Annotated in this window: 53 protein-coding genes and 1 pseudogene (2 of these 54 only partly in view); 35 read left to right on the top strand and 19 right to left on the bottom strand. The window is 43.9% G+C overall.

What is annotated here, in order from left to right:
• The 5 genes from SRRS_RS19010 to SRRS_RS18990 all read left to right on the top strand — a co-directional run.
• Nucleotides 1–79, top strand: partial view of a response regulator gene (locus tag SRRS_RS19010; RefSeq protein WP_371362736.1) — the 3' end only. The gene continues 614 nt to the left of window position 1, outside the view; the window shows 79 of its 693 coding nt (coding positions 615–693); its start codon lies beyond the left edge, outside the window; it ends in the stop codon at nucleotides 77–79.
• A 306-nt stretch (nucleotides 80–385) separates the two neighbouring features.
• Entirely contained in the window at nucleotides 386–1,684 is a 1,299-nt protein-coding gene (locus SRRS_RS19005; RefSeq protein ID WP_371362158.1) for an IS30 family transposase, read from the top strand.
• 483 nt (nucleotides 1,685–2,167) lie between these two features.
• Entirely contained in the window at nucleotides 2,168–3,853 is a 1,686-nt protein-coding gene (locus tag SRRS_RS19000; RefSeq protein ID WP_371369880.1) for a methyl-accepting chemotaxis protein, read from the top strand.
• A 372-nt stretch (nucleotides 3,854–4,225) separates the two neighbouring features.
• Entirely contained in the window at nucleotides 4,226–5,974 is a 1,749-nt protein-coding gene (locus SRRS_RS18995; RefSeq protein WP_371362734.1) for a methyl-accepting chemotaxis protein, read from the top strand.
• A 370-nt stretch (nucleotides 5,975–6,344) separates the two neighbouring features.
• Nucleotides 6,345–7,055 carry a hypothetical protein gene (locus SRRS_RS18990; RefSeq protein WP_371362732.1) on the top strand — a complete coding sequence of 237 codons (711 nt, stop codon included), beginning with the start codon at nucleotides 6,345–6,347 and terminating at the stop codon, nucleotides 7,053–7,055.
• Between the two features lie 51 nt (nucleotides 7,056–7,106).
• On the opposite strand, the gene SRRS_RS18985 is transcribed toward SRRS_RS18990, so the two are convergent.
• The 4 genes from SRRS_RS18985 to SRRS_RS18970 form a co-directional block, all read right to left on the bottom strand.
• Nucleotides 7,107–7,862 (bottom strand): MBL fold metallo-hydrolase, encoded by a 756-nt coding sequence (locus SRRS_RS18985; protein ID WP_371362731.1) that lies wholly within the window; start codon nucleotides 7,860–7,862, stop codon nucleotides 7,107–7,109.
• 212 nt (nucleotides 7,863–8,074) lie between these two features.
• Nucleotides 8,075–11,191 (bottom strand): efflux RND transporter permease subunit, encoded by a 3,117-nt coding sequence (locus tag SRRS_RS18980; protein WP_371369878.1) that lies wholly within the window; start codon nucleotides 11,189–11,191, stop codon nucleotides 8,075–8,077.
• A 36-nt stretch (nucleotides 11,192–11,227) separates the two neighbouring features.
• A complete protein-coding gene (locus SRRS_RS18975) occupies nucleotides 11,228–12,478 on the bottom strand; it encodes an efflux RND transporter periplasmic adaptor subunit (protein WP_371362729.1) in 1,251 nt (416 codons plus the stop codon).
• Nucleotides 12,479–12,747: 269 nt separating this feature from the next.
• Nucleotides 12,748–13,038, bottom strand: coding sequence for an LPS biosynthesis protein (locus tag SRRS_RS18970; protein ID WP_371362728.1), 291 nt, complete (start codon nucleotides 13,036–13,038; stop codon nucleotides 12,748–12,750).
• 121 nt (nucleotides 13,039–13,159) lie between these two features.
• Here SRRS_RS18970 and SRRS_RS18965 point away from each other — a divergent pair, with 121 nt between their 5' ends.
• The 4 genes from SRRS_RS18965 (at nucleotide 13,160) to SRRS_RS18950 (ending at nucleotide 17,892) form a co-directional block, all read left to right on the top strand.
• Entirely contained in the window at nucleotides 13,160–14,044 is an 885-nt protein-coding gene (locus SRRS_RS18965; RefSeq protein WP_371362726.1) for a LysR family transcriptional regulator, read from the top strand.
• Nucleotides 14,045–14,152: 108 nt separating this feature from the next.
• On the top strand, nucleotides 14,153–14,821 hold the full coding sequence (locus SRRS_RS18960; protein ID WP_371362725.1) for a nucleotidyltransferase domain-containing protein: 669 nt from the start codon (nucleotides 14,153–14,155) through the stop codon (nucleotides 14,819–14,821).
• 250 nt (nucleotides 14,822–15,071) lie between these two features.
• Entirely contained in the window at nucleotides 15,072–16,475 is a 1,404-nt protein-coding gene (locus SRRS_RS18955) for an FAD-binding oxidoreductase (RefSeq protein WP_371362723.1), read from the top strand.
• A 460-nt stretch (nucleotides 16,476–16,935) separates the two neighbouring features.
• Nucleotides 16,936–17,892: an aminopeptidase gene (locus SRRS_RS18950; protein WP_371362722.1), complete on the top strand. Its 957-nt coding sequence runs from the start codon at nucleotides 16,936–16,938 to the stop codon at nucleotides 17,890–17,892.
• Between the two features lie 262 nt (nucleotides 17,893–18,154).
• Here SRRS_RS18950 and SRRS_RS18945 read toward each other — a convergent pair whose 3' ends face one another.
• A complete protein-coding gene (locus SRRS_RS18945) occupies nucleotides 18,155–18,544 on the bottom strand; it encodes a winged helix-turn-helix transcriptional regulator (RefSeq protein ID WP_371362721.1) in 390 nt (129 codons plus the stop codon).
• A 136-nt stretch (nucleotides 18,545–18,680) separates the two neighbouring features.
• Here SRRS_RS18945 and SRRS_RS18940 point away from each other — a divergent pair, with 136 nt between their 5' ends.
• The 11 genes and pseudogenes from SRRS_RS18940 (at nucleotide 18,681) to SRRS_RS18890 (ending at nucleotide 26,237) form a co-directional block, all read left to right on the top strand.
• On the top strand, nucleotides 18,681–19,076 hold the full coding sequence (locus tag SRRS_RS18940; protein ID WP_371362719.1) for a pyridoxamine 5'-phosphate oxidase family protein: 396 nt from the start codon (nucleotides 18,681–18,683) through the stop codon (nucleotides 19,074–19,076).
• A gap of 218 nt (nucleotides 19,077–19,294) precedes the next feature.
• Nucleotides 19,295–19,525, top strand: a pseudogene (locus SRRS_RS18935) (nitroreductase family protein); the annotation flags it as partial.
• Nucleotides 19,526–19,588: 63 nt separating this feature from the next.
• On the top strand, nucleotides 19,589–19,900 hold the full coding sequence (locus SRRS_RS18930; protein ID WP_371362717.1) for an acyl-CoA dehydrogenase family protein: 312 nt from the start codon (nucleotides 19,589–19,591) through the stop codon (nucleotides 19,898–19,900).
• 193 nt (nucleotides 19,901–20,093) lie between these two features.
• Nucleotides 20,094–20,582 carry a nitroreductase family protein gene (locus SRRS_RS18925; protein ID WP_371362716.1) on the top strand — a complete coding sequence of 163 codons (489 nt, stop codon included), beginning with the start codon at nucleotides 20,094–20,096 and terminating at the stop codon, nucleotides 20,580–20,582.
• Nucleotides 20,583–21,071: 489 nt separating this feature from the next.
• Nucleotides 21,072–21,365, top strand: coding sequence for a DUF2087 domain-containing protein (locus SRRS_RS18920; RefSeq protein ID WP_371362714.1), 294 nt, complete (start codon nucleotides 21,072–21,074; stop codon nucleotides 21,363–21,365).
• Nucleotides 21,366–21,390: 25 nt separating this feature from the next.
• Nucleotides 21,391–22,059: a flavodoxin family protein gene (locus SRRS_RS18915; protein WP_371362712.1), complete on the top strand. Its 669-nt coding sequence runs from the start codon at nucleotides 21,391–21,393 to the stop codon at nucleotides 22,057–22,059.
• A gap of 307 nt (nucleotides 22,060–22,366) precedes the next feature.
• Nucleotides 22,367–23,074 (top strand): ATP-binding protein, encoded by a 708-nt coding sequence (locus SRRS_RS18910; protein WP_371362711.1) that lies wholly within the window; start codon nucleotides 22,367–22,369, stop codon nucleotides 23,072–23,074.
• A gap of 306 nt (nucleotides 23,075–23,380) precedes the next feature.
• Entirely contained in the window at nucleotides 23,381–24,400 is a 1,020-nt protein-coding gene (locus SRRS_RS18905; RefSeq protein WP_371362710.1) for a nitroreductase, read from the top strand.
• 33 nt (nucleotides 24,401–24,433) lie between these two features.
• Entirely contained in the window at nucleotides 24,434–24,874 is a 441-nt protein-coding gene (locus tag SRRS_RS18900; protein ID WP_371362709.1) for a MarR family winged helix-turn-helix transcriptional regulator, read from the top strand.
• A gap of 57 nt (nucleotides 24,875–24,931) precedes the next feature.
• Nucleotides 24,932–25,489: a hypothetical protein gene (locus SRRS_RS18895; RefSeq protein ID WP_371362708.1), complete on the top strand. Its 558-nt coding sequence runs from the start codon at nucleotides 24,932–24,934 to the stop codon at nucleotides 25,487–25,489.
• Nucleotides 25,490–25,577: 88 nt separating this feature from the next.
• The gene (locus SRRS_RS18890; RefSeq protein ID WP_371369876.1) at nucleotides 25,578–26,237 is read left to right on the top strand and encodes an HAD family hydrolase; all 660 of its coding nucleotides are present in this window, start codon (nucleotides 25,578–25,580) and stop codon (nucleotides 26,235–26,237) included.
• 325 nt (nucleotides 26,238–26,562) lie between these two features.
• On the opposite strand, the gene SRRS_RS18885 is transcribed toward SRRS_RS18890, so the two are convergent.
• Nucleotides 26,563–26,760 (bottom strand): hypothetical protein, encoded by a 198-nt coding sequence (locus SRRS_RS18885; RefSeq protein ID WP_371362707.1) that lies wholly within the window; start codon nucleotides 26,758–26,760, stop codon nucleotides 26,563–26,565.
• A 233-nt stretch (nucleotides 26,761–26,993) separates the two neighbouring features.
• On the opposite strand from SRRS_RS18885, the gene SRRS_RS18880 reads away from it, so the two are divergent.
• Nucleotides 26,994–27,905, top strand: coding sequence for a 5'-nucleotidase (locus SRRS_RS18880; RefSeq protein ID WP_371362705.1), 912 nt, complete (start codon nucleotides 26,994–26,996; stop codon nucleotides 27,903–27,905).
• A 104-nt stretch (nucleotides 27,906–28,009) separates the two neighbouring features.
• Nucleotides 28,010–29,446: a M20 family metallopeptidase gene (locus tag SRRS_RS18875; protein WP_371362703.1), complete on the top strand. Its 1,437-nt coding sequence runs from the start codon at nucleotides 28,010–28,012 to the stop codon at nucleotides 29,444–29,446.
• A gap of 321 nt (nucleotides 29,447–29,767) precedes the next feature.
• On the opposite strand, the gene SRRS_RS18870 is transcribed toward SRRS_RS18875, so the two are convergent.
• Entirely contained in the window at nucleotides 29,768–30,523 is a 756-nt protein-coding gene (locus tag SRRS_RS18870) for a TSUP family transporter (protein ID WP_371362701.1), read from the bottom strand.
• Between the two features lie 138 nt (nucleotides 30,524–30,661).
• On the opposite strand from SRRS_RS18870, the gene SRRS_RS18865 reads away from it, so the two are divergent.
• Entirely contained in the window at nucleotides 30,662–31,585 is a 924-nt protein-coding gene (locus SRRS_RS18865) for a LysR family transcriptional regulator (RefSeq protein ID WP_371362699.1), read from the top strand.
• Between the two features lie 224 nt (nucleotides 31,586–31,809).
• On the opposite strand, the gene SRRS_RS18860 is transcribed toward SRRS_RS18865, so the two are convergent.
• Nucleotides 31,810–31,992 (bottom strand): hypothetical protein, encoded by a 183-nt coding sequence (locus SRRS_RS18860; RefSeq protein WP_371362697.1) that lies wholly within the window; start codon nucleotides 31,990–31,992, stop codon nucleotides 31,810–31,812.
• 286 nt (nucleotides 31,993–32,278) lie between these two features.
• On the opposite strand from SRRS_RS18860, the gene SRRS_RS18855 reads away from it, so the two are divergent.
• Entirely contained in the window at nucleotides 32,279–33,352 is a 1,074-nt protein-coding gene (locus SRRS_RS18855; RefSeq protein ID WP_371362695.1) for an aromatic acid exporter family protein, read from the top strand.
• Between the two features lie 127 nt (nucleotides 33,353–33,479).
• Here SRRS_RS18855 and SRRS_RS18850 read toward each other — a convergent pair whose 3' ends face one another.
• The gene (locus SRRS_RS18850; RefSeq protein WP_371362693.1) at nucleotides 33,480–33,629 is read right to left on the bottom strand and encodes a small acid-soluble spore protein P; all 150 of its coding nucleotides are present in this window, start codon (nucleotides 33,627–33,629) and stop codon (nucleotides 33,480–33,482) included.
• Between the two features lie 317 nt (nucleotides 33,630–33,946).
• On the opposite strand from SRRS_RS18850, the gene SRRS_RS18845 reads away from it, so the two are divergent.
• Together SRRS_RS18845 and SRRS_RS18840 are read left to right on the top strand one after the other, a co-directional pair.
• Entirely contained in the window at nucleotides 33,947–34,282 is a 336-nt protein-coding gene (locus tag SRRS_RS18845) for a hypothetical protein (protein WP_371362691.1), read from the top strand.
• Nucleotides 34,283–34,608: 326 nt separating this feature from the next.
• On the top strand, nucleotides 34,609–35,838 hold the full coding sequence (locus tag SRRS_RS18840) for a purple acid phosphatase family protein (protein WP_371362689.1): 1,230 nt from the start codon (nucleotides 34,609–34,611) through the stop codon (nucleotides 35,836–35,838).
• 63 nt (nucleotides 35,839–35,901) lie between these two features.
• On the opposite strand, the gene SRRS_RS18835 is transcribed toward SRRS_RS18840, so the two are convergent.
• Complete coding sequence (locus SRRS_RS18835; RefSeq protein ID WP_371362688.1) at nucleotides 35,902–36,924, bottom strand: hypothetical protein; 1,023 nt, start codon at nucleotides 36,922–36,924, stop codon at nucleotides 35,902–35,904.
• 202 nt (nucleotides 36,925–37,126) lie between these two features.
• The gene (locus tag SRRS_RS18830; RefSeq protein WP_371362686.1) at nucleotides 37,127–38,452 is read right to left on the bottom strand and encodes an acetyl/propionyl/methylcrotonyl-CoA carboxylase subunit alpha; all 1,326 of its coding nucleotides are present in this window, start codon (nucleotides 38,450–38,452) and stop codon (nucleotides 37,127–37,129) included.
• A 252-nt stretch (nucleotides 38,453–38,704) separates the two neighbouring features.
• Here SRRS_RS18830 and SRRS_RS18825 point away from each other — a divergent pair, with 252 nt between their 5' ends.
• Nucleotides 38,705–39,304, top strand: a complete 600-nt coding sequence (locus SRRS_RS18825) for a DUF1836 domain-containing protein (protein WP_371362684.1) — start codon at nucleotides 38,705–38,707, stop codon at nucleotides 39,302–39,304.
• A 404-nt stretch (nucleotides 39,305–39,708) separates the two neighbouring features.
• A complete protein-coding gene (locus SRRS_RS18820) occupies nucleotides 39,709–40,047 on the top strand; it encodes a CGGC domain-containing protein (protein ID WP_371362682.1) in 339 nt (112 codons plus the stop codon).
• A gap of 102 nt (nucleotides 40,048–40,149) precedes the next feature.
• Here SRRS_RS18820 and SRRS_RS18815 read toward each other — a convergent pair whose 3' ends face one another.
• From SRRS_RS18815 to kdpF, 7 genes are all read right to left on the bottom strand, one after another.
• Nucleotides 40,150–40,839: a response regulator gene (locus SRRS_RS18815; protein ID WP_371362680.1), complete on the bottom strand. Its 690-nt coding sequence runs from the start codon at nucleotides 40,837–40,839 to the stop codon at nucleotides 40,150–40,152.
• Complete coding sequence (locus tag SRRS_RS18810; protein ID WP_371362678.1) at nucleotides 40,832–43,564, bottom strand: ATP-binding protein; 2,733 nt, start codon at nucleotides 43,562–43,564, stop codon at nucleotides 40,832–40,834. The genes SRRS_RS18815 and SRRS_RS18810 overlap by 8 nt, the downstream gene beginning before the upstream one ends.
• A 64-nt stretch (nucleotides 43,565–43,628) precedes the next feature.
• Nucleotides 43,629–44,207: a potassium-transporting ATPase subunit KdpC gene (gene kdpC / locus SRRS_RS18805; protein WP_371362676.1), complete on the bottom strand. Its 579-nt coding sequence runs from the start codon at nucleotides 44,205–44,207 to the stop codon at nucleotides 43,629–43,631.
• 27 nt (nucleotides 44,208–44,234) lie between these two features.
• Complete coding sequence (locus SRRS_RS18800; RefSeq protein ID WP_371362674.1) at nucleotides 44,235–44,534, bottom strand: helix-turn-helix domain-containing protein; 300 nt, start codon at nucleotides 44,532–44,534, stop codon at nucleotides 44,235–44,237.
• A 20-nt stretch (nucleotides 44,535–44,554) separates the two neighbouring features.
• Entirely contained in the window at nucleotides 44,555–46,588 is a 2,034-nt protein-coding gene (gene kdpB / locus SRRS_RS18795; protein ID WP_371362672.1) for a potassium-transporting ATPase subunit KdpB, read from the bottom strand.
• Between the two features lie 6 nt (nucleotides 46,589–46,594).
• Nucleotides 46,595–48,301 carry a potassium-transporting ATPase subunit KdpA gene (kdpA, locus tag SRRS_RS18790; RefSeq protein WP_371362670.1) on the bottom strand — a complete coding sequence of 569 codons (1,707 nt, stop codon included), beginning with the start codon at nucleotides 48,299–48,301 and terminating at the stop codon, nucleotides 46,595–46,597.
• 1 nt (nucleotide 48,302) lies between these two features.
• Nucleotides 48,303–48,431, bottom strand: coding sequence for a K(+)-transporting ATPase subunit F (kdpF, locus tag SRRS_RS18785; RefSeq protein ID WP_371362668.1), 129 nt, complete (start codon nucleotides 48,429–48,431; stop codon nucleotides 48,303–48,305).
• A gap of 336 nt (nucleotides 48,432–48,767) precedes the next feature.
• Here kdpF and SRRS_RS18780 point away from each other — a divergent pair, with 336 nt between their 5' ends.
• The 7 genes from SRRS_RS18780 to SRRS_RS18750 all read left to right on the top strand — a co-directional run bounded on the left by SRRS_RS18780 (nucleotide 48,768) and on the right by SRRS_RS18750 (nucleotide 56,360).
• Nucleotides 48,768–50,843, top strand: coding sequence for a sigma 54-interacting transcriptional regulator (locus SRRS_RS18780; protein ID WP_371362666.1), 2,076 nt, complete (start codon nucleotides 48,768–48,770; stop codon nucleotides 50,841–50,843).
• A 214-nt stretch (nucleotides 50,844–51,057) separates the two neighbouring features.
• On the top strand, nucleotides 51,058–52,056 hold the full coding sequence (gene dhaK, locus SRRS_RS18775; RefSeq protein ID WP_371362664.1) for a dihydroxyacetone kinase subunit DhaK: 999 nt from the start codon (nucleotides 51,058–51,060) through the stop codon (nucleotides 52,054–52,056).
• A 17-nt stretch (nucleotides 52,057–52,073) separates the two neighbouring features.
• Nucleotides 52,074–52,712: a dihydroxyacetone kinase subunit DhaL gene (gene dhaL, locus SRRS_RS18770; protein ID WP_371369874.1), complete on the top strand. Its 639-nt coding sequence runs from the start codon at nucleotides 52,074–52,076 to the stop codon at nucleotides 52,710–52,712.
• Nucleotides 52,713–52,714: 2 nt separating this feature from the next.
• Complete coding sequence (gene dhaM / locus SRRS_RS18765; protein ID WP_371362662.1) at nucleotides 52,715–53,107, top strand: dihydroxyacetone kinase phosphoryl donor subunit DhaM; 393 nt, start codon at nucleotides 52,715–52,717, stop codon at nucleotides 53,105–53,107.
• A 45-nt stretch (nucleotides 53,108–53,152) separates the two neighbouring features.
• Entirely contained in the window at nucleotides 53,153–53,419 is a 267-nt protein-coding gene (locus SRRS_RS18760; protein WP_371362660.1) for an HPr family phosphocarrier protein, read from the top strand.
• A 3-nt stretch (nucleotides 53,420–53,422) separates the two neighbouring features.
• Entirely contained in the window at nucleotides 53,423–55,153 is a 1,731-nt protein-coding gene (gene ptsP, locus SRRS_RS18755; RefSeq protein ID WP_371362658.1) for a phosphoenolpyruvate--protein phosphotransferase, read from the top strand.
• A 187-nt stretch (nucleotides 55,154–55,340) separates the two neighbouring features.
• On the top strand, nucleotides 55,341–56,360 hold the full coding sequence (locus SRRS_RS18750; protein WP_371362656.1) for an epoxyqueuosine reductase: 1,020 nt from the start codon (nucleotides 55,341–55,343) through the stop codon (nucleotides 56,358–56,360).
• A gap of 644 nt (nucleotides 56,361–57,004) precedes the next feature.
• Here SRRS_RS18750 and SRRS_RS18745 read toward each other — a convergent pair.
• Nucleotides 57,005–57,671: the final stretch of a sodium:solute symporter family protein gene (locus tag SRRS_RS18745; RefSeq protein ID WP_371362654.1), read on the bottom strand. The gene runs 734 nt beyond the window's last position; 667 of the gene's 1,401 nt are visible here — the last part of the coding sequence; its start codon lies beyond the right edge, outside the window; it ends in the stop codon at nucleotides 57,005–57,007.

The raw sequence follows: 57,671 nt of genomic DNA, 5'->3' as shown, positions 1-57,671 counted from the left end.
TAAAGTAGATAAATCGGTGGAATATGGTAAAGTGGGTAGACCACAATATAAATATCACAAATTCAATAAAATCTTTTGAAGAGCCGTCCCATGGATTCACTTTTCGTTTAGAGAGAGGAACTGCCGACGTGGTGCAGTTATTTTTATAATTTCTGCTTACTGTTGGCTTTCTTCATTAGTAAAGCTGTGAATTATTTAACCTAAATTGAAAATCGAAATGCAACCCTTACGATCTCTAAATAAAGTTCTTTTAACAGTAAAATTCAAAGAAGTAAGACGGTTGCGTCTTGTCTTACAAAAGATTGGCGGAGAGCCAGTCTTTTTGTTTACACGCCATTTCATCGCCATATATCCTGAATAGGTTGGCGGCGGAATGGGAGTAACTATGTCGAAGTTTTTTACATATGAAGAAAGACTAAGTCTTCAAAAATATCTAAAAGAAAGTCGGTCATTTAAAGAAATTGGCCGCAGACTAAAAAAGAACCCAACCACGATTTCTAGAGAGGTGCGAAAGTATCTATCTGAAGTTGCAACAGGTTATCCGGGATATCCTTACAATGCTTGCAAGAGCCGTTTCAACTGTCGGAGAAAAGGGATTTGCGGCAAGGCATGCATGAGACCATCAGCAGCTTATTGCAAGCTCTGTCAGAGATGTAATGACAACTGTCCGGAGTTCATCGAGGAAATCTGCACAGCAAGATGGAGAGTGCCGTATGTGTGCAATGGCTGCGAGCAAATTGAAAAATGCAGTTTGAAGAAAAGCTTCTATGATGCGGAGCATGCCCATGTCAAAGCCCATGAAAAAATATCGGAATCGCGCAGTGGTCTATGTGTCAGCGAAGAAGAAATTGCAAGGCTCAACGTGATCATCAGCCCTTTGGTGCAGCAGGGGCAGTCCATCCATCAGATTTATGTGTCGCATGACGATGAGCTGATGTGCAGCGAAAAGACCATCTACAACTACATTGACGCATGCCTTTTAGATGTACGCAATATTGATTTGCCCAGGAAAGTGAAGTTTCGTGAACGCTATAAAAAACCGGCCTTCAAAGTAGACAAGGGATGCAGAATCGGGAGGAACTATGAAGCGTTTGAGGAGTTCATGAAGAAATATCCAGATACAGCCATTGTTCAAATGGATACAGTCCTAGGTACGCAGGGAGGAAAGTGCTTGTTGACGATCCATTTTGTAGAGACAAGTCTGATGCTTGCATTTTTGAGAGAAGCGAATACATCGCAATCGGTGATTGATGTATACAATGATCTTGACCAAAAACTGGGCCGGGAACCATTTAGAAAGCTGTTCCCAGTCATTCTAACCGACAACGGCAGTGAGTTTTCCAACCCTAAGGCTATCGAATACGGATCCGAAAGTTACAACAAATTCCGCACACGAATTTATTATTGCGATGCCGGATGCCCTTACCAGAAAGGAGCGATAGAGGTCAATCATGGACTGATACGAAGAGTACTTCCCAAAGGGAGCAGCTTCAATCATCTGAAGCAGGAAGAAATCATCCGGATGATGGATCACATCAATTCCTATAAACGGAAAAAGCTGAACGATCGTAGTCCCTACGAAGCGTTCAGCTTTTATCACGGAGAAGAGGTTTTGCAGAAACTTGGATGCTCACCAGTTGCCGCCAAGGACATCTTGCTAAAACCTATCCTTCTCAAGAGATAAGACGATAAAAATGTGCCGCCAGCACCCATGACCATAACTGGAACAGGGGTGGATTCTCCGATTACAAAAAAATCGAGAGGGAATCGACCTCCATTTGGCATGCCCATTTTCACCATGATACTTCAGAAAAACGAAAAAATCAAACTGCATCTTGGTTACAAAAGTGGCTTTTCGTTTTCAAATCCTGCATTTCGGATACAAAAACTGCGTTTCGTTTACAAATATTCAGTTGTCAATTTACAAAATGGCGTCTCGGCTTACAAAGTGGCATCTCACTTTTCAATTAAGCTGTGAATTATTTAACTTGTTAATAAAAATAAAGGATACTGTTAAATGATGGCGAATAATGAAGAAATATGTAAAATTAAGTCGAAATTTATATGATGCGTTTTGCGTAGAGAACTTTAACAATTACCAAGAAAACCATGTAGTTTCTGTATGACTTCTTTCAAAATTGAAAAAGAGGATGGGAAAAAGATGAAAATGAATTTGACAGCGAAAATGGTAGCTTATTTTTTAATGGTCGTACTGGTGACAAGCACCGGATTTGCCTTTACCATTTGGAAAGTGAATGATGCTGTCGACGAAAATGTGCTAGTTAAGGAAAAAATGGTTCCGCTGTTGGTCAAAACGAATGAGATATCCTACAACGCTACGGCGCAGGTGGCATTTCTGCGGGGATGGTTTCTTACTGGTGATCCGCAAATGTTGGCGAATTGGCAAAAAGCGAGTGATAGTTCCACTGCTAATGAGGAAGAGCTAATTAAGATGTCTGTTACTGAAGAAGACCGCAAGTTAACAGCGGCTACAAAAGAGCTTGATGATAGGTATACCGAACTTGCCGTAAAGAGGTTTGTACCGATGGTTCAAGCGGGGCAAAGAGACGAAGCTATCAAACTCATGGTAGGGGAAATGGGGCCGGCGGCCAAGGCACTGGATGCTCAGCTTATGGAGCATTCTAAGTTTCGTGTTGCCCAAATAAATACTGAGATTGACAAATCGGTTGCAAACGCCAAATCAGCAAGGACTGCAGCTGTGGTGGCCTCCGTGTTGGCCGCTGTTTTGGGCATAGCGATTGGATTCTTTGCCGCCCGTAGTATTGCTCGCCCTGTCAACCAGCTGGCAACAGTCGCTCAGAAGGTAGCAGGTGGGAACCTGACAGAACAGGTAACGGTGGATCGTCAGGACGAGATCGGCCAACTGGCGGCAGACTTTAATACAATGATCGGCCAACTTAAAGTTCTAATTAAGCAAATAAGCATCAATGCCGAGCAGGTAGCGGCTTCATCTGAAGAGCTAACCGCCAGTTCGGAGCAATCTGCCCAGGCGGCCAATCAGGTTGCTACCTCGATTATGGGGGTGGCTAATGGAGCCACCGAACAACTCACGGCGGCAGGTGAGGCTTCAGCGGTTGTTGAGCAGATGTCAGCCGGCATCCAGCAGGTAGCCGCCAACACGAATTACGTTGCGGAACAATCAGCCCAGGCCGTCGAAAAGGCCAAAACAGGCGGTAAGGCAGTGGAAGAGGCAGTCAATCAAATGGCTCAAATTGAGGGGACTGTTAATACCTCTGCCAAAGTTGTGACCAAGCTAGGTGAACGCTCCAAGGAAATTGGCCAAATTGTTGACACCATCTCTGGCATTGCCGGTCAGACCAATCTCTTAGCTCTCAACGCGGCTATCGAAGCGGCGCGCGCAGGGGAACAGGGGCGGGGGTTCGCGGTCGTTGCGGAAGAAGTCCGCAAGTTGGCCGAGCAATCCCAGGATGCGGCCAAGAAGATCGCCGAACTGATCGGAGAAATACAGGTAGACACTGACAGGGCTGTGGTGGCAATGAACGACGGTACCCGGGAAGTGAGGACCGGGGCTGAAGTAGTAAACATGGCCGGACTGGCGTTTCGGGAAATCGTGGAACTGATATCTCAGGTATCTGGTCAAGTTGCGGAGATTTCGGCGTCTATCCAGCAAATGGCGAGTGGGAGCCAGCAGATTGTAGGCTCGGTCAAAAAAATCGATGCGCTCAGCAAGACCTCGGCGGGAGAGTCACAGAGTGTTTCGGCAGCCACAGAAGAGCAACTGGCCTCAATGGAAGAAATTGCTTCCTCTAGCCAGGCATTGGCCAACTTGGCTCAGGAACTCCAGTCGGCGGCTGCCAGATTTCGCGTATAAAGGAATGAGTCAGGTGACGGTTATCTGACTCATTGAAACAGTTTGTTTAACGAAAACTTATGACCTAAGAATGACACCAAAGGACGTTCACGTTTGGCACTTAATGCTCCTGAAGTAAAGCGCCAAAAAAGGAACGTCCTTTTTGTCCTTTTGCTGAATTAAAAACATGTTACAGGGTAGCAAGCGGAAACTTGCCGATTTTACATACCTATATTCACTATTTAGATATTCTTGAGTAACAAGTGGAATTTGAAAATGGAAAAATTAGCATGAAAAAATTAGCAAAAACTTTGATAACTTCTTAGTTTTTTGTTGATTATACCGAAATTTATTATATAATATACAATACAAAATAAGTTGGGAGGTTTCTATTTGTTCAAATTACTTCAGAACTTGCGTATGGGAGCAAAAATTGGTTTAGCATTAATTCTTCTGCTAGGATTATTAGGATTGAGTGGGGGAATATCAATATTTTCTTCCTATGCCCTAAAATCAGAAATTCAAGAAATTGCGGCTTCAAACCAACGGGCTATATTGGCAGCCAAGGCGGAAAATGAGTACACGGGTGCTGTTTTAGAAATCCGGCGGTTTATTGCCGATGGTGATGACAAATATAGTAAGAACTTTGAGGAAAAATTAAATAATGTACTGGCGCTAGAGAAACAGCTTCTTGAATTAAGCACCGGCGAACATAAGAAAGAGATTGAAAAGTTAATACAAGATACAACAAATTATAAATCCGGGGTAACCGACCAGTTAATTCCCTTGTTAAGGCTACAGTTCATTGAAAAAAGAGCAGGCAATGTCACCAAGTATGACGAATTGACAGGACAGTCAGCTGCGGTAACCCGTAATTTGACTCCCTTTGCGCAAGCTATTCAAAAGATCTTGCACACTACTATGGAGGATAACTCCAGACTGGCCGCAGATAAAGTAAACCTTGCGCAAAAGCATAATTCTGATATTGTAGTAACCGCTGTTGCCATGGGGGGAATATCATTGCTGGTTGGTGGCGTTCTTAGTGTAATTCTGACTAGAATGGTTACCAGACCCATCCAATCTGTAACAGCACATTTGAATGAGATGTCTGAAGGAAATTATGCTACAGATATCGACCACCAATTATTAGACCGTAAGGATGAGTTTGGTATTGTCGCTCATTCTCTTGCAAACTTACGACAAAATATGCGAGCATTACTTCACCAAGTTCAGCAGGGAGCAGAGCATTTAGCGGCTTCATCCGAAGAACTGACCGCAAGTGCCGAGCAGTCGGCTCAAGCAACGCAGCAAGTCGCTACCACGATTGCCCAGGTAGCTTACGGGGTCGAGCAACAAGTAGAGTCTGCAGATACTGCTGTAGTTGTTATAGAAGAAATGTCGAAAAGCATTCAGCATGTAGCTACTAATGCTAATAGTGTGACTGGCGTTTCAGAGCAGGCGGCGTATGCTGTTCAGACAGGTACGAAATCAATTGATGCAGCGATATCCCAGATGGATAGTATAGAGAAGACAGTTACTAGTTCAGCCAGCGTTGTCACCAAGCTAGGAGAGAGGTCTAACGAAATCGGCCAAATTGTGGATACGATTTCCGGAATTGCCGGACAAACTAACTTACTGGCTCTAAACGCGGCGATTGAAGCTGCCCGGGCCGGCGAACAAGGGCGCGGCTTTGCGGTTGTTGCTGAGGAAGTTCGCAAGTTAGCCGAACAGTCTCAACTTGCGGCAAAACAAATAGCCGATTTGATTAACGAAATTCAAGGCGATACAAAACAAGCCGTTGTGGCAATGAATGCAGGAACCCAAGAGGTTAGGGTAGGAAGTGAAGTTGTTGGTGCGGCAGGTAAGTCCTTCAGCGAGATTGCCGTACTTATAAACCAAGTATCCACTCAAGTCAAGGAGATATCGGCATCCATTCAACAAATGTCGGCAGGCAGCCAGCAAATTGTACATACTGTCCGGACTGTCGATGGTATAAGCAAAGATACTGCAGAGCAGACCCAGACAGTTTCGGCAGCTACAGAAGAACAGGCTGCTTCTATGCAGGAGATCGCGTCTTCCAGCCAGGTTTTGGCAAGAATGGCTGAAGAATTACAACAATCTGTGAGAAAGTTTACAGTATAAACGCTCGAATGAAAGTGAAATACTGTTAAATAACGATTCTTTCAATATAAGTCTGGATGATCTTTTGAGGTCATCCGGATTTTTGTCTTTAAGGGCTTCTATATTCTTTTCCCGGTAGGCGGCAGGCATGCTTTATCTAAAGAGGTTGACTTTAATTTGTTCATCAGTCCCATAGAATTGAATGATATAATCCCGGAAGATTTATGACCAAGTATTGTAGTAAGATGAGTTATGCAAGTACCGGAGGTGAGAAGATGACTCAGTCAAATGAGGAAATACCATGAGCACAGTAGAGCAAGCGGAAGCACCTGATAATCAGTATCTATTGAGCATAAAGAGAGCGGAAACTTAGTAAAGGGGCGCAAATGATATGTCGCAACAATCTCGTATAAAAATAGAAGTAATTTCTGAAGCAAAAAAGCTGGGAGCTGATCTTATTGGAGTTGCTTCCAGTGAAAGATTTAAGATCGCACCTCCCAACCATAAGCCTACTGACATTATGGCCAATGCAAAATCTGTTATAGTCTTGGCACTAAGATGTTTAGACGGCCCAATGAAGAATGATCACTGGACAAGCTATACCGTTGTACACGAAGGCAACGATGTCAGGCTAAACAACATCGCATATTATTTATCTTGTTTTATTGAAGAAAAGTACCACGCAAATGCTATACCAATTCCCGCTAACGCCCCTTACTATCATTGGGATCAAGAAAGCCAATACGGGGCGGGTGACTTATCTCACAAGCATGCGGCAGTTGCTGCAGGATTAGGAGTTATAGGCAAGAACGCATTGCTCATTACCCCGCAATATGGCAATAAAGTTAGCCTTGTATCGATCATTACAGACATTGAAATGGAAGCCGACTCGCTTATTGACAAGGAACTCTGCCCATCAAGCTGCTGTTTGTGTATTACTGCTTGCCCAGAAAAAGCGATTAATGGCGATAATACTATATTGCAAACGAAATGTCGAAATTATTGCTGGACCAAGCTCCCTAAAGGATTTCCCGTGCTTCATTGTTGGTCCTGTCGTGGGGTTTGCCCTGCTAACAAAGTTGCTATTACAACTAATTCATAGTATAGATATTCTTAATAAGAAAGGGGAGAACGGGGGTAATAGTTCGGTATTTTAAGGATAACTGATTTGAATTGGGGTAGAGGCTTTCTTTGTCCAGTCAAGATAATGGTTAATAACTACGCCGGCATGATCTGTTACAACAATTTCACCGTCCCGAATAAGAAACGGAGCATCGTGACCCGGTATGACTACCTTAGCGATTTTCGCTATTTTCTCTAAAGTTGCAACACCACGTTCGTTTGAATCGAAACACATTCCCGGTTCTTTAAAATATAAATCATGCGCATTTTTCAAGGCATCGCCTGTAATAAAAACCTTGTCAGCTTCAAACAGCAAACCGGCTACACCCGGCGTATGTCCGGGCAAATCAAAGATCTTTACGCCTTGTTCCAGGTAGTCGCCTTCCTTAACTAATTGCAGTTTTCTTGTAGCTACATAAGGAATAAGGCTTTTGGGGACAAATGGGTCACTTTTCGATTCGAATAGCCCGCTTCTGGCATAATCCCATTCTTTTGTACTCATAACAACTACCGCGTTAGGAAACAAATCCAAGTTATTGATATGATCGAAATGAAAATGGGTAATAAATACTTTATTAACTTTATTTGCGTCAATATTCAATTTTTTTAAGGCAGCTAGTAACATAGGTCTGTCGCCTGCTTGACCGGTATCTACCACGGTGATGCCTTCCTTACCGTGAAAAGCCATGATATTCGCCCAACCTAAAAATCCCCGTGGAGATCCTCCGGGAAATCCCGGCAACAGGATATCAATATACCGGCCATCTTGTAAAGCTACTTTATGCATTTTCCATTATCTGTCCTCCTTTGGTAATCTTCGGTTAGTCCTCCCCCAGCTTATTAAGTAAAATAATGATACTATCCGGCAACTCGGCAAGATAGAAAATAACGACAAGACGCACAGATTATATGACAAGAAAACAAATATGCCTACCAAAAAAACAAGAAGGAAGTACTGGATGTTTCCAATACTTTCTTCTTGTCTTATGATTCTATAAATTAAAATTTACTTCTAAACCAACCCGTCAGGTTATGAATTTTCTTCCATTTGCCGATAGAGACATTTTGAAAGTACAAGAATACAATTGGAATAATTATGAGAGTGAAGACAGTAGATGACAACAATCCGCCAATCAGAACCCAGGCCATACTTACCCTTGTTTCCGATCCTTCCGTCATGGCAAGAGCAGTAGGCAGCATACCTGTAACCATTGTTATGGTTGTCATCAAAATCGGTTTTATCCTAGTTTTCCCAGCTTCAATCACGGCCTCAAACGCCGGCTTTCCTTGTTCAATCAATGTTAGGGTATAGTCAATGAGCAAGGTACCATTCTTTGCAACCAAGCCATCCATAACCAATAAACCGATAAGCGAGTAAAGATTGATGGTATTGTGTGTAAATGCAAGAAATAGTAATGACCCGATTAACCCTAATGGAAGTGAAAACATACGGATTAACGGAGTGACAAACGATTCATACAGGATGGCAAGCAGCATGTAAACCAATACAAGTGACAGTGCCAATGCCTGGAACATTTCGCTAAAGGTATCGTTCATACTGGTCGCTTGTCCCGTAAAGCTATACGTAATATCTTGTCCCAGCACATCAGGAGTTAGCGTTTGTTTAACATCGTTGATTACTTCTTTTAACGGGCGGTCTGTTACATTTGCCTGGATCGTGATAGAGCGCTGCTTATCGACCCGTAACAGCATAACCGGGCCTGTTCCATCTGTTATTTTTGCTACATCTCCAAGAGTAATTTGATGATCACCCGCCATAATTGGCAGAGACCTTATATCATTTGCGGTAAACCCGTCGCTTCCTTTTAATCGTACCCGAATGTTCGTATCTTGTCCGTCATTAGTCGGATCATTGGCATATACTCCTGCTAATTGACCGGAAATAGCGGTAGAAAAGACATTGGTGACATCCGAAACGGACGTATGGTAAAAGCTAATCCTTTTTCTATCCACAGTCAGTTGCATTTCCGGCATTCCTTCCGTATACGAACTGCGGATATCTTTTAACCCCGGAATCTGAGCTAATGCCGCTTGCACCTCGGAATTTGCTTTTACTAAATGCTCCAAATTGGCTCCCTGTAGCTGGATTTGAACCGGTGCTGACGGGCCGCCGCCGGTATTGGCACCAGATACACCCGCCACAGACGACTGAGTCTCATTGACTCTGACTACAGCATTCGGAATGTTTTGAGCAGCATATGCGCGTACTTGATCGGTAATTTGCCAAACAGTACGTTTACGTGTGCTTCGATCAAGCAGCTGAACGGATAACGAGCCATTATTGCTTGTGGGCGAACCTACACTGGATAAATAGTTTGTTACTTCCGGAATTGTGGACACATATTGTTCCAGATTAGTAATAACCTGATTCGTTTGATCGATGTTTTGTCCGACAGGCAGTTCAACGGAAATTCGGAAACTTCCCTCGTCGGTTCTAGGCATATATTCCGACCCGATAATCCCAAGTGGAATTAAGGAAACAGCAAAAACAAAGAGGACCAATACAAATGATATTACCTTTTTGCTATTGGCTAACGACCAGCGCAAAACGGACTCATATTTTGTTGTCACATTTTGTTCCAGCTTATTCATGAAATCCCATATAGGTCCTTGTGGTTCGCCAAGACCTCTTTTAAACAAACGCGAAGCTAACATCGGTGTAAGCGTAAAGGATACAAACATCGAAAACAAGGTTGCAAAGACGATCGTGAGACCGAACTGGCGGAAAAATTGTCCTGTCATACCGGTCATAAAAGCAATCGGCATAAAGACAACGACGTCGCAAAGCGTGATGGCAATAGCCGCCATACCGATTTCCGTCCGGCCTTCCTCAGCGGCAATCTCTGCTGATTTTCCCATATGCAAATGTCGATGAATATTCTCCAGGACAACGATAGAGTCATCGACCAGAATGCCGATACAGAGCGCCATTCCCATGAGCGACATCATATTAAAGGAAAATCCCGCTATATACATAGCAAAAAAGGTGGAAATAAGCGATGTGGGAATCGCGACAATTACAGCTGCCGTGGAGCGCCAGCCCCGCAAAAAGAGATACAGGATCAATCCGGTAGTACATAATCCTTCAATCAGACTTTCAAACGTATTATGAAGAGAGTTGCTTACATATTGAGAGGTATCGGTAATCACTGTAAACTGATAGTCGGGGTATTGGTCCTTTAGTGTATCCAATTGGCTCGTAACACCCTTAACCGTATTAACAATATTAGCGTCACTGTTCATATAGACGGACAAAGAAACGGCGTCCGAGCCGTTTGTCCGGCTGTAGCGACTTACTCGGGCATCTTTTTCTTGAATGGTTGCGAAATCTTTTACTGGAATGGGTATACCATTGGCGTTCACAACCTGTAGCTGCGCAATTTCGTCAGGAGTTCGATACTGCGCGAGCAAACGAATATCCGCCTGCGATTTTTCATTGTAGACCGTGCCGGACGGTAGCAATTGATTCTCAGATTTTATCTTATTAACGATCTGGTTCAAGGAAAGGTTATAGAAACGCAGTTTGTTTTTATCAACTTCGACGGCTACCTCTTTATCACGTCCGCCATAAAGCTGTACTTCAGAAACTCCATCCGCCCGCTGCAATGCTTCTTTAAAAACATCATTCGCTTTCGTGTATACATCTGATAGCGGTTGGTTGGAGGTTATGGCAATTTCCATAATTGGAGTTGCATTTATATCTCGCTTTACAACTACCGGTTCATTTATCCCTTCCGGCAGCGAACGTCTAACGGCATTCACCTGTTTGGTAGCGTCGATGGATGCGATGTCTGCATTCGCAGTAAAGTCAAATTCTAAAATGATATTCGCATTTTCCGGTCGGGCGATTGCCGTCATGTGCTTCAAATGAGCTACAGACGATAATGAATCTTCCAGGGGTTTAATGACTTGAGTCTCTATTTCCTCAGTCCCAGCACCGGGGTATTTAACCGACACTGTAACATAGGGAGTATTGAGCGCCGGAAGAAGTTCAACGCCAATCCGATGGAAACTATACAAACCTAATACTACGAATAACATAATAATCATCGTGATTCCGACCGGTTTTCGTATCGAAAATCTTGTAATATTAATGGTAGACACCTCCTGCCCATGCACTAGCAGCTTAGATTATTGAGATACGTCATTTGTTTTGACATTCATGCCGGCCTTGATTCGCGAAAGATTGGTTACCGCTACTTTTTCTCCTTCGTTTACACCGCTAAGGATTTCCACGTATTTATCATTACGCAGGCCAAGCTGCACGGTGCGTTCTGAGACTTGATTCCTATCGTCAATCACGAAAACACGATTCGTACCGTTTAAAGATACTACGGCTTCTTTCGGTACAAATAAGGTCTGTTGTCTTAGTACTACGTTGATATCGGTACGAGCAAACATCCCGGTTTTTATACTATCGTCACGGTTATCCAGCGACATACGAACTGTAAAAGTCTGCGTTTTAGGATCCATCGCGGGACTAATGTAAATGACCCTTCCGGTATATGATTTTCCCAGCGATTCAAGTGAAATAGAAACAGATGTCCCCATGGCGATCTGTCCGATATCCTGTTCGGATACCGCACAATCAACATAGATATTGCTGTTATCAACAATGGATAACAGTTCTTGTCCGGGTTGGGCCATCATGCCAACTTCCGCTTGTCTAAATCCAATAACACCCGCTCTGGGAGCCCGCATAATCATATCGTTTTTTTGAATCTGCAAGGAATCAATGACTCCTCGCTCTTTATCACTAGCGGCTTGCTTCGATGCCACCGAGGCGGCACTCCCGCCAACAATCTGTTTGGTGTAACTATCTAAAGTAGACTTTGCTGCCGCCATTTGTTGTTCTTGTTTATCAAGTGCTTCTTTAGAAACTCCGCCTACGCCATAAAGCGTTTTATAGCGCTGATACTCACTCACGCTGAGCTGATAATCAGATTGCGCTTTCTGATAACTAGTATCAAAAGAAACGTCGCTGGCAATCGCGTCGGCAGTTGCCTGACGCAGAGCGGCTTCGTTTTGTGCCAAAGTGGCATCAACATCTTTTGTATCTTGCATAACAAGAAGCTGTCCCGGCGTAACCTGATCCCCTAAATTGACATTTACCTGAGTAATTTTACCTGAATACTTTGCCGTAATATTCACTTGCGATTCGGGAACTGTTTGTCCGGATAGTTCAATCTGTCTAACCATGTCATTGCGTTTTATGGAATAGGCATCTACTATCGGTGTCAAATTCCCGGCCCGCTGCCCCGTCGCCGTACTCTTTGCCTGATAGCTATGGAATGCAAAGGCGGCTGTTGTAAAAATAACAACAACCGCAATCATCTTCACTTTCACGCTGCTATGAAGGCACCGTTTGATGAACTCTTTCATTTGTGTCTCATCTCCAATTGGTCTTTTCTTTATACTCCAATGGGAATTCTAATCGTCAGAATTTATACCACTATTTGTTATAGAGTATAATTATTTTTTTTTTGAATAACTTTAGAATGTGGACGGGTTTTTGTCACGGCAAATATAAATTTTAGTATTGCTAGTGAAAAAATGATTGTTTAAAAATAGGATGCTGTGTATCCTTCTAAAAAATTGAGCCATAATTCACTTTTATAGGTGAATTATGGCTCAATTGGTAGGTACCATTATTATTCTTTAATGCTATGCTCGGTCAATTCAGAAAGCTTTTCAATTCTTTCATTAACCATACTTTTAAAGCAATTGGGAAGATGGTCTCTGTGTGCTCGGTGTATAGCGACACATTCTAGGCACTTGCCATGATACTTACATGCTTTTTTGCAGGAGCAATGGTCTATTTTCCCTATGCTTCCTTTTAACTCAGCTACAAATTCATCTTGAAGTTTATGCCCTAATGCGCGTTCATTTCTTTTAAACGCCGCCATGGCTTCTTTTTCTTTTGGATTATTATCAATAATCATTATTAGCACCTCTCACAAGATAAAAATTTTATATTTGATTAATGCTCCCTTATTAATTATAATCGGTTTATTGATATATTAAAAATAAATATCTAATATAGGTGATATAAGGTGTGATTATATGTACATCAATTTGGAACTCTATCGTGTATTTTATGTGACTGCTATGACAGGCAGTATATCAAAAGCTGCTAAAGAACTTTGTACGTCTCAACCAGCGGTTAGCCAGTCTATTAAATTGTTAGAGCATAAACTCGGTGGTCAATTGTTTATCAGAACTCCTAAAGGTGTTGAATTAACTGTTGAAGGTCATGTATTCTTTAAATATATTGAACAAGGATATGGCTTTTTCAAAACTGCCGAGCAAAAATTCCTGGAAATGCAGAACCTTCAATCTGGGCAACTAAGAATTGGTGTAAGCGACACACTTTGCAAGTACTATCTTATTCCCTATTTGGAAAAGTACACAGAGGCATATCCGGCAATAAAAATTCATGTAATCAATCAGACTACCTTTGAAATTATTGATTTGTTGAAAAAGGGAAAAATTGATTTAGGAATTATAAATCTGCCGATACAAGATGATAATTCGCTTAAAGTGACTCAAACTCTCAAAATTCAGGATTGCTTTATTGTTGGGGAAAAGTTTAAATATCTTAGTTTATCACCTATTTCCTTAAAAAACTTAGTAGAATATCCAATGATGCTACTAGAAAAAGACAGTAACTCAAGAATTTTTATTGAAAACTATGCTAAAAATAATGGCATTCATTTATGCCCTGAAATTGAATTAGGTTCTGTAGACCTTTTAATTGAATTTACTAAAAGGGGATTGGGTATTTCTTGTGTAATTAAAAATTTTATAAAAGAAGAGCTAGAAAGGGGAGAAGTTTTTGAAGTGATCGTACAAGAGGAGATTCCGGAAAGAATGATTGGGGTTGCTCAATTGAGAGAAACTCCGGTTTCCGCCGCTGTAAAGAAGTTTGTTGAAGTTCTAACAAATTGAAAATAAGGGGGGAAGGGGACGGTAACATTTAATATAAGGGTGAGTTCTTGAATTTGAGTATAGCGAAAACGTCTTTGTTGGAGAAGTTTATAGTCAGAGGTGAGAAAATTGGCTTTTTTTATCGATGATTGGATCAATCAACTTGTTGTGAGAATAAAAAAGGAATATGGAGATAAGGTTGCCTTTATCGGTTTGCAAGGAAGTTATAGACGCAAAGAAGCAAGTGACAGCAGTGATATAGATATTGTAATTATTCTGGATGAACTGACTATACAGGATTTGAAAAAATATCGTGAGATAATTTCCCAAATGCCATATAAGGAAAAAGCCTGCGGATTTATTTCTGGAAAAAATGAAATTCTTGGCTGGGAAAAATCTGATTTGTTTCAATTCTATTATGATACGCAGTCCATCTATGGCAGCATAGACTATTTGCTGCCGCTAATTGACAAAGCGGATATTAAACGTGCTATAAAAATTGGCGCGTGCAATCTGTATCACGCGGGCTGCCATAGTTTTCTGTATGAAAATAGTTCAGAAATTTTACCGGCACTGTACAAGTCGGCCTTTTTTATTTTGCAAGCGAAATATTTTGATGAAACAAACCAATATATAAGCAGTAAGGCCGCTCTGGTAGAAAAGTTAAATGGGATAGATAAAGAGATACTGAATCTTTGCATGGATAGAAAGAAGCTAATTACAACGGATGATGCGGACTCGATCTTATATTATGATAAAATCATTTCCTGGAGCAGTGATCTTTTGCAATCCTGCTGAGTTGTCTCTATTTCTTTTTATCCGAATCTAAATAAGTCTACTGGGTGAAGTTACAATTTACTTAACGTAATGTCTAGTTTTTGACACTTCCAAGTCGTATTTATTTTTAAAGAAATATTTTTTATTTTTAAAAGATGCAGGAAAATTGGGATCAGAAAAGTATAAAGAACGAGAGAGAGTCTCTGTTCTTCTTTCTATTTATCGCATATTGCGTAAAAAGAAAGAAAATATCCACAGGAGGTATCCGGGAATGAAACAATACAACCGAGTAACTGCCGCCATTGTGGCCGAATTGAAGTCCATTCTGGGCGAAAGGAACCTTATTACCGATCCTGAAAAGTTGATCCCCTATAGCCAGGATGAAGTGACTGATGAACGCTATCACCATCTGCCGGAAGTAGCCGTTTTTCCTGAGACCAAGGAACAAGTAGTTGAAATAATGAAACTCGCCAATCGAGAGATGATTCCGGTGACCCCGCGGGGAGCCGGTACCGGGCTGGCAGCCGGAGCTATCCCCGTCTATGGCGGCATTGTGCTGTCAGTGGAAAAAATGAATAAAATTCTGGAAGTAAACCACGAATACATGTATATGATAGTAGAACCCGGCGTCAAAACCGAAGATGTGCAAAACGCCGCCAGTGAAGTCGGTCTGCTTTATGCGGGTGATCCCTGCAGTGGCGATAACTGCTTTATCGGCGGGAACATTGCTACGAATGCCGGCGGCAACAAAGCCGTCAAATACGGAACAACCCGCCATCAGGTATACTCAATCGAAATTGTAACTCCCACCGGCGAAATTACTGAGTTAGGCGGTCTCTTAAACAAAAGTTCCTCCGGTTATTGTTTGGAACAACTGTTTATTGGGTCAGAAGGCACGTTGGGCATCATTACCAAGGCCACATTGAAATTGATTCCGCTGCCTGCTCATAAAGTGGACTTTCTTGCCATATTTCCCAACGCGGCAACGGCTATTGACACGGTGTGCAAACTGATAAAGGCGGGAATTAGCCCGACTTCTCTCGAGTATATGGATAACGGTGCGATTAATCTATGCGCCCAATATTTGAAAGAAACCTTGCCGCATCAAGAAGACGGCAACTACCTGATTATTACAGTGGAAAGTAATAATGAAGATGAAATTGACGACAAGGCGGCTGAAGTCGACGAGATCTGCAATGCCAACGGAGCTATCGCCACGCTTGTCCCCGACTCCAAAAAGATCTGGGCTGCCCGTAAGGCTTTCGCCGATGCGGCACGCGTAGTCAGTTATATTCATAGCACCGAGGATATTGTTGTCCCTGTTAAACACTTGCCTCATGCTATGGAAGAATTGGCTAACATCTGCAATAAGCATCAGGCCGTTGCCCGTACCGTAAGCCATGCCGGTGATGGTAATATCCATTTGACGGTTCTCCAGGGAGCTATTCCGGCGGCAGAATGGCCGACTAAAATTGATGAGATTCTTCATGACATATTCGAATTTGTATATAGTATTGGCGGCCGCATGTCCGGTGAACACGGTATCGGTTCCAAGCGGAAAAAATGGATGCATCGTTTCGCTGATCCGGTACAGCTCAAGATGATGCAGTCCATTAAAAAGGCTATTGACCCCAATCTAATTTTAAATCCGGGTACTATTTTCGAAGTGGAATAAACAGCAGTTTCTATAAAGGTGGTTTTGTTGAATTTGATATGATCCACAAGCAAGATAACTTTTTTTGCTTGGTGGGTCATCTTTTTTTGTATTGAATACGCATTTTTGGGGACGATTATTTTTAATATTTTTCTTGACCTTTAGTTGGCTGGATTTTGATAAGACAGTAATATCTATTGAGGGCACACAGTAGATAATTTTGTTTCTAACTATATATAAAAAACGGTGTAAATATTTAAAAATAAAATATATTTAAATATTATTTCTGAAAAGAAGGATTTTTTATAGTTTTCTAAAAATATATATATCACATATTACATTTTTTTACTATATTAGATTAAATAACATAGGAAATAATCGATTCCCATGATTATCATCACTCAACGTGCTCCAGCTACTTCCTGATGGAGCAGCAGGGATGTAGTTTTCCATATAAACAAAAAAACGAGGAGGGATTATTATGAGTAACGAAATGGCGTATAGCGCTGAAATTGCCATTCGGGATTGTATGGCAGTTAAACCGGGAGAAACAGTGTTGGTGATAACTGATGAGCCGACACGGACCATCGGGCGGGCACTATGGGAAGAAGCAATAGAAACAGGGGCTGAAGCTGTTTATATAGAAATGACACCCCGGAAAAATGACGGTGCTGAGCCTCCTCCTACCATTGCTGCCGCTATGAAACAGGCGGATGTAATTCTTGCGCCAACATCTCGTTCCTTGTCACATACTGTAGCGCGCAAAGAGGCCAACCAGGCCGGAGCGCGTGTTGCCACACTACCGGGAATCACCGAAGATATGATGAAACGCACTTTAAGTGCCGACTATCAAAAGATAGCTGTCGTCAGTGCCAAATTTGCCGAGATATTATCCAAAGGCAAAGTTGCTCATTTGACAACTCCGCTTGGTACGGATATAACCTTATCGCTGGAAGGCAGGGAAGCTCATCCGGATACAGGCATTATTCACCAAGCCGGTGATTTCAGCAATTTGCCGGCAGGTGAGGCTTTTATCGCCCCTTTGGAGGGAACTGCTAACGGAGTTGTTGTAATTGACGGTGCTATGTCAGGCATCGGCGTACTGAAAACACCTATTAAAATGACAGTGGAAAAAGGTTATGTGACCAAAATTGAAGGTGGCGAAGCGGCGGAGAAACTAGATGGTATATTAGCGGAATATGGCAAATTGGCCTATAATATTGCCGAGTTAGGAATTGGTACAAATGATAAAGCTATTCTGACCGGCAAAGTACTTGAAGACGAAAAGGTTATGGGGACAGTTCATATTGCCCTGGGCAATAGCGCTTCTTTTGGCGGCACCACTCAGGTATCTATTCACCTAGACGGCATTATAACCAGGCCGACGCTTTCTATCGACGATCAGGTAGTTATTAAAGATGGCCAGCATATGATTTAATCCGAGGGAGGGAATGGGGTTTTAGCAAGTTTTAAGGCCCAATGTTCTCAATGTGTAGAAAAGCTACTTCCCGGATGGAACATAATAGCAAGAACCCGCGAATTTTCGCGGGTTCTTGGCTGTTTTTTTAGGTGGAGATAGCTCCATTACCTGAGGTTTACACTGTATTCTGTTATTTCCAACTTGTAGGAGGGGTAAAAATAGGTCGCAGCTGGCTAGGCAAATAATACTCTTTATGTCCGTGGAGGCGCCTCATGGAATACTATTTCGTTGATTGACATTTATCACAGAAAGCCGCGCATGTCTTATCCTCATGCATATAGTCTGCGCCCCACTCGGCTAGCTTGAGCAAGGGCGGGAGGATGCTTTTGCCCTTGTCAGTCAGCGTGTATTCAACCCTGGGGGGAACCTCATTGTACTGTTCACGATGGACAATACCAGCTGCTTCCAGTTCTTTTAGCGATTGTGCCAGCATCATATTCGTGACACCCGTCAGCTTGCGCTTGATACTGCTGTATCTTGTCGGCAACCCGCTAGCCAGCATACAGATTATAGGCAACTTCCACTTACCACCTACAATATCTATGGCATAGCGAATCGGGCAAAGTAGATTTGCTCCGGCATATGTTTCATCGGTAATTTTCTTGCTCATATATAGCCTCCTGTAGCCATAGTATGGTATTTAATACTTTATCATTAAAATCTGCGTACTTGTATTAAACTGATTTTATAATAAAATAATACCATAAAACCATTTAAGAAACAAAAAAATGACGGGAGTGATTACCATGAAAGAGGTTTTTGATTTTTTAGCGGCAAACAGGGTATTCTATCTAGCAACAACTAGCGGGGAATGCGCGCATGTTCGTCCAATGGGGTTTGTAATGGAATGTGACGGAAAACTGGCTTTTTGTACTTCCAATCAAAAAGATATGTTCAAACAGCTCATGATCAATCCTAATCTGGAAATCTGTTGTGTCGATGCAAACTACAATACTCTTCGCATCTGCGGCAGGGCGGTGTTCTGCACTACGGAGGAAACACAACGGAAGGCTCTGGAGGTAATGCCCTCTCTTGCTAAATTATACGCAGTGGGCGATGGAAAGTTTGAGATATTCCACTTGGATAATGCCCAGGCAGTGTTGCAATCTATGTCAGGTGAAAAACAAAGGCTGTCTTGCTAACCAGGCATTAGCGTCATAACGAACTACATAATCGAAAAACGAAGCTGATCGCAGCGGTCTCCGCCTAGAGGACGGAATTTACCCGCTTGGGATTCTACTAAGACTCATTAATGACCAAACCGGCCATGTAAATGATACAAACCGGTTTGGTCATTTGCTAATCAAAAGTTTGCCGATTGGCTACGGTGGAATAGTAATAAAAGAGTTCAGAGCGCGCCAACCTGGCTTTCAATGCAGCCATTTCCATAACTCACATGGATCTGCGTGCAGTGGATCTAGGGTTGGGTACTTGCTGGATTGGCTTATACGACAGTGATATTTTAAAAGAACTATTAGACATTGAGGATCGGTACCATATTGTAAATGTATTGCTTGTTGGTTATCCGGACCAAGCACCGGTAGCCAGACCTCGCCTGAAAAAAGAAGATATTATTATAAAAGAATTTTAAATGGTTTCAATGCCACTGGCATCCAGGAGATTGCCATATCCGTGAACCTTCAAAGTGGCATTCGTGCTGCACCCGTTTACCCGCTTCAAATCTGCCGGTCTACGGGTTCCTAAAGATAAACTGCTGGGATCTTTGGACTTGGTTTTGCCTGTTATCCATGGAGCAGGCTCTGATGAATGGATGTTATGTGGTCTTTTAGGTTTGGGAATGGCAGAAGCTGCCTATGAACATGCCCTGAGTTATACACGTCAAAGAATCCAAAACAGAGTATCCTTATATGGCCAGCATCAAGTGATCAGACATGACCTTGCTGAAATGTGGGGAGAAGTCGAAGCGTTGCGGGCTCTTTGCTACATTGTAATAATGAGAGAGTAAGAAAGCCGTTTTCGCAGAAGTAAAACTCCATTACTGCGAAATATGGCTTTCTTTTGATTTGTAACGCTTGTTGGTACAAAACTTGCTTATTATCTAAAGATGTGGGAAATGACGAAAGAAGGCTTAGCCTGATCCTAGGGTTGTCTAAAAATACTATGCGTGCAAGGAGATGATAGGGTGAACAGTGGGTTTCATGGAACCAAATAGTAATCAAGGCGTTACTCAATTGGTGGACGATATTACTGTGATGCGGCTTCTCAAAACTGCTATGATTCCGCAACTTACAGGAAAAGAGCAACTATGGGAATTCATTGTTGTTCGAGAACGCGATGCACTTGATGAAATCATCGAAGTACATGAGTATTATCCAATGCTGAAAGAAGTTTCAACTGCGCTTGTTATTTGTGTTGACCCCACTCGTAGTCAATATCCTTCCGGCTACTGGATACAGGATTGCGCTGTTACGATTCAAAACATTCTATTGGCAGCCGTTAGCAATAATTTGTCAGCCTGTTGGCTTGGTATTTATCCTCAACCGCAGAGGGTAGAGGTTCTGCGGCGTATTTTCAATATGCCTGACCATATTTTACCGTTTGCTGTTATCACGCTCAATCACTTGACAGGGGAGCCGCGTTTACCCGAACAATGGAGTGAGATTCGTTTGCGTCATGGGAAATGGTAATAAAGTAATGGATAATGGCGTGATATGGCATGAAATGGCAAACTAAGATGCCATTAATGGTTGTATGGCATTGATTACCGTCAAATGAATTGCTTATAACTTGAGTCCTAAAACAGGAAGCTTCGCAACCAGTCTTGAACAGGCTGAGCGAAGCTTCGTTGTTATAGGTTAATTTGCTTTAGTGTTTTTAATTGACACAGACTATAGTGAACATCCTTTATCGTTTTCAATTATCTAAGGAAGTGGGTATAATTGTAGTTCGCCAAATGCTTGACATTTTATAGATTAATAAATATAATGTCTATATAATTAATAAACGCAATTAAAATATGTTTGTTATTAAAATTGTTTTGAACTACTAAAAAGAAAATCGGTGGTTTACAGCTAGGGATGTTTTACAATCCAATCAGACTCCTGAAATATGTAAAGAGACTAACGGATACAATAGGGATGATAAGGAATAAATCTAGAAAGAAGAATCATCTAATTATGGATAATAATGAGCAAACAATGAAAACTATCCAGCCCCAAAAAGTTGTTATAAAACCAAGTATGGATATTACCAACGGGCATTTATTTCAAGTAGAACCTGAGAGTCTTCTTGTTCTCCAAGACATTGCAAAGCAGTTTCAATGTGGACGTATATATAAAGAAAAAGAAGTTAACGAACTATTGAAGCCATTTTACGACGATTACGTTACTTTACGAAGGTATTTAATTGAACATGGTCTTTTAAGCCGGAATCGTGATGGGAGCCAATATTGGTTGGAGAAGGGTAAGTAAACTATGCCAGAAAGGTGGAAATTGAATGAAGATAACAGCATTTAACGGAAGTCCTAACGCAGAACAGAGCCACACGAATATTATTGTCCAGAAATTTTTAGAAGGTGCTAAATTAGCAGGTGCTGAAGTTGATAACGTTTTTTTAATCAAACAGAATATTCATCACTGCCAGGGATGTTTTTCCTGTTGGTTTAAAACACCTGGACAATGTATCTTTACCGATGATATGAAAAATCTCTTAGAAAAATACATGTCATCGGATATAGTATGTTTTGCAACACCTGTGTACACATGGAATATGACCGCTGCTCTTAAAAACTTTGTTGATCGTCTTGTGCCTTTAAGATGTCCTGTTGCAACTCAGGCAGAGGGTAATTATGACATGAAGATAAGAACCAAAATGCCTGATACGATAGTTATTTCAAACAGTGGATTTCCCGGAGAAAATAACTTTGAAACGATTAAGGCGGTTTTCAAATCAGCTAATCCCATTTTAGAGATTTATAGAAATAGCGGTAAGTTGCTTAAAACTAATAATGATGAAATAAAAGCGACTGTGGATGAATATTTAAGCTATGTAAAAGAAGCTGGTTTCGAGATTGTAAACAATGGTAAAATATCTGATAACCTCAAAACAAAGCTTCAAATGGAACTTGTCCGTCCTGAAGAATATGTGAAAATGATGAATTTATAAAGGAACGGTCAGCCCAACTAAGGGATAATCGAGGGGGCGGTACAGTTGAGTTAATAATAGTTAACTCAACTGTGCCGCCCCCTCAAGTTTTCAGGCCCAATGCTCTCGCTGTGTAGAAAGTTACTTCCCGGATGAAACATAGTAAACAATCCCGGTTAAGTGTGATGCATGTCACTGAATCTAGTTAGTTTATTTAGTACAATAAAGTAAAAGATAGGTATCTTCCAGGGGGGAGATTATCTTCAGGTGAATGCATAACACTCGCATTGATAAATGGGAAGGGTGAATAAACACGATGATCCGAAAAATGATTAAAATTGATAGAGATAAATGTAACGGATGCGGACTTTGCATAACGGCTTGCCATGAAGGGGCGCTACAATTAGTTGATGGAAAAGCCAAATTGATTGCTGATTCGTACTGTGATGGTCTGGGGGCATGCTTACCGGAATGTCCGACAGGAGCTATGACAATAGAAGAGCGTGAAGCAGTAGCTTTTGACGAAGCCGCTGTACAAAAACATATGGCGAAAGTTTCTGATCCGGTGGCTCCCAATCTGGCGTGCGGGTGTCCGGGAAACAGCGTCAAACTTATCAATCGCGAGAATTCAGGATGTTCGATTCCCGAAAAAACAGTAGCTAATGAATCGCAGTTAAAACAATGGCCTTGTCAAATAAAACTTGTTCCCGTAAATGCGCCGTATTTTGACAATGCCCGGCTGCTGATTGCGGCGGATTGTACAGCCTTCGCCTACGCTAATATCCACAACGATTTTATGCAGAATAAAATCACGCTCATTGGCTGCCCGAAACTGGATGATGTGAATTACGCTGATAAGTTGAGAGCCATTTTCGAAACACATGAAATCCAAAGTGTTGAAGTTTTGCGTATGTCAGTACCTTGCTGTGGCGGCATAGTGAGAATGGTGGAACAGGCCTTAGCCGATAGCGGAAAAGTCATTCCGTCGAGTGTCGTTATTATCGGTACGGATGGTAAAGTCATGGAAAGGAACTAGTGGCATTCGGGTAAATAATTGATTACCATTAAATATAATTTGGTTAGAAACCAAGTAAACTCCGCAACAAGTCTTGAACAGGCTGAGCGGAGTTTTTTTAGTCTTACCGCATTTATGGTATTTACAAATCAAATCAGTAGGGCTATTATATAGTTAGTTTGGTCTAACTAATTAAAAAAGGATGATCGGCGAGGAGGATACTTTTTGCACAGGAGGGAATTTATAAAATATAGTTGTGCCGGGTTGGTTGGGCTTGGAGCTGGAGCTTTTTCATACTCTCTGCTGCAAATGGGGGCTGAAAACGCAATGAGACAAAGTTGCACTTTGCAAAATGTACAGGGCTTGACTGAGGATGAGAGCAAAATACTATATTTAACATCTCTTGCCCCGAGTGGGCACAATACACAGCCCTGGACAATAAAGGTTATCGGTCCGAAACGATGGAGAATCGGATCAGATGAGACGCGATGGCTGCCGGCTGTTGATCCAGATAATCGAGAGATGATGTTATCAATAGGGACTTTTATAGAAAATCTTTCAGTAGCATCGGGAATATACGGATATGAAGCAGAAGTTGATGTTATTGGGATGGATAACTTTAGCTCTGAGATAGCAGAGGTAAGGCTGGTTAAAGGAAGAGAGACAAATGTCTCTGAGCAAGCAATAAAGGAACGGAGAACGATAAGAAAAAATTTGCTAAAAAGTACGATAAGGAAAGAAGATATTAATTATCTAGCGGGAAACAACAAAAACGCGGTGTTTTATTATCCGCTGAACTCAAAAGAGGGAGCCTATTTGAGCGAGGCTAGCTTACTGGCAAACAAAAATCAAGTGTATAGGGAAGCGGCTCAGACTGAGTTAGCCGAATGGATTCGATGGACGGATCGGGAAGCAAGCGAATATGGCAACGGCCTTACTCCCGAGAGCATGGAAATGAGAGGTCCTGTTCGATGGTATGCAAAACATTTCCTTAGGAAAAAAGATGTACTGGGGAAAACCTTTAGAGAGGAGACGTTAAAGTTAGTAAAAGAACAGGTACAAACTTGCGCCGGGTGGCTGGTTGTGAAAAGCGATAGTTCCACTGCAGCCGACTTGATAAATGCAGGGAGAGTGCTAGAGTTCGCTTGGTTGCGTGCCCATGAGAAATTAATCGCTTTTCATCCTATGACTCAGATCTTGGAGGAAGCTCCCTGGCGAACGGAAGTGGCTGGAGAGCTTAGCCATAGCGAAAGTTGTATACAGTTTGTAATCAGGATAGGCTATATAAAAGAATATCTGCCACCCGTCAGTTTACGTATGCCTTTGTCTAGAATCATTGTCACGTAATTCATCTTATTATAAGGTTTTTAGGAGGATATAATGGAAGCGGAAGCTCTTATTGTAAAATATATAGATACTTTATCGGGTTCTATGCGGCAGTCTATGAGGAAGTATAAGGAAGAAGCGGATAGCGGAGAGTTATTTAACCTAACAATAACACAATTGCATTATCTCCATGCAATTAATGAAATGGATGGCCCAACGTTTAGCCAGCTTGTAGAAAAGTTTAATGTTCAAAAATCCACCGTCACGGACATCGTTAACCGGTTAATCAAGCGTAATATGGTATATAAGAAGCAGTCGGAAGAGGATTTAAGAGCTTTTCATTTATATTTATCGGAAAAAGGCAAAGAGCTTTTAGCGATCGAGAACCGGGGTTATTATCATTTCGCACAAAAGATGACAATGTGTCTTGATAAGGAAGAGAAAACACAGTTTACAGAGCTCTTACAAAAAATCGTGAGCCAGATAGAAGAATAAAATTTTTTCACGACAAAGTTAGTTAGAACGAACTAATTATTTTTAGGAGGTTTTAGTATGAAATTAAAGGTATATAAGATAGTGACTGGTCTAATTATTATAATGATAATGGCGAGCGTCGCGTTTGCATCGGCAGACCAACCGGTGGACGCCAGTATGCCGAAGGACATACTGATTGCCAAAGATACGATCATTAAAGTGCAAGCCGTGAATACCATAAGTTCGCAGCAAAATAAGCAAAATGAGAAAGTTCATTTCAAAGTCATAGAGGACATAATGGTCGGAGACGTTGTAATAGTTCCGGCTAATACTAATGTTGAGGCCATCGTTACCAAAGTAAAAAAAGCCGGTTCATGGGGTAGAGCTGGGCTCATTGAAGTAGTTTTTTCCGAAGTTAAAACAAAGAACGGTCAATCGGTACCTGTGAACGGAATCCTTAAACTGCAGGGTAATAAACCAAATGTCCTGGTAAAATATTCGCTGGGTGGCGTGTTCATAAAAGGAAAAGAAGCTGTGGGAATGGTTGGAACACAAGTAAATCTACAAGTTAAGGAAGATATTAAAATTAATTGCGACGGTGTTAGTAGCAATAAGTCGGACAGCGAGGTTCTATAGCTTCACGATTAAGGTGACGCTGGGGACAGTTGATTAGAATAAAATCTGGAAAAACAGGATTTTATTGACCATTTGTCCATTATTTTGTATGATACTTTCAGAAATACGAAGCAGAAAGAAGGTTTTTATCATACGGAACATAATATTCGACGTTGACGGTACCTTGTGGGATACAACGGAAGTGGTGGCTAAAGCCTGGAACAAGGCAATTTCTGAAGTCGGTGGAACTGCGGCGGTGGTGAGTGCTGCTGTATTAAAGAAAGAGTTTGGTAAGACGATGAAGGTCATCGCCGATGATTTGTTTTATGATGCCGATGAAAAAACGAAAGACTTATTAATGGAAAAGTGTTGCGAATATGAGCATAAGGCATTGGAAGAAAATACGGATAACCTGCTATTTGCCGATGTAGTAGAAACCATAAAAAAACTCTCCGAGAAATATCGTTTATTCATTGTCAGCAATTGTCAAGTCGGTTATATTGAATTGTTTATGAAAAAGGCGGGGGTTGAACCGTTTATTAAGGATTGGGAATGCTTTGGCAACACTGGCAAAGTAAAAGGCGATAGTATCAAGCTGCTAGTGGAAAGAAACAATTTAACCGATGCCGTATATGTTGGCGATACTCAAGGGGATTATGAGGCAACACAAATAGCGCAGATTCCTTTTATCTTTGCAAAGTATGGTTTTGGCCATGTGGAAAACTGTGAAAGAGAGATCAGCGGCATAAAAGAACTGCTGGATTTGTAGGCGATACCAAGGATAGTTTCAAACAATAATACCCCCAGTCATAGATTCTTGTATTCTATAACTGGGGGTATTTATCTGTTTCTTTTGGTTCAGTTTTTGGCGGAGTGTTTTTTGCTTGGTTATTTAGGCTTTTATTTCATCGCGGTTATTGAGACCCTGGGGGGCGGGGAGTTTAATGAGGTTAAGCCAGCTGCGAATCCCAGGTAATTAAGCCTGAAAATGGCAAACAAATAGACCCTCTATTCGAATACTCGAGATAGAGGGTCTTGGCGTCGCCTTTAGCTTGGCAGCCAGGCGTCGCCGCCGACGGCGGGCAAGATTCGCCTCAACTTTCTGCCTGGTTTTTGTCTGCAGGTGTCTCCATACCGCGAGTTAGTGCACTAACATAAGAATCGGTAGCGGTTTTGGCTGTTTTTTGCTGGGGTTGGGTTTGGTCTGAAGACTGCAGCCGCTGCGCCATATCCGCTTCACTAGGAGCTACTTTATCGGTCATCGAACCACTGATGGTATCCGGCTGTTTCAATGAAATCACCTCCCGGGTTAGTGTTCCCCGACTAACGAGCAAAGTTGCGCAGTAATAATGATACTATTGTAATATTTCCTAATAGTGTAAGCACTTTATGGAAATTTTGCAGGAATAGCAATTGCAAAAGCGAAGACTATCAATAATCTACCGGGATTAACAAATATGCCAATATGTATAACTTTTTGAGCGATCGTCCTTATAGTAGAAGCTTAATAAGGGAGGGGGTTCATATGCCCGTTACTTTGGATGGTAAAATAGTCATTGCTATATCTTCACGTGCACTTTTTGATTTAGATGAAAGCAATAAGATCTTTGAAGAGAGGGGCGAACAAGCGTATACCAATTTTCAAATAGAACATGAAGATGAACTTTTGGAACATGGTGTGGCATTTCCTTTAATCAAACGGCTTTTAGGACTTCAGGATCCGGAAACTGGACAAAACTTAGTAGAAATAATATTAATTTCAAAAAATGATCCTAATACTGGACTAAGAGTTTTTAATTCTATTGAGAAACACGGCTTACATATTACTCGTGCTGCATTTACTAGAGGAAGAACTCCCTATAAATATTTAAATGCCTTTAATTCCGATTTATTCTTATCAGCAAATCAGGAAGATGTAAGATTGGCTCTGCAGAATGGATTTGCAAGTGCAACTATTTTCGCGGGTGCATACTTGGGGAAAGACGAGAACTCAGAAGAAATAAGAATTGCGTTTGATGGTGACGCCGTTATATTTAGTGATGAAGCAGAAAAAGTGAATCAAGAGCTGGGACTAGAGGAATTTCAAAAGCATGAGGTAGAAAAATGTGAAATACCGTTAGCTCCTGGACCGTTTAAATCATTTTTGGCTGCGTTAAATAAATTGCAAAAAACTTTTGAAAAACATAATAAGCAACTTATAAGGACCGCGCTGGTGACAGCAAGGAATGCACCAGCACATAAAAGAGCGATAAAGACATTAAGGTCATGGGGAATTGGAGTCGATGAAGCTTTTTTCTTAGGTGGACTGGATAAGGCGCCAATATTGGAAAGCTTTGATCCTCATATTTTCTTCGATGATCAACATACATACTGTGTCAATGCTTCCAGAGTAGTTCCAACTGGTCATGTACCTAGTGGCGTTAAAAATGCAGATTAGGGTTTTGCTGTGGAAGTATCAGGTATCCATCATGAATGCGTTACGTATAACCGTGTTTGTGCATTGCTTCTGATAAACATCAGTATATAAAGGGGTCAAAGCAAATGGATAAGAATAGAATTGATCAGATTATCAATGAAAATACAGAAATGCTTATTAAGATAAGCGATAAGTTGTGGGAAACGCCGGAAGTTAAGTTTTGTGAATATAAATCAAAGGAACTTTTATGTGGTGTCTTAGAAAATGAAGGATTTTCACTCAGCAGGGGAATCGCGGGTCTGCCGACTGCATTTATGGCTAGCTTTGGCACCGGAATGCCGGTAGTTGCGATGCTCGGTGAATATGATGCCCTGTCCGGATTAAGTCAAAAGGGCGGTGTTGCAAATAAAGAGCCAATTGTTGAAGGCGGCAATGGACACGGCTGTGGGCATAACCTATTAGGGACAGGGGCTCTGGCAGCCGCGATCGCAGTTAAAAGATTCATGGAAGAGAATAAGCTTCAGGGAACGATTCGCTACTATGGCTGTCCGGCGGAAGAGGGTGGGTCCGGAAAAGCGTTTATGGCCAGAGAAGGCGTATTCAACGATGTAGACGTGGCATTGACCTGGCATCCCTTAAACTTTAATGCGGTTTGGTCAACCGGATTTCTTGCCAATTATCAGGTTCGTTACAAATTTCATGGTAAGAGTGCCCATGCGGCAGCAGCACCTCATTTGGGACGAAGTGCCTTAGATGCTGTTGAGCTTATGAATATTGGTGTAAATTATTTACGGGAACATATTATTCCAGAGGCTCGTGTCCATTATGCGGTTACGAACACAGGGGGGAGTTCCCCCAATGTGGTACAGGCTGAAGCCGAAGTATTATATCTTATGCGGGCTCCGCAGGTGGAACAAGTGCAAGAAATATACGAAAGAATAGGTAAGATTGCGCAAGGAGCAGCTTTGATGACAGGCACTGAGTATGAAATTGTCTTTGAAAAAGCATGTTCCAATTATATCCCTAACAGGGTGCTGGAAAAATTGCTATATAAGAATGTGCAGGAAGTTGTCATGCCGGAACTAGATGTAGATGAGCAGACTTTTGCAAAAAAAATCAAGGCTACTTTGACTGACAGCGAAATTCATAGTAATTTACACATGGCACAGCAATTTATGGGCGATGATAACCCGGAAGTTTTGGCAGCATTAAAGGACGCAGAGGTACCTGGAATTATTTTGCCCTATAAACATAAATCTTGTCTGATGCCTGGATCGACAGATGTGGCCGATGTGAGCTGGGTGGCACCAACAGCTCAGCTTGCGACAGCTTGCTGTGTCGTAGGCACGGCATTCCATTCCTGGCAAATGGTTGCCCAAGGGAATACGGGGATTGCCCATAAAGGGATGCTATTTGCCGGCAAGGTGTTGGCAAGAACTGCGATTGATATACTCCTTTCGCCCGATGTTGCGAATGAAGCGAAATCAGAATTAGGAAACACTCTTGGTGAGCGAAAGTATATTTGTCCAATTCCTCCCGAAGTAAAGCCGCTTATTGTATGATGACAGCTGTACTTAATGCAGGAATTCTAAGCACTGAGGCGGGTATGTGGTTAACTGATAATATACGCGGCGAAAATAGTACGGGAACCTTTGAGCAAAGCTATGAGAAGATGAAAAAGTGCGTTGAGAAAAATAAAAGGAAGAGTTAGAAAAGGCAATTTGCGAGCCTGCCCAAGGGGTAGGCTTAGTTTTTTGCATTTTTTATTGCCATTTTAAAAATAAAACTGACGCCATTTGAGCAATGACGCCAGTTTGCGAACTTAGCAAGTATAAGAATTTATTATTGCACAAATGCTTGGGATGTTCAGTAACACTATTTGGTCAGTGTAAAATATCCCATAATTGTTTTCCTATTAGTAGGGTTGTAATAGCAATGAATAGTGGTTTTACATATGAAGTACCTTTGGCGATGGCGAACCTGGATCCGACTATGGCTCCGATAATCATAGCTACGCCCATGCTGAGGCCATAGAGATAGTTGACGGAACCTGCCAGCAGAAAAGTGGCGACAGCGCCAAGGTTACTGGCCATGTTAAGGGCTTTGGCGTTGCCGGCGGCAGTTACGAAGTCGAAGCCCAACATTAAAAAGGCAAAAATCAGGAAGGAGCCTGCGCCTGGACCGAAAAAACCGTCATAAAACCCCAGTAGTAAAGCGGCGCAACCTCCTAATATTCCTGCACGTTTATTAATACCTTGGTAAGTGGACACATCGCCCCAATCTTTCTTAAGCATCGTATAAATAGCTACCATAACCAACATAACAACGACCAAAGGTTTCAAAAATGAGGGGGAAATGAGACTGACGGTATAAGCTCCCAGGATGGAGCCTAGCAAGGACAAAGGGAAAAGATATTTTACTAAGCCGAGATCCATCTTGCCGGAACGTAAAAAGGAAATACTGCTGGTACTGGAGCAGCAGATGGAAGCGAGTTTGTTGGTTCCCAGTACGACGCCAGGAGGTAAGCCTGTCATCATCAAGGCGGGCATGGAAATTAAACCGCCGCCGCCCACAACAGAATCTATAAAGGCTGCTACAAAACCTGCTCCCAATAAAAAGATAAGCATACTAAAATCCATATATTCTCCTCCGTTATCTGTTTCGTACGGCTGCACCGTTTCTTGTATTTATTATAGACGGTGATTATACTTAAAGTAAAATATATTAAGTTCATTAATAATATGCATAATTTTAATATTAGATAGTGAGGAACCATTGTGAATATTGATGATATCCAGGCTTTTTTGGCCGTTGTTTCCAGTCGGAGTCTGACCAAGGCTGCGGACAGTCTTCATGTATCCCAGTCTTCCGTGAGTCACCGTTTGAAAAACCTGGAACGGGAACTTGGTCTGGAATTGGTACAACGGGGCAAAGGTTTGAAAACCATCACCCTTACTCCGGCCGGCGAAAATTTTATACTGGTCGCCGAAAAATGGATACAGTTGCTCCAGGAAACCCAATCATTAAAATCCGGCACCAATCTGGCACTGTCCATCGGAGCGGTAGACAGCGTAAATACTTATTTGCTGCCAGGCATTTATCATCAGATCATCTGTCAGTATCCGGATATGCGGCTGCACATCTATACCCAAAATTCAGCGAACCTGTATGACTTAATGGAAGAGCGTGCGATTGACATTGCCTTCGTTCTGTATGAAAGAATCATAAAGAACATTGAACTGACTCCTTTTTTCTCGGAGCCGATGGTTGTTGTCCGTTTGGCCGTACCGGAGAATATGTCTGTACAGTGCATCCATCCGTGTCAGCTAAAGGCCCGGGACGAATTGTACCATGAATGGTTTCCGGCTTATCAGCTATGGCATAACAAATGGTGGGACTTTTTCCACGCCTCTCATATTCAGGTCAGCAATGGCCCCATGGTATTGCCCCTCCTGCAGACGCCGCAGCAATGGGCGATCGTTCCGCTGTCAATTGCCCAGTCCTCGGCGGTAGCTGCTAAATACACCATTCAGACATTGACTGATCCTCCACCAAATCGAATCTGCTATAAACTCACCCATAAACTCGCCAAATCCAGAACAAAAGAAGCGCTAGGCATATTTAATACGTTTGCGGCAACCCTTCCGGAACAGTTTAAATATCTGAATAAAATTGACTTAGCCGCTCGCCTGTACCCGTAGAGGTATAACTCCCGCTTAGCGTGTTACTATCCTGCCCTTTTTGATCTTGGTGGTTTCCCTTCGTAACATGTGGCGAATACTTAACATAGTATAAATTAAAAGGTAAATAGGGGGCATCCTCATGGTTGGCTATTCGTGCGCAAATGACTGTCAGTTGCCGGGAAACATGAAAAAATGCGTCAAAACCTATACTGCATCCTTCAAACTATATAAAGTATGTTATTTTAGATTATATAAAGTATGCCCGTGTTGTGGCTGCGAGTTCGATTATCATTACTTTGCTGGTGAGTGCCCGGGTTGCCGCGATAATGATGATCCTCCGCCGCAACCTGGGTTTGTATTTTTTCCTGAACTTCTGCTTGCAACTTCTCCGCTTGCTCTTTTTCCTGAATTAGCGTTTTATCCATAGGAGTACTTAAACTTTTGCACTGTAAAACCTAAGCTGTTGTCCTTTGCGTGCCCAAAAAGTCACCCCTTAAAGTGTTTTTACAGGGTTTATATTCCCGTATCTACTTTAAGGGGTGATGATCATTTTCATTTTGGGATTTCCAAAAAGTTCATAATTTGTTACAATGACTATACTATTCAACTGGTGACGTCTCAGATGCCACTTATTCCAGTGTTACTATGGGTACTATTGCGGATAACATAATAAAATATACGCTATTTAGAAAGTATGGAAGGAGTTGAAAAATGAGAATTGGTGCACGCGTTATTAAAACTGGTATAGCCGTTGCAATTACGATGTATATCTGCAAGTATTTTGGTTTGGAACCCGCCTTCTTTGGTGCTGTTTCGGCTGTGATAAACATGCAGCCATCCATATTTTTGACATTAAGGGCAGCACGGGATCAGATTCTAATCCATATACTGGGGGTTACAGCTGGTTTCTTTTTTGGTTATTTTCTCGGTGTTAATCCGTTATCAGCCGGTTTAATAGTTGTTTTGCTTATACCAGTATATGCAAAGCTAAAATTACATAGCGGCATAACCATGGGTATAGTTGCTGCGCTTTTTGTTTTAAGCTCTAGCACGGAGGAATTTTTATTTCATGCACTGGCTAGAACAGGAGTAATTTTTGTTGGCCTTGCCTCAGCTATGTTTATTAACGTATTATTATGGCCGCCCCAATATAGCAAACTACTTAAAGAGAAATTGAGGGAAAGCAACGAGGCGGCAGTTCTTTATTTTTGCCGGGCGGTACAGGAGTATGTTGGCCTTGGCAGCGGTGAGCTTTACATAGATACGGAACAACGCAAACGGGTTAACAAACTAAATAAAGAAGCGCGAATGCTAGTGGATTTGATTAGTAGAGAGCGTCAAGTGTTTGCTGAAGCATCTGAGCCCCGGGAGTGGGTTTTGCTGGCTGAAAAACTAATTGAATACAACGAATCAATTGCTAAGAAAGGCGACCGGATATTTGATCTTTTGCCTATAAGGCTGGACCGAAGAATTAAATCTGGTAATCCTACTATAAGTGAAGAATTTAGAGCTGTTTTACAAATATTAGAAAGTGGTTGTACAATAGTTATTCGTGTCAATGGTAAACTTAGGTCTGTCATTGTTGATGACGGCGCCGCAATTCCAGAAAAAATCAGTGAAGAGTACTGGGAACAGCTCAATACGGCAATTGAGCAATGGCAGCCCAGACTTTCAGGCAGCTATTATTTACATGGGTTACTTGAAGTTGCTGTAGTGGCAAATGAAATCAAGTGGGCTACGCGACAAGCAAAAATATTGCTCCAAGAAAGCGTAGAAAGTAAGTGATGGACAAGACCAAATGCATCAAGTATCTCGTTACTATAACGTCCCAATAATTATGCCCTACAGTTCAAAATTAAGACCTGTAGGGCATTTGTCGCAATTGTTATTATCGGTCATTTTGCAATAAAATTTAAGAGCCTTCTCCATGACGTTCGCCACTGTGATTGTGATTTTTAACCTTCTTAGATCCTGAAAGTGGTTCAGGCATATTATTGTCATCATTTTTTGTACGCTTAGGCGCATCTGGCATATCTACAGGGTAAGTTTCGGGCTTAGACATGTTATCTCCTCCGATTAGTAGGTTTGCTGTGAATTTTTTAGAGATTGCCTGCGACAATCGTTTCGGTCCCACTGCTCTTGATGCACTTGATGACTGCTGGCGAGCGAAAATAAAGTCTTGCGATTGTCAATTCGCCCGCACCTTATTACATAGCTTACGGTGCCTTACTTGGTTTTATCCGTGGAAAATTCAAGATAAGCGCATTTCTCTTTGAAGCCCTGGCAGACGCAGAGCTTTTAGTTGAAAAAATTTGGGTATATGTTTTTATGAGAATACCTGATAAAATCATAATATGAAAATAAGTAAGGGGGACAAACGTGCAACAACAATATAGACAAGAAAAACAAATGCAAATGAACGATAAGCCATTAATTAAAGCTGACAATAAAATATTCCGGGTTCAGAACCCTATTCGCAGCGAACTATCATTAGCTGTTCTTTTTCTATTTAAATTCCATATTTCTAAGAGTGTGAAAAAAACAGCCGCAGCGCACCCCCAGACTAATATAATTTTTGATAAAGCCGGCGGGTCCTGGTGGAAACCCCAATATCACATCATAGTCGGCGGAAAGACAAAGAAGGCTGTTCAAGCTGCAGGCGAAATGTTGCAGAAGACTTTAAATGGCGGCAAAGAAAAAAAGATTGAAAAGTAAGAAGGACGAACTTTTTATTAAATAATATACTTTAAGCTCACGTTTGCCGGTTGGCAAGCCTGAGCTTAATTTTTTTCCCTTGCGGGTAGAAATTTTAGTTAATGGGGGATAGTACGGTCACACGAAAATACAAAAGCGAATGAGGAAATTATTACTTGTGTAGCGAAGCATTTATAGTAAAATTGATTTGTGAGTCCGGTGTGTATGCCTTGTGGTACACCAGACCGTTTTAGTGGCAGGGACAACAATTTAAATTAACTGGATAAATTGAGATATTATTATGGATAATAATGGACAATGAACTAAGTTGTAATAAGGTGGTAAAAATGAAAAAATATATCTTGGGTTTTATTTTTGCTTGTATCGTTGCTAGTATGTGTTTCTTGTCTGTGTCGAAGTCGGTGTTTACGGGTTTTAATAGTGATGCGGGCCAGATCATGCATGTGATCACAGCGGATATGAAGCATGAACACACGATTTCATGGAAGACGTCAACTTTTGGTAACCCGGGAATTATGGAGATACGCCCCAAGCAGTCGGACAATATCACAAGGATTAATGCAGAGGCAGTGGAACTGCCTTCGTATAATGGTGGCGATCGTTTTATGCTCCATACGGCGCGGGTTACTAATCTTAAAGCCGGAACTGAGTATGAATACCGTGTTTCGGTTGGCAAACGGCAATCTGCCTGGAAAGAATTCAAGACAGAACCGGAGTCGACGTCATTTAAAGCTCTTATTTTTGGTGATTCACAGTCAGTAAACTATAAAGAATGGGCGAAAACAGCTCAAAAAGCTTGGGAAAATAATGCCGATACAGCGTTTTTTATTAATATGGGTGATCTTGTTGATAATGGGCAAGACGAAAGGCAATGGAATGCCTGGTTTGATGCAGCAACGAATCTTCTGGCAGCAATGCCTATAGTACCGGTGATGGGAAATCATGAAACCTATAGTCTTGATTGGAAGATGGCTACACCCGATTATTATCTCTCTCTTTTCGCCTTGCCGGCGAATGGTCCGGCGGGACTGGAACGCTACGCTTATTCTTATGATTATGGTGACGTCCATTTTATTGTACTCAATACACAGTTAAATGAACTGCGTGACTGGTATCCTGATTTATTAGAAAAACAAAAGGTATGGCTGGAAAAAGATCTGTCTCAAACCCAGAAACCATGGAAGATAGTTCTTATGCATCGAGGTATTTGGGAACATCCTTTCAATGGACCGCTTGATGAGATTGGTAACACATTTGTACCGGTATTTGATAAATATCATGTTGATCTCGCATTTACGGCACATGTGCATTCCTATGCGCGCACGGCGGCTCTGAAAAACGGCCGTCAGGATCCTTCCGGTGCTATCTATATTACGACAGGACGGAGCGGGGACCGGGTATGGGATAAATCGCCGCAAAAACCGGTGGATGAATTTTATTATAACCCACTCGATATGCCAAATTACCTTGTACTGGAAGCCTCACGAAATACTCTTAAAATTGCTGCTTTTAAGCAGAACGGTGAGCCCATTGATCAGACAGAAATAAAAAAATAGCAATGCTCTAAGACAACAACGGCATTAGCCTTAACGCGTTAAGGCTAATGCCGTTAGATTTCTTTAGCCATTTTGAAGCTTGCATGATAGAATTTGGAACAGCTTTCTTGCGCGTTCTTTCCAGGAGTTATCCCGGGCTAAGGTAATTCTGTCTTCTCGTTCTCGTGCACTGGGAATAGGGGAAAAACCGGGAAACATGTCTTCTGTAACAATGGTAACATATTCCCGATTTATTTCCGGTAAGGGAGTACTTAAAATAGGAACGCCACTGGCAAGATATTCCCAATACTTTACGGGATTAACCCCTTTAGTCATATCGGTAATTTTGAAAGGAATTAGACAGTAAGCGAAATTACTGAGAAATTTAGGCACTTCACAGTACTCTCTATACCCAAGATAGTGCATATTAGTATGGGGAAAGGATACCCAATTACGTCCCAGCAATGGGCCTATGAACACAAACTCGTATTCAGGTAAGCAGTAGGCCATGGTATTTAATAATTCCGTATCCAGCCAAGGCGCTATCGCTCCTATATAGCCAACAATTGGTTTTTTTCCATTAAAAGGCATGCGTTTAATATACTGACGGTCCTGAGCATTTTTGAAGTGGTCGTAATCGCATCCATTTGGTAGAAGATGTATTTCATTTCCAGTCAAGGCCTGAGCCCTGGTGACTAAAGAACGGGCAGTAGCAAGCACAATATCGGCAGCTTTTACTGATTCTGTATAGTTAGGCTGCCAGGATGAAAAAAAATCAACTGGCTCATCTACAGAGTCAAAGATTATTAGGTCGACAGTAGATGCTCTTATTTGTGCGATGTGTGGTGGGTAGGTGAAGTAGGCTACTACAGGCTGGTTCGGAAACGTTGCTCTTGCCCACTGCACAGTAGTGGTAAAGCTCTGACCGTTGGCCAGTATCAGGTTTGGAGACAGTGTAATAAATCCCTTAGAATAACGGTTTTCCCGGTTTATATTACAAAAAATACATAGGCAATCAAATTCGGCAAGTGTTTTTAATAGTTGCTGAGGCCGTTGGTGCAGATAGTTCCAGTCGATTGTGGGCGGGTATATAATAACAGGTTTCATAAACAATCACCTTTTCCCTGTTGGTTATATAGACTTATCCGCACTAAAGGTGCGGGCAGGATTGGCAGATTTTACTGCATAATATTCAAATATGACCTCTATAGTTACCGAAAGGGCTTACGGTTCCGTGCTATAAAATAAGCCTAAGAAAAAAAGGAAAGCAGGGACGTTTTTTCCGCTGCTTTCCTTTTGCTATACCTAGTTATATGATAAGTTCTTTATTTATGAACTGTGTGTCGATATTGCCGCTGCAAAATTGCTGATTGTTCAATACCTGCCGGTGAAAATCAATGATCGTTTTGATACCGGTTATATGGAATTCCCGCAAGGCTCTTTTCATAATGCGGATAGCGTCTCCACGCGTGCGTCCATGGACAATAACTTTGGCGATCAGCGAATCGTAATAGGGAGATACGGTGGATCCGGCGCAAACTCCGCTATCCACACGGACATAAGGACCTCCCGGCTGATGATAGAAACCAATTTTACCAGGGCATGGCAGAAAATTCATTTCCGCATCTTCGGCATTAATCCGGCATTCTATAGCGTGGCCATGGATACGTATATCTTCTTGTTGTATGTTTAGCGGTTCGCCGGCAGCGATACGAATTTGCTTGCGCACGATATCGATGCCTGTAATCATTTCAGTTATGCCATGCTCAACCTGAATTCGCGGGTTTATCTCCATGAAATAGAAGGCACCACTTTTTTTATCGAGGAGAAATTCGATTGTGCCTACGTTAGTATAATTGATATTTTTTGCTGCCAGTACGGCCAATTCGCCTACCCGCTCCCGCATGCCCGGAGTAAGAGCACTGGAAGGAGCTTCTTCCAGTATCTTTTGATTGCGGCGCTGCAGTGAACATTCGCGCTCGCCTAAATGAATTACATGGCCATAGTGATCAGCCATGATTTGCACTTCGATATGACGGGCATCGGTAATATACTTTTCGATATAGTAGTCGTCGGCTGAAATATCAATTCTTTTTAGGACGTTCATAAGCTGGGTTTGATTCTCGATAACTGCCATGCCTTTACCGCCGCCGCCGGCAACTGGTTTAAGCATGACCGGATAAGTGATTTCCTCTGCTAAGCGATAAGCATCTTCGCTGGTTTTAACAGGATCGGAGCCTTGTGCCATCGGCAGGCCGGCTTGAAGCATCGCCGCCCGCGCAGCGTCTTTGTTACCAACCCGTCTGATACTGTCAGCACTTGGGCCGATAAAGGTGAGCCCTGCATTGGTAACCATTTCAGCAAAATCTGCATTTTCGGATAAGAACCCATAGCCGGGATGGATGGCATCTGCTTTGGCTGTCAGGGCTGTGTTGACAAGTTGCGTGCCGTTTAAGTAGCTTTCGAAGACGTCAGATTGACCGATGTAATAGGCATGGTCGGCCAATCTGACGTGGAGGGAGTCGGTATCGGCGTCAGAATATACGGCAACTGTTTCAACATTCAGCTCCTGGCAGGCCCGGATGATCCTTACGGCTATCTCGCCGCGATTGGCGATTAACACACGTTTGAACATCGGTGTAGACCTCCCATTTGCAATTTTAGTTTACCCAGATCCGGTAGGGGACCGAGCACTAATACATTTGATTATATGTGCCAATTCTAAAGAAAGCAAGATGCTTTCTATGTATACATTTGGACAAGGATAAGCCTATTACTACCTAAACCCGAAATGTAGCGTATAGATAATCGACATTCCCTATATATTTATAGAGTAAGTGCCCATGAACCTTACGTATTTGAAGCCATTTGCGAGTGGAGGGGGATTATGCAATTCGACAAATCCATTATACATTCGATCATTGAAGGACTTCACCTGACTGATGAAATACAGGTGAAGGATATTCCGGATATAGGGCTATATATGGATCAACTGCTCGAATTCCTGAACCGGCGACTTAGTCCGGCGAAACGAGACATACTTGATAAAGGCCTAACCAAAACGATGATTAATAACTATACTAAGGATCAGCTTATGATTCCGCCTGAGAATAAGAAATATAGCACATACCACATCATGCTGCTTATATTGATTTGTCAGCTCAAGAGCATTTTATCTATCAGTGACATAAAAAAACTACTAGCACCCATGTTGAATGATATCGGCACACCGGATGACGACATTATTCCGTTGGAGGAGATATACAATACATTTTTAGACTTGAAACGTCAGCAGTTTTCCGAGTTTCAGGAAAGTTTCATAGATAAGGTTAAACATATCGAAAGCAAAATGTCGTCGATCGATACCGAGCAGCGTGAGGAAGCCGAGCTATTTCTAACGGTATTGTTATTGACGGCACAAGCTAACGCCTCCAAGCGTCTGGCAGAAAAATTAATAGATACTTATTTTGTTGGGAAGACGGAATAAAAAAATGAAAGCACACGCCGGCAGTTATTGTGCAGGGCGTGTGCTGTTTTTATGCTGCATGCAGGGTATAAAACCACCACACGTTATATGCTAAGTCGTAGCTTGCAATATTTTATGTGCGGTTATTCGAGACAATATTATATAGTGTTTAATTGAATCGAATAGGTTATATCGTAAATAGAAGAAAAACAACAATAAATCATGAAAAAATGATAAAATTATCTGTTTTTCGCTGAAATTAGTAACTTATGATTATCGAAATGAATATAGTAGACCAGAGAAAGGAAGTGTTACTATGTGTGAATGGCTGGTGGGAATAGTAACTGTCCTGCTGCTTGGTCTATTGTTGCGTTATAAAATCATAAAGGCTTCCAAGAGATTTAAATGAATAAGGGGGGAAATCTATGTTAAAAGTTGGTCTCATCGGGTGTAGTTTGTGTCAGGATAAGTGCTGGGAAAATAAAGATTTCCTCGCCGTTAGAGAGGGAGAGGGTGTATTCAAAAATGTGGGGGCCGCCGAACTGATAGGCTGCTTTACGTGTGGCGGATGCCCAGGTAAACAGGTTGTGGATCGAGCCAGATTATTGGTAAAAGGAGGCGCCGATATCATTGCTTTATCGTCGTCAATACATCATGCCGGCGATGGCTGTGGCTGCCCCTATTATGAGAATATAAGGAAAGAATTGGACAAACAACTGAAGTCGGTAATCATCATCGATACAGTTACCAATAGTGGTATGTAAGACCGGAAAAAGTATTTAAGTAAACGTAATTAGTGACAAAACAATCAAACCGCACTTTTGTTGCGGTTTGATTGTTTATGGAATCTTTAATTAAGCCAGACGTTAATGACACATAAGCCGATAACCGACGCCGGATTCGGTGATAATATAGCGCGGTTGTGCTGGATCTGCCTCAATTTTTCGTCGCAGTTGCCCAATGTAAACCCGAATATAGTGAGTGTCTTCGTTATAAGAATTGCCCCATACTGCCTTTAATAATTGCTTATGGGTAAGTACACGTCCGGCGTGCTGTGCCATGATTTTAATAATTTCATATTCCGTAGGGGTAAGCTTGATTTCCCGGTCATCTACTGTTACTCGCCTTAGCACCAAGTCGACTTTGAGTCCGCCGCAAGTAAGGACAGGTTCATTTTCGTTTTCGGCGGAACGCCTCAGGCACACTCGCAGCCGTGCCAGAAGTTCGCCCATCCCAAAAGGTTTTGTTACATAGTCGTCAGCCCCGGCATCTAACGCTTCGATTTTTTCCTGCTCCTGATCGCGGGCCGTCAGTATAATAATTGGCACGCCAGACCAATCACGAATTTGTTTGACAACTTCCTTACCGTCGATATCAGGCAAACCTAGATCAACGATAATTAGATCAGGCTTGAATATAGCAGTGCGGTTAATACCGTCTTTGCCGGTATCCGCTTCATCCAAGGTATAGCCGTAAGCCTGTAAAGAAACTTTCAGCAGTTTCCTGATTTGGGGTTCGTCGTCTATAACAAGAACTCGCGGTCCTTTATCAGTCAATGTGTTCACCTGCCGTTCTTGGTGTGAGGGTATTATCACCGTTAATCGGGATAACGAAACTTATTTTTGCTCCACCGTCAGGAGCGTTCTCAGCCCATATCCGCCCGGAATGAGCTTCAAGAATACTTTTACAAATTGATAGTCCAAGTCCTGTGCCTGATACCGTTACGGGCTGCTTTGCCCGATAAAACTTTTCAAAGATATGGTCTAGGTCGTCTTCGGGTATCCCTGGTCCGTTATCATATATATTAACTTTAAGGGTTGCTCCGGCCGCCGAAGCCGTTACACGGATTTTACTACCTGCGGGTGAGTACTTCATAGCATTATCCAACAGGTTTAGCAGGACTTGCTCCAAGAGGACACAATCTGCCCGGATTAGAGGTAAGTCGGGCGGCAACTGAATTTCCATAGGGTGATTTTTTGTTAAATCACCCAAGCGGCGTAGTGCAATTCCGACAATATCCTCTATGTCGCACCAGTCTATTTTTAGAGATAGCATACCGCTTTCCAGGCGGGCAGTATCTAATAGATTAGCGACCACTCTTTCCATTCTGGTAGCGCCGTCTTGTATGGTTTCAAGAAGTTCACGCTGTAAGTCACGGCTATATTCGATACTTTTATCGAGAAGGGTGGATGCGGCACCGGTGATCGCCGAAAGCGGTGTCCGCAATTCGTGGGAAATGGAATTAAACAGAATCGTACGGATTTTGTCCGATTCAGCCAGCAGTTCGGCTTGTCGTGCTGCTTTAGCTAATGTTACTCTTTCAACAGCAATGGCCGCGAGTCCTGCCCAGGCATCAATGAGCCGTTTTTCTTCAGAAGTAATTTTTTGGTCACCAATAGATATTCCCAATACGCCGCCAATTTGTTCACCGCTAACCAGCGGAACAAATAGAAATTGGGCTCCCGGCAATGTTTCGGTCGAGCGTCCGGCGACTTGGCCATGTTCAAAGGACCAGGCTGCTACTGCATATTCGGTCTCCGGAAGTGTTTCTTTATTGTTTCCCGCAAAAACTGCATTGGGAACATAAGTGCCTAGAACCGTGAGTTTGCCTTGTTCAGAAGGTATGAGCACAACTGTCTCGCGCCCAATTGTGTCGCCGCTGTGCCTTGCCAATTCCTGCGCAATGTAATTTAAGTCAGTTACAGCAGCAATTTGCCGGCTAAATTCATAAAGCGCACGAACGCTTTTCTCGCGTTGTCTTGCTGATTTAGCTTCTTGCCTGAGTTTTTCAGTTCTGCCGCCAATGATAAAAGATACCACGATAAAAATAATGAAACTCCAGAGATAGCGGATATCGTAGACGGTAAAATTAAGTAACGGCGGCACAAAAAGGTAGTCAAAAGCGAGTACACCGGCTAATGCTGTAAGGTAGGAGGACCATCGCCCCCACCATAGGGCGGTTAATAATACAGGCAACAGATATAATAGGGCGATATTTACTAATTCTAACTGTGGTTTGAATAGGCAGCTGACGGCCGTTACGGCTGCAGTCATAGCTAACCCGCCAACTGTATGCAGCCAATTTAATTTCGAAATATCCGGGGCAGCCGTTTTTACTGTTGGTCCTTGTTCTTTTTCGGCGTTGCCTTGAATGACGTAAACATTAATGCCTGCACTGTGGCGAATGATTTTATCTACTAAAGAACCATGGATCAGTTCCCATAGGCGGCTGTGGCGTGGTTTGCCTACAACAATTGAGGTTACGTTATGGTTGCGCGCAGCATCTAATATTTCCTGTACGAGATTATCGGCGACGACGGTAAGTGTTTTTCCGCCTAATTCTTCGGCTAACCGTATGTTGCGCGCTATACGGTCCCGTTCTTTGTCACTCACCGGAAAACGACGGCGCGATGTTTCGACGTGAAGAGCTAAAAAATCGGCGTGGAGTCCTTCCGATAGCCGTTTGGCCGCGCGGATAAGCTGGGCAGAAAATGGACTGGCGCTAACACATACCATGACACGTCCGGCGGCAGGCCATGGCCCGGCTATCCGGTTAGACCTCATATACTGTGTCATGTCCTGATCTACCCTGCTGGCAGTAAATCTCAGTGCCAGCTCTCTGAGCGCATTAATATTCCCCGGACGGAAAAACTTTTTCAGGGCTTGTGCGGCTTGACCGGGTACATAGACCTTACCTTCTTTGAGGCGCTTGATCAAGTCTTCCGGCGGAATGTCAATAAGTCGTAAGTTGTCGGCCTGTTCGACAATGTAGTCCGGTACCGTTTCACGAACAATAACTCCAGTGATTTGTGCCACTACATCATTAAGGCTGTCGATATGTTGAATATTAAGCGTTGTATAGACATTAATTCCGGCATTGATAATTTCTTCTACGTCCTGGTAGCGCCGGACATGACGCGAACCGGGGATATTGGTGTGGGCTAATTCATCGACCAGCACCAATTCCGGTTTTTCCCGTAATATGGCGTCAATATCCATTTCCTTAAGTTCTCTTTCCCGGTAGTGCATAAGCTTGGGAGCAATACAGGGCAAGCCTTCCACTAGTTTTTCCGTTTCAGCCCGCCCGTGAGTTTCTACCCAGCCGATGACAACATTTGTGCCTTCATGAAGCTTATCATGGGCTGCTTCCAGCATGTTGAATGTCTTGCCGACGCCGGCAGCGGCACCCAAAAATACCGTGAGTTTGCCTTTGGCTTCTTTGCTGATTTTCTCTAATAATTCATCAGGATTTGGTCTGTCGGTTGCTTTTTCTTTAGGCATAGCGTGTCCCTCCCATATATACACGCAGAGGGCTGCTCCGCGTAAGGGATGCAGCCCGGCTGTATTACTGTTTCATAGTATCAAGTGCTAAGTTCAATTCCAATACATTCACGCGCGGTTCGCCGAGAAAACCTAATTGCCGGCCTTCTGTATGCATAGCAACTAAAGCTTTTATTTCGGCGGCGTTAAGGTCTCTTTCTTTGGCTACCCGCTCGACCTGTATATAGGCAGCCTCCGGGCTGATATGCGGATCCAAGCCGCTGGCGGATGCCAGTACCAAATCGCCGGGAACCGGTGTGTGTGCAGGTAGATTGTTATCGCTGCGGACTGCTGCGAGGTTTTCATTTACAGTATCCTTTAGTTTTTGATTGGTCGGACCAAGATTAGAGCCAGCCGAAGCGGTGGCGTCATAGCCTTCAGAACCGGCAGTGGAAGGGCGGCTATGGAAATAACCCGGGCTGGAAAAATTCTGACCGATAAGCTTAGAACCAATTATCTTACCGTTCTGGGTAATTAAAGAGCCATTCGCCTGGGCAGGAAACAAAGCCTGAGCCAAACCGGTCATTGCCAATGGATAGGCTAAGCCGGTCAACAAGGTCATGACCAGAACCATAAGAAGAGAATTTATTATTGATTTCGTCATATTGTTATCATCTTCCTTTGCAGTTTCTCAATTAGTAGCTTTTGTCCGGGACACAATTCTGATCTGATTTCCGCTCATCTGTCTGACTATGAGCATCTCCTGAGTTGTATGGTCGAACATAACACTATATCCATTTTCAATTTCAGCTACCGTCACGCCGAAAAAAGCGGCAAGCTTTTCCAATACGTTTTTACCCGGACACCAGGTATTGTTTTCATAATGCTCTATTGCAGATACAGACACTCCGATGGCTTGAGCCACGGCTTCCAGGCTTGCGCATTTCTCGGAACGCAACAAACGGAGCGTGTCACCAATTTCGAGTACCATATAGTTTTCCTCCCGTTTTATTAAACAAGTCTAAGCGCAACCAATATCATATCAATTAGTTTAATGCCGACGAAGGGCACAATCAGTCCGCCGAGACCATAGAGGATTAGGTTCTTGCGCAGAATTACATCAGCTCCTACCGGCTGATATTTGACACCGCGAAGCGCCAGGGGGATAAGCCCGACAATTATCAGGGCGTTGAATACCACAGCACTTAAAATGGCGCTTTCCGGGGTAGCCAGACGCATAATGTTGAATGCTCCTAACGCGGGGTAAGTGCTGATAAAGAGGGCAGGTATGATCGCAAAATATTTAGCGACATCGTTGGCGATACTGAAGGTTGTCAGTGAACCCCGCGTCATCAGGAGTTGCTTGCCAATTTCCACTACTTCAATAAGTTTGGTGGGGTTGGAGTCAAGGTCAACCATATTACCGGCTTCTTTTGCTGCCTGGGTGCCGCTGTTCATAGCTACACCAACATCAGCTTGCGCCAAGGCTGGCGCATCATTGGTGCCGTCACCGGTCATGGCTACCAGCATGCCATTTTCCTGATATTCGCGAATCATTTTAAGTTTGGCTTCCGGTGTTGCTTCCGCCAGGAAATCATCTACTCCGGCTTCTGCAGCAATGGCGGCGGCAGTTAATGGGTTGTCACCGGTAATCATCACTGTTTTAATGCCCATCTGCCTAAGCTCCCGGAATCTTTCCTTAATACCGCCTTTGACAATATCTTTTAGGTGAATCGTGCCAAGTACCTTACTGTTTTGCGCTACAACAAGCGGCGTGCCGCCGTTTTTCGCGATGGCTTCAGAGGTGGCGCGGACGGCCTCGGGAAAGGTGCCATCCTGAGCGGCTATATACTTCTGAATCGCATCGACAGAGCCTTTGCGTATCTGCTGGTCTTTCATGTTGATGCCGCTCATGCGTGTTTGTGCGGTAAAGGGTACAAACTCTGCGCCTAAGGCGGTTAAATCCCGTTCGCGTAAGTTATACTTTTGCTTTGCTAATACGACAATACTGCGGCCTTCCGGTGTTTCGTCGGCCAAGGAAGATAATTGTGCGGCATCTGCCATATCTGATTCGCTTATGTCTGGTGCGGGGATAAATTCCGTTGCCATGCGGTTACCCAAAGTGATTGTACCTGTTTTGTCTAAGAGCAGTACATTGACGTCACCGGCGGCTTCAACTGCGCGGCCGGACATGGCCAATACATTTCGTTTTAATAACCTATCCATCCCGGCGATGCCGATGGAGGAGAGCAAGCCGCCTATCGTGGTAGGGATCAGACACACTAATAAAGCAATCAGGGTTGTTACCGACAAGGTAGCGCCGGAATAGATAGCAAAAGGTTCAAGCGTAGCTACTGCAATCAGGAAAATGATGGTCAACCCTACCAGTAGAATGGTGAGAGCAATTTCATTAGGTGTTTTCTGCCGCTTAGCTCCCTCTACCAGTGAAATCATACGGTCGAGGAAGGTTTCGCCGGGATTGGCTGTTACCCGAACCTTAATCCAGTCAGACAGCACTTTGGTTCCGCCGGTGACGGAAGACTTGTCGCCGCCTGATTCCCGGATAACGGGAGCCGATTCGCCGGTAACGGCGCTTTCATCGACTGTGGCCATACCTTCGATAACTTCGGCGTCACTAGGAATTACATCGCCTGCTTCAATTAACAGCAAATCGCCTTTCTTAAGTTCGTTAGCGTCGACAATGGTAATATTACTACCACTAAGTTTTTTTGCTTTGGTTTGGCTGCGGGTATTTTTGAGTGCCTGCGCCTGGGCTTTGCCACGTCCTTCGGCGATAGCTTCGGCAAAGTTGGCGAACAGTACAGTGAACCACAACCAGAGATTAATCTGCAGGGTAAAGGCGATACTACCGCTGCCTTGCAAAAAGTCCCGCAGCATTAACCCGGTGGTTAAGAGCGCTCCGGTATAGACGATAAACATAACCGGATTTTTAATTTGCACGCGGGGATCAAGCTTTTTAAAGGCATCACGGACGGCGCCCGCGATGATCTTTTTATCAAAACTGCCATTTTTGCTCATATTCATACTCTCCTAAAAAGTGCTGCCTTGCAGCAGTAATAGATGCTCGACGATGGGGCCTAACGCAAGGGCAGGCAAGAAAGTCAGGGCGCCAATCACCAGCACTACTCCTGCCAAAAGGATGACGAACAGTAGGCCGGTTGTGGAAAAGGTGCCCAGTCCTGGCGGTGAAATCCGCTTCTCAGCCATGCTGCCGGCGATAGCCAAAACCGGAATGATAACACCGAACCGGCCGAGCAGCATAGCGGCGGCAATCATAAGATCGTAAAACAGGGTATTTGCCGTCAGACCGCCAAAGGCGCTGCCATTGTTGCCTGCTCCGGAAGCAAATGCATACAGTATCTCGCTCAGTCCGTGCGGACCGGAGTTAGCAATGCTGGAAGTACCGGCATCAGTTACCGACGCGATGGCACTGCCGATTAAGATAACCACAGATGGGATAAGAATGGCAAGCGTGGCCATTTTAATTTCCCAAGCTTCAATTTTTTTACCAAGGTATTCCGGCGTGCGGCCAACCATTAGACCGACAATGAAGACGGTCATAATGACATACATCATCATTCCGTAAAAACCGGCGCCTACACCGCCGACAACAACTTCACCCAGCATCATCTGCAGCATAGGTATTAGCCCGCCAAGCGGTGTCAGACTGTCATGCATGGCGTTGACTGCACCGCAGGAGGCTGCTGTAGTAACAGTGGCAAACAGCGCCGAACCACTAATGCCAAACCGTATTTCTTTTCCTTCCAGGGCAGTAGGTTGACTAATGCCAAGTGATGATAGAATGGGGTTGCCATACAGTTCGCTGGTATAGAGGGATCCCAGCATGATGGTAAACAACAGCAGCATCGCCCCCAATATGGCATAACCCTGACGCTTATCGCGGGTGAGATGGCCATAGGTAAATAGGAGCGACACCGGCACCAAAAAGATCGCTAATGCTTCAAGCAGATTGGTCAGAGGAGTGGGGTTTTCGAAGGGATGGGCCGAGTTGGCGTTAAAGAAGCCGCCGCCATTAGTACCCAGCATTTTGATGGCTTCCTGGGAAGCTACCGGACCCATTGCCAGTGTTTGTTGCGCTCCTGTCAATGTCTGAACGGTTACATAAGGTGACAGGTTTTGCAGCACACCCTGTTGGACTAAAACGCAAGTTAGGATGATGGATAACGGGAGCAGTACCCAAACAGTACTACGGACAAGGTCGAACCAAAAGTTGCCGATGGTTTTAGTAGTCTTACGGGTAAGCCCTCTGATAAGCGCTACCGCCACAGCAAGCCCTGTGGCGGCAGAGACGAAGTTCTGCACCGTGAGCGCCGCCATTTGCGTAAAATAACTTACGGTTGTTTCGCCGCCGTAGGCTTGCCAGTTGGTATTGGTCATGAAGCTGACCGCTGTATTAAAGGCAACATGCCACGGCGTTACACCTGCCAGGTTCTCGGGATTAAAGGGCAGAAAATCCTGAAGCACCTGTATCAGATATACTGCCGTCATGCCGATGAGATTAAACCAGACTAAGTTTTTTGCATAGTCTTTCCAATTCATTTCCACTTTACTGTCTACGCCGGTTAGACGATAGATGGTTTTTTCCAATGGCAAAAATAGTGGGTCAAGCAGTGTTTTCTCCAGAGAAAATACGCGCGCCATATAACGGCCCAGCGGCAAGGCCAAAAGAATCAGTATTGCCAAAAAAACAAGAAATAAAAAAATATCATTTGTCATTTTAAAACTCCTCCGGTTTAAGTAATGCGTACACTAAGTACGCTAATAATAACAGCGCCAGTGAGCCGGCCAGCCATAGATCGGCCATATGAAATCCTCCCCCGAATTCATTGTTGTTTAATACAGTCATATTGTATCTCTATTTGGAGTCAGTATGTCGTCAAGAAGAAGGGGCTAGGTGTAAAAAAGTTGTAAAGAGAAGCGGTAACGTACGATGAAAAATGAAAAACACCGTACCAATGTAGAACTGGTGCGGTGCTTGTGTGGGTTGCTTTAGTGGATTAGCAACTTTTTTGTGCCGGTGAGTTTTATGGAGAATCGAAAATTTTTTCGCAAGAAGGAAGTTTATGTTAAAAAGCAGTATATTCTGGTAATAAGCTAAATCAAGTAATGAGTGGAGTCAATCCGAGTAAATTCATTTTACATTACAAGAATCTTTAAGATTGTGGCACTGGAGTGAATGGTCGTGGAAAGTAGAAAGCAGGCAGTTATTACCCATGATAAAGGGCTGCATGCCCGTGTGGCGGCTATGATTGTGCAAAAGGCATATGAAATTGAACATAAAAGACAGGTCAAACTATATTTTCGGCATCCGGGCGGCACGGCTGTTCCCGCCGCTAGTATTATGCCACTGGTGTCGCTACGGGTTAAACAGGGAGATACGATCTGGGTAGAGGCCGTCGGTCTGGCGGCTGAAGCCGCGGTCGCCGAAATGGCGGTATTCTTGGAAAGCGATTTTGTGCTGGACGATGCCGTTACCATGAATCAGGTTGATACCTTATTGCAGGACAATGCCATTACGGCCGGGCAGATATTTGCCAGTATGGCAAATGGTCTGATAGTTGCCGACGAAAATGATGTAGTTACTATTTTTAATCCGGCAGCAGAACGCATCTTGGGTATTCCTGTCAGTTGCGCCCTCGGCCACAAAGCGCAAACAATTATACCCGGATCACGGCTGCATATTGTTGCAAAAACCCTGGAACCTGAAATAGGCTGCCGTCAGTCCATTGGTTCGCTGACAATCCTTACTAACCGGACACCTATTATTGCCGATGGTCAAGTACGCGGAACTATGGCCATTTTTGAGGACATCTCGGTACTGGAAACGGTCACCGGTGAGCTGAAGGCCGTAAAAGAACTAAAAGAACGTCTGCAATTGGTATTGGAATCGGTTCAGGACGGAATCTGTGTGGTAGATAGGGGCGGAGATATAACGTATGTTAATCCGACTTACGTAGAGCTTGTTAACCAATCCCGCCAGGAACTGATTGGGCAGAATGTCAGGAAGTTGTCGCCGGACGGTGTGCGCAGCCGGGTGCTGGCGACAGGCCGGCCTGTTATTGGCAGTATTGTTGTCAAGCCGGGCGGAATGACGGTAGTGGCAAATGTCAGTCCCATAGTAGTGGATGGCGAACTGACAGGTGCCGTTTCGGTAGTCAAAAATGTAAGCGAAGTTCATAATTTAATGGACAAGCTAAATCATATTTCCGCCAAAGCCGAGTATCTGGAACATGAACTGCGGCGAGTCCAAAAGCCGGGGCCGGATTTTCGCAAATTTATTGGTCAAAGCGGCAAGGTACAGGAAGCATTGGCTATTGCCGCTAAAGCTGCCGCCAGCGGGACAACCGTATTAATAAGCGGTGAAAGCGGTACAGGCAAGGAATTGGTTGCCGAAGGCATCCATTATGCCAGCCGCCGTGCAACAGGGCCGCTTATCAGAATTAACTGTGCCGCGATTCCCGAAAGTCTGCTGGAAAGTGAACTGTTTGGCCATGAAAAAGGGGCATTTACCGGCGCCGTGCGGCAAAAACCGGGTAAGTTCAGTTTAGCCGACAAAGGGACAATTTTCTTGGATGAAATCGGTGAACTTAGCAAAAGCATGCAGGCTAAACTGCTCAGGGTGCTGCAGCAAAAAGAGTTTACCCGGGTGGGCGGCGAGGCTGTTATTAAGGTCGATGTCCGGATTATCGCAGCTACTAACCGCAATCTGAAAGAGTTGGTGGCAGAGGGAGCGTTTCGGGAAGATCTGTATTACCGGCTCAATGTAATCCCTATCCTCCTGCCGTCCTTACGGGAACGGACGGAAGATATCCCGCTGCTGGTCGACCATTTTTTGCATAAAGTGATTGCCGAACAGAACAAAATAGTTACCGGAATAGCCAGTGAGGCTATGGCCGGCCTGATGGCCTACCGCTGGCCGGGCAATGTACGTGAATTGGAGAATGTTATTGAGCGCATGGTCACACTTTCTGATAGTTCTGTGTTGATGGCTGCGGATTTGCCATTTTACCTCAGGGAAGGCAGTGAGGCCGCCCCCGCTTTAGCGCAGCCCGAGACAGCTGTTTTGCCTGATCTAAAACAACCCGTGGTTTTGCCTTGGGTGGAATATGAGAAGCAAATTATCGCTTTGGCTCTAGCAAACTACGGCAGTTTTAACGCCGCAGGCAAAGCGTTAGGGTTAACCCATAAAACAGTGGCGGCCAAAGCCCAAAAGTACGGAATTGCCAAAACGGTAACCTGGGAAAATAGGGGTGACTAGGTAAAAAATATCAACGACAATGAGTCTGGTTGATACTTTTGTACAAGAGTGCCAGCTAGGGTTGGCACTCTTGTATTCTTATCTGCCGTATTATCCAGGTTTTCGGTCATTGCGAGCGGCAGCAGGGCAAATTTTTCTCCTGGCATGGTTCTTGCTTTATAATAGGGCAGCTACCGGAACGCGGTATAGTATAGCGATGAGGAGGCTGTAAGTAATGAAAAAGCTAATTAACAATGCGGAACAAGTTGTTGAGGAAATGCTGCAAGGGGCCGTTTTGGCTCACCCTCAGTATGTTAAGCGGGTGGAAGGGTTTAATGTATTAGTGCGGGCCAATTCCCCAGTGCAAGGTAAGGTCGCTTTGGTATCAGGCGGCGGCAGCGGGCATGAACCGTCCCATGCCGGCTATGTTGGGCGCGGTATGCTTGACGGTGCCGTTGCCGGTGCGGTATTTACTTCCCCTACGCCTGATCAGGTATATGAAGCCGTTAAGGCTGTTGATGGCGGCAAAGGTGTACTGTTAGTGATCAAAAACTATACCGGTGATATCATGAATTTTGAAATGGCAACGGAAATGGCTGAGGCCGATGGTATTAAAGTGGCCAAAGTGGTTGTCAATGACGACGTAGCTGTTGAAAACAGCACCTGGACTACCGGGCGGCGCGGGATTGCCGGTACGGTTTTTGTTCATAAAATTGCAGGCGCAAAGGCCGAGACCGGCGCGGATTTGGCGGAAGTGCAAAAGACAGCCGAGAAAGTAATCGCTAATGTCCGTTCTATGGGTATGGCGCTGTCTCCTTGCATCGTACCGGCTGCCGGCAAACCTAGCTTCACGCTGGCTGAGAACGAAGCGGAAATCGGCATGGGTATTCATGGCGAGCCCGGTACCCACCGTGAAACTGTCCGCCCGGCTGATGAAACAGCCGAGCATTTAGTGAATAAGATTTTGGCGGATATGTCGCTGGACGCAGGCGATGAAGCAGCGGTGATGATCAATGGTCTGGGCGGAACACCGCTAATGGAACTGTATGTAATTAACCGCAAAGTAGCAGCCATGCTTGCTGAAAGAAATATTAAAATCGCAAAGACGTATATTGGCAACTATATGACTTCATTGGAAATGGCGGGTTTCTCGGTTACTGTACTGAAGCTTGACAGCGAACTGAAAGAATTGCTGTTTGCGCAGGCTGATACACCGGCTCTGGTTCAATTCTAAGAGGAGAGAAGGAGTTTATAATGGCAAACGTCATTGCAGCAATAGATGCGCTGACAGAAATAATACTGGCTAACAAAGAAAAACTGACCGAGTTGGATGCTGCGATTGGTGATGCTGACCATGGCATCAACATGGCGCGTGGTTTTGAAGCTGTTCACGCCAAACTGGCTACAGCAGGGTCTGACGATATTGGCGGTGTGCTTAAAATGAGCGGCATGACGCTGATATCTACTGTTGGCGGGGCCGCCGGACCGTTATATGGTACTGCTTTTATCCGGATGGCGGCGGCTGCACAGGGCAAAACCACAATCGATACCGAAACCGCAGAAGCTATGTTTGAAGCTGCGATTGGCGGCATTAAAGAACGCGGTAAAGCTGTTCGGGGTGAAAAGACAATGCTGGATGCCCTTGAACCCGCGTATGAAGCGTTTAGCCAGGGGATGGCGGAAGGGGAAGACCTGTTACGGTGCCTTGAATTAGCCACAGACGCAGCAGGCAAAGGTGTTGAATACACCAAAACAATTATTGCGACCAAGGGACGGGCCAGCTATCTGGGCGAACGGAGCTTAGGGCATCAGGATGCGGGCGCAACCTCAACTTACCTGATGCTAGCGGCGCTTACCGCCTTTGCTAAAAAGTATAGTCGGGAGGCATAACTATGGTTGGAATTGTCGTAGTATCACATAGCGCTAAGATTGCAGACGGTATATGCGATTTGGCAGGGCAAATGACAGCTCCCGGGCAAAAACTCATTGCGGCCGGCGGTATGGCCGATGGGGGCATTGGCACCGACGCTTTCCTAATTCAAGCAGCCATTGAAAAAGCTGAAAGCGGTGATGGAGTGCTTGTCATGGTTGATTTAGGCAGCGCCGTTATTAGCGCTGAACTTGCGGTAGAGATGCTTGATGAAAAGTATAAAGGGCAGGTAGCCATTGCTGATGCGCCGATTCTGGAGGGAGCTATTGCTGCTGCTGTGGATGCTTCGGTCGGTCAACCGCTGGCCAGTGTGCTGGCGACTGCCGAAGGGGCCAGGGAGTTACGAAAGCGGTAGGAGATTCATGTAGAACCATACCCGGACTTAATTGGAGGAATACACATGACCCAAATTGATTTAGTACTGACAAATACAGCGGGGTTGCATGCCAGGCCGGCAGCGCGATTTATCCAGAAGGCTTCCAGCTATACAAGTAAAGTCACCATTCGGACCGGCGAAAAAACCGCCGATGCTAAGAGCATTCTGTCTCTTATGGGTTTGGGTCTGGGACAAGGGACCAGGTTTACGCTGATGGCTGACGGTGCAGATGAGGTTGAATGTATTGCAGCGTTAAAAGCAATGGTTGAAAACAACTTTGGTGAGGGTTAAATCATGGAAGAGATATTGTTGGGAAAAGGAGTAGTACCTGGTATTGGCATTGCCCAAGTCAAGGTATTATCAGGTGATTTGACAATCCACTTAAATGAATATAGTGCCGGTACGCCGGCACTTGAATCAAGCAAGCTTGCTGATGCCGTTAAGACGGCGGCAGCAGAGTTGCTGCAGTTAAAAGAGGCAGCTAAGGCTGATGGGCAGGCCAGTCAGGCTGATATTATGGACGCGCATCATGCGATGGTAACTGATCCTGGGCTGTCTGCCAGCATGTACGGTAAAATTGATCAAGGGGTAGCGGCGCCGCGGGCGGCAATGGCGGCGGCCGAAGAGTTTGCAGCCGTGTTTGACTCAATGCCTGACCCGTATTTGCGGGAACGGGCAGCTGATGTGCGGGATGTGGGCCGGAGGCTGGCAAGGCTATTGGTAGGGGGCGGGCAGATAAACTTTGCTCTTGAACCGGTAGTGGTATGCGCCCAGGACCTCGAACCCTCTACTGCTGCCAGCCTGCCTGAGGACAGGGTGTTAGGTATTATATTAGGACAGGGCAGTACGACTTCGCATACCGTAATTATTGCCAAAGCCCGCGGGATACCGGCAGTCACCGGTTTGGGCGAAGCTATATCCCGTATTGCTGACAGTACCGTTGTCATTGTCGACGGTACTCATGGACAGGTTATTCTTAATCCCTCGCCCGCGCGGCTGGCAGAATATAAAGATAAAGCCGAAGCCGCGGCAGCGCAAAAGCGACGGGATGTGGAATTGTCTACATTGGCGGCAATGACTATGGAAGGTAAGAAAATTCAACTGGCAGCCAATATTAGTTCTCCGGCCGATATGGCGGCCGGGCTCCGGCAGGGGGCCGAAGGGGTCGGCTTGTTCAGAAGCGAGTTTTTATTTTTGGGACGGGAAGTTCCGCCTAGTGAAGAAGAACAATTTGCTGCCTATAGAGAAGTGGTTGAGCGGTGTGGTAACCATTTATGCGTTATCCGGACTATGGACATCGGTGGTGACAAACCGCTGCGCTATCTGAATATAAACAAGGAAGACAATCCGTTTTTGGGCTGGCGGGCCATCCGCATTAGCTTGGAACGGCCAGAGTTATTTCATGCACAACTGAAAGCTATCCTCCGCGCAGGTGTCTATGGCAAAGTGGCCATAATGCTGCCTATGATTATCAGTGCGTCTGAAATCGCCAGAGCTCGGGAGTGTGTGGCCAGAGCTGCCACTGAACTCGCCAGGGAAGGGAAAGCCTTTGCTGCTGACGTACCGCTTGGAATTATGATTGAAACCCCGGCGGCAGCCGTTACTGCCCGGGAACTTGCGGCTGAGTGCGATTTTTTCAGTATTGGTACTAATGATTTGGTCCAATATACGCTGGCTGTTGACAGGGGTAATCCGGCGGTTAGTCCGCTATACAGTCACTTTCACCCGGCAGTCCTTAAGCTGATTGACGGTGTTGTCAAAGCTGGGCATGAACGTGGAATTTGGGTCGGCATGTGCGGTGAAATGGCAGGTGATCCGTTAGCTGCGCCGCTGCTGACGGCTATGGGCTTTGACGAACTTAGCATGAGCGCGCCTTCCATACCCCGGGTGAAAGAAGTTATTCGTAAACTGAGTCATCAATCGGCGCAGGAGTTGCTTAACCAGGCCCTTAGTCTAAAAGAAACCGACGCAGTGCGTAGTTTAGTCGAAGAGTACAGGGAACAGATGCTCTTTATTTCCCGGTAATATTTTCACTGGTATTGAAAGGTTAGTCTGCGGTCTGTATAGGCGGCAGACTAATTTTTGTACGCTAGAAAATATCTCGTTAGCATAAGAACTCGTCTGAAAAAGTGACAGTACATTTACAGGAGTTTTTGCCCTTGGTTAGAATAGTTAAAATAAGGTACGTTTATGGAAGAAAGGGAGGATCGGCATGGCGACCCTGGAGACCACTATCAAAGATAAAGCTGAGCAGTTGGGATATGAAGCCTGTGGTATTATTTCAGCAGATAGATTTGAAGAATTTGTAAGGCAGCTAAACACTCGGAGCGAACTATTTCCTCATGCGAAAGCGTTTTACGAAAATTTACGAAAGCTAGCTATACCCAAGGAACAGATTGACTGGGCAAAGTCAGTTATTGTTTGTGTACGGCGATATGACAAGTACAAGATTTCAGACGAACTGGAGCGGTTTATTGGCAAGGTATTTTTGTGTGACGGCCGTTTAAAGTACTCGCAGGAATATAAGAACAACTTGGCATTTGAAGAGTTTCTGCAACAACTTGGTTTTCGGACAATGACCAACGCAGTGCCTGCCCGGTGGGCGGCTGTTAAGGCCGGGCTGGGAAAATTCCGTAATAATAATTTTTTATATAGAGAGACGGGTTCATGGAATTGGGTGGATACTTGGATTGTTGACAAAGAATTAGAATATGAACAGGAAGTAGATTCTTCGCAATATTCTTGTCCTGAGGGCTGCCAAAAATGTATTAAAGCCTGTCCTACCGGAGCTTTGTCGGCGCCATTAACGATGGATGCTACCAAATGTATTGCCTGCAGTACCTTCCGACCGGAATTGAAAATTGACGAGAGCTTATTTGAAAAAATGGGAACCTGGGTGTACGGGTGTGATATTTGCCAAAATGCATGTCCGGCTAATGCAGGAACTTGGAAGGGCAATGAAGTTTGTTTTGAAGAGCCGTTATCCTTGCAAAATTTGATTACCCTTGACAATCTATTTTCTATGGATGAAGAAACCTATCGGACAAAAATTCAACCGCGGTTTTGGTATATCAATGCGGAGGATAGATGGTTCTGGAAATGCAAGGCTATCCGGGCAATGGCTAATGAGGACGCTCAGAAATATCATAAATATTTTGTGCAGGCACTGGACGATCCGAATGAAGAGGTAAGGAAAATGGCGCGATGGGCTTTGGAAGGAGAGCATAAATAGTATATCTTTTCTTACGGTTTACCAGGCCGCGGCTTTACGGTTATCGAATTTCGGCTGCCTGATAAATTATAGTAAGTAAAATAGTAAAACCCAGGAAGTATGCGGAATTCGTATATTTCCTGGGTTCTTATTTTTGGTTTTAGCAATGTGCACTACGAAATAGAGCGATTGTGTCTATGTAGTATCAGTGCATTAATGCACTGATAACTTTGGGATGACCTAGCGTATCGGGGGGCAATGACTTGGAAAACAGCCAAATGGGAAGCAGTGGTGACGTGGGGAACAGCCAATGGGAAAACACTCGTGACGAGGAGAACAAGTGCGGGGGAAACAACTGAAAGGAAAACAGTGGTGACGGGGAAAACAACTGCGAGGGAAGCAAAAGAACGGAAAGCATTGACGACGAGGAGAGCAATTGCGAGGGGAGCACCCAAAGGGAAAACATTGACGACTATCGCTCATTTCGTCCATTTCTTCCATTTCGTCCATTTCCTCAGAATCGCTATCCCATTCAAATATTTCTGGAAGTTCCCATCGATACATAATATATCCTCCTTCTGATTTTTTGAAAAGGATTATCTTATGTATAATATGTGGTTTTAAAATTTTATGTTCATTAAAAATCTACAGGGAAGTTTTCATTCTCAGGTGCCTTCACTGCTGGCTATTGGTTCCCGGTCCAGGACATAGGTTAAGAAAAAGGTGCCCAAGCAGGCAAGCCACTCAAGATAAATTACGTGAGGAAAGATGTGAACGGCAGGGGTGGTTTGCCATAAGATCAATACGATTATACCGGTCAGTATGGTGTAGAAGGCCGAATTTCTGCGGCAGAAACCAGGTGCGAAAAGCGTAAACAACACGATTACGCTGAACGCTGCCGTAAGGCTGAGACCAATCATGAGGGTGTTGATAATGCCGCTGATGGTCATGGCCAGTGTAAGGGTAAGCAATCCGAGTAATACGACGGCACCTTTGGTGACCCTTAGAAAGTTTTTTTCGTTTACGTCAGGGTTAATGAACTTTTTATATATATCCTGGGAAAACAAGGTGGCTGAGCTTAACAACAGGTTGCAGGCGGTGGATACGTCGGCTGCCCAAAGTGCGGCTAAAGTAATGCCGGCAAGAACAGGGTCCAGGGACATAATGGTCATTGGCAACGCCAGTGCCGGACTAACATTGGGGAACGTGGCTTTAGCTATGACACCCATTAAGGCACTGACGAAGCCGATCGGCAGCATCATCAGGCCGCCGATAATAAAGCCGCGCTGGGCTGTGCGTACGTCTTTAGCTCCCAGTGATATCTGAATAATG

Origin of the sequence: Sporomusa rhizae (genome assembly GCF_041428845.1) — a bacterium.
GTDB classification, from domain to species: domain Bacteria; phylum Bacillota; class Negativicutes; order Sporomusales; family Sporomusaceae; genus Sporomusa; species Sporomusa rhizae.
This window is presented reverse-complemented; position numbering and strand designations above follow the sequence as displayed.

Bases quoted from the DNA above. Each gene is read 5' to 3' on its own strand.
- SRRS_RS18905 (WP_371362710.1), top strand. From the start codon at position 23,381: ATGAGACAAAGTTGCACTTTGCAAAATGTACAGGGCTTGACTGAGGAT.
- SRRS_RS18895 (WP_371362708.1), top strand. From the start codon at position 24,932: ATGAAATTAAAGGTATATAAGATAGTGACTGGTCTAATTATTATAATG.
- SRRS_RS18835 (WP_371362688.1), bottom strand. From the start codon at position 36,924: ATGAAACCTGTTATTATATACCCGCCCACAATCGACTGGAACTATCTG.
- SRRS_RS18990 (WP_371362732.1), top strand. From the start codon at position 6,345: ATGTCGCAACAATCTCGTATAAAAATAGAAGTAATTTCTGAAGCAAAA.
- SRRS_RS18825 (WP_371362684.1), top strand. From the start codon at position 38,705: ATGCAATTCGACAAATCCATTATACATTCGATCATTGAAGGACTTCAC.
- SRRS_RS18955 (WP_371362723.1), top strand. From the start codon at position 15,072: ATGAAACAATACAACCGAGTAACTGCCGCCATTGTGGCCGAATTGAAG.
- kdpC (WP_371362676.1), bottom strand. From the start codon at position 44,207: ATGACGAAATCAATAATAAATTCTCTTCTTATGGTTCTGGTCATGACC.
- SRRS_RS18870 (WP_371362701.1), bottom strand. From the start codon at position 30,523: ATGGATTTTAGTATGCTTATCTTTTTATTGGGAGCAGGTTTTGTAGCA.
- SRRS_RS18925 (WP_371362716.1), top strand. From the start codon at position 20,094: ATGGAACCAAATAGTAATCAAGGCGTTACTCAATTGGTGGACGATATT.
- kdpF (WP_371362668.1), bottom strand. From the start codon at position 48,431: ATGACTGTATTAAACAACAATGAATTCGGGGGAGGATTTCATATGGCC.
- SRRS_RS18760 (WP_371362660.1), top strand. From the start codon at position 53,153: ATGACCCAAATTGATTTAGTACTGACAAATACAGCGGGGTTGCATGCC.
- SRRS_RS18950 (WP_371362722.1), top strand. From the start codon at position 16,936: ATGAGTAACGAAATGGCGTATAGCGCTGAAATTGCCATTCGGGATTGT.
- SRRS_RS18920 (WP_371362714.1), top strand. From the start codon at position 21,072: ATGGATAATAATGAGCAAACAATGAAAACTATCCAGCCCCAAAAAGTT.
- dhaK (WP_371362664.1), top strand. From the start codon at position 51,058: ATGAAAAAGCTAATTAACAATGCGGAACAAGTTGTTGAGGAAATGCTG.
- SRRS_RS18900 (WP_371362709.1), top strand. From the start codon at position 24,434: ATGGAAGCGGAAGCTCTTATTGTAAAATATATAGATACTTTATCGGGT.
- SRRS_RS18860 (WP_371362697.1), bottom strand. From the start codon at position 31,992: ATGGATAAAACGCTAATTCAGGAAAAAGAGCAAGCGGAGAAGTTGCAA.
- SRRS_RS18855 (WP_371362695.1), top strand. From the start codon at position 32,279: ATGAGAATTGGTGCACGCGTTATTAAAACTGGTATAGCCGTTGCAATT.
- SRRS_RS18830 (WP_371362686.1), bottom strand. From the start codon at position 38,452: ATGTTCAAACGTGTGTTAATCGCCAATCGCGGCGAGATAGCCGTAAGG.
- SRRS_RS18750 (WP_371362656.1), top strand. From the start codon at position 55,341: ATGGCGACCCTGGAGACCACTATCAAAGATAAAGCTGAGCAGTTGGGA.
- SRRS_RS18820 (WP_371362682.1), top strand. From the start codon at position 39,709: ATGTTAAAAGTTGGTCTCATCGGGTGTAGTTTGTGTCAGGATAAGTGC.
- SRRS_RS18840 (WP_371362689.1), top strand. From the start codon at position 34,609: ATGAAAAAATATATCTTGGGTTTTATTTTTGCTTGTATCGTTGCTAGT.
- SRRS_RS18975 (WP_371362729.1), bottom strand. From the start codon at position 12,478: ATGAAAGAGTTCATCAAACGGTGCCTTCATAGCAGCGTGAAAGTGAAG.
- dhaM (WP_371362662.1), top strand. From the start codon at position 52,715: ATGGTTGGAATTGTCGTAGTATCACATAGCGCTAAGATTGCAGACGGT.
- SRRS_RS18800 (WP_371362674.1), bottom strand. From the start codon at position 44,534: ATGGTACTCGAAATTGGTGACACGCTCCGTTTGTTGCGTTCCGAGAAA.
- SRRS_RS18875 (WP_371362703.1), top strand. From the start codon at position 28,010: ATGGATAAGAATAGAATTGATCAGATTATCAATGAAAATACAGAAATG.
- SRRS_RS18985 (WP_371362731.1), bottom strand. From the start codon at position 7,862: ATGCATAAAGTAGCTTTACAAGATGGCCGGTATATTGATATCCTGTTG.
- SRRS_RS18890 (WP_371369876.1), top strand. From the start codon at position 25,578: ATGATACTTTCAGAAATACGAAGCAGAAAGAAGGTTTTTATCATACGG.
- SRRS_RS18810 (WP_371362678.1), bottom strand. From the start codon at position 43,564: ATGCCTAAAGAAAAAGCAACCGACAGACCAAATCCTGATGAATTATTA.
- kdpA (WP_371362670.1), bottom strand. From the start codon at position 48,301: ATGACAAATGATATTTTTTTATTTCTTGTTTTTTTGGCAATACTGATT.
- ptsP (WP_371362658.1), top strand. From the start codon at position 53,423: ATGGAAGAGATATTGTTGGGAAAAGGAGTAGTACCTGGTATTGGCATT.
- SRRS_RS18915 (WP_371362712.1), top strand. From the start codon at position 21,391: ATGAAGATAACAGCATTTAACGGAAGTCCTAACGCAGAACAGAGCCAC.
- SRRS_RS18880 (WP_371362705.1), top strand. From the start codon at position 26,994: ATGCCCGTTACTTTGGATGGTAAAATAGTCATTGCTATATCTTCACGT.
- SRRS_RS18940 (WP_371362719.1), top strand. From the start codon at position 18,681: ATGAAAGAGGTTTTTGATTTTTTAGCGGCAAACAGGGTATTCTATCTA.
- SRRS_RS18965 (WP_371362726.1), top strand. From the start codon at position 13,160: ATGTACATCAATTTGGAACTCTATCGTGTATTTTATGTGACTGCTATG.
- SRRS_RS18945 (WP_371362721.1), bottom strand. From the start codon at position 18,544: ATGAGCAAGAAAATTACCGATGAAACATATGCCGGAGCAAATCTACTT.
- SRRS_RS18970 (WP_371362728.1), bottom strand. From the start codon at position 13,038: ATGATTATTGATAATAATCCAAAAGAAAAAGAAGCCATGGCGGCGTTT.
- SRRS_RS19000 (WP_371369880.1), top strand. From the start codon at position 2,168: ATGAATTTGACAGCGAAAATGGTAGCTTATTTTTTAATGGTCGTACTG.
- kdpB (WP_371362672.1), bottom strand. From the start codon at position 46,588: ATGAATATGAGCAAAAATGGCAGTTTTGATAAAAAGATCATCGCGGGC.
- SRRS_RS19005 (WP_371362158.1), top strand. From the start codon at position 386: ATGTCGAAGTTTTTTACATATGAAGAAAGACTAAGTCTTCAAAAATAT.
- SRRS_RS18910 (WP_371362711.1), top strand. From the start codon at position 22,367: ATGATTAAAATTGATAGAGATAAATGTAACGGATGCGGACTTTGCATA.
- SRRS_RS18850 (WP_371362693.1), bottom strand. From the start codon at position 33,629: ATGTCTAAGCCCGAAACTTACCCTGTAGATATGCCAGATGCGCCTAAG.